The organism is Actinomycetota bacterium, assembly GCA_028698215.1.
Lineage (GTDB): Bacteria > Actinomycetota > Humimicrobiia > Humimicrobiales > Humimicrobiaceae > Halolacustris.
The window spans coordinates 1-57,671 of sequence record JAQVDY010000005.1 but is presented as its reverse complement, the minus strand read 5'-3'; the positions used below and the strand labels follow the sequence as shown (position 1 = coordinate 57,671).

50 protein-coding genes and 1 tRNA gene (1 of these 51 running past the window's edge) are annotated in these 57,671 nt (G+C 39.9%); 37 read left to right on the top strand and 14 right to left on the bottom strand.

All coding sequences use genetic code 11. From position 1 onward, the window contains the following. On the bottom strand, window positions 1–128 hold the start of the coding sequence (locus PHN32_02865; GenBank protein ID MDD3776531.1) for a DegV family protein. 736 nt of this gene lie to the left of the window's left edge; only the first 128 of its 864 coding nucleotides appear in the window; its start codon is at window positions 126–128; the stop codon falls past the left edge of the window. Between the two features lie 114 nt (window positions 129–242). On the opposite strand from PHN32_02865, the gene PHN32_02860 reads away from it, so the two are divergent. The 6 genes from PHN32_02860 to PHN32_02835 all read left to right on the top strand — a co-directional run bounded on the left by PHN32_02860 (window position 243) and on the right by PHN32_02835 (window position 9,666). Next, the gene (locus PHN32_02860; protein ID MDD3776530.1) at window positions 243–1,034 is read left to right on the top strand and encodes an HAD family hydrolase; all 792 of its coding nucleotides are present in this window, start codon (window positions 243–245) and stop codon (window positions 1,032–1,034) included. Window positions 1,035–1,170: 136 nt separating this feature from the next. Further along, window positions 1,171–3,003: a transketolase gene (locus tag PHN32_02855; protein ID MDD3776529.1), complete on the top strand. Its 1,833-nt coding sequence runs from the start codon at window positions 1,171–1,173 to the stop codon at window positions 3,001–3,003. Window positions 3,004–3,111: 108 nt separating this feature from the next. After that, window positions 3,112–4,185, top strand: coding sequence for a ribonuclease H-like domain-containing protein (locus PHN32_02850; protein ID MDD3776528.1), 1,074 nt, complete (start codon window positions 3,112–3,114; stop codon window positions 4,183–4,185). Then, window positions 4,170–6,425: a DEAD/DEAH box helicase gene (locus PHN32_02845; protein MDD3776527.1), complete on the top strand. Its 2,256-nt coding sequence runs from the start codon at window positions 4,170–4,172 to the stop codon at window positions 6,423–6,425. Before PHN32_02850 ends, PHN32_02845 begins: the two co-directional genes overlap by 16 nt. A 71-nt stretch (window positions 6,426–6,496) precedes the next feature. Further along, window positions 6,497–7,060: a zinc-ribbon domain-containing protein gene (locus tag PHN32_02840; protein ID MDD3776526.1), complete on the top strand. Its 564-nt coding sequence runs from the start codon at window positions 6,497–6,499 to the stop codon at window positions 7,058–7,060. 266 nt (window positions 7,061–7,326) lie between these two features. Then, the gene (locus PHN32_02835; GenBank protein ID MDD3776525.1) at window positions 7,327–9,666 is read left to right on the top strand and encodes a diguanylate cyclase; all 2,340 of its coding nucleotides are present in this window, start codon (window positions 7,327–7,329) and stop codon (window positions 9,664–9,666) included. On the opposite strand, the gene PHN32_02830 is transcribed toward PHN32_02835, so the two are convergent. Further along, window positions 9,663–10,478, bottom strand: coding sequence for an SDR family NAD(P)-dependent oxidoreductase (locus PHN32_02830; protein MDD3776524.1), 816 nt, complete (start codon window positions 10,476–10,478; stop codon window positions 9,663–9,665). The two genes, PHN32_02835 and PHN32_02830, sit on opposite strands and share 4 nt — an antisense overlap. A 74-nt stretch (window positions 10,479–10,552) precedes the next feature. Further along, window positions 10,553–11,896: a deoxyribodipyrimidine photo-lyase gene (gene phrB, locus PHN32_02825; GenBank protein MDD3776523.1), complete on the bottom strand. Its 1,344-nt coding sequence runs from the start codon at window positions 11,894–11,896 to the stop codon at window positions 10,553–10,555. A 71-nt stretch (window positions 11,897–11,967) separates the two neighbouring features. Between phrB and PHN32_02820 the strand changes: the two genes are divergently transcribed. The 29 genes from PHN32_02820 to PHN32_02680 all read left to right on the top strand — a co-directional run bounded on the left by PHN32_02820 (window position 11,968) and on the right by PHN32_02680 (window position 43,471). Then, a complete protein-coding gene (locus tag PHN32_02820; protein ID MDD3776522.1) occupies window positions 11,968–13,932 on the top strand; it encodes a copper-translocating P-type ATPase in 1,965 nt (654 codons plus the stop codon). 14 nt (window positions 13,933–13,946) lie between these two features. Continuing rightward, complete coding sequence (locus PHN32_02815; GenBank protein ID MDD3776521.1) at window positions 13,947–16,013, top strand: thioredoxin domain-containing protein; 2,067 nt, start codon at window positions 13,947–13,949, stop codon at window positions 16,011–16,013. A gap of 293 nt (window positions 16,014–16,306) precedes the next feature. Further along, window positions 16,307–17,428 carry a prephenate dehydrogenase gene (locus PHN32_02810; protein MDD3776520.1) on the top strand — a complete coding sequence of 374 codons (1,122 nt, stop codon included), beginning with the start codon at window positions 16,307–16,309 and terminating at the stop codon, window positions 17,426–17,428. Between the two features lie 4 nt (window positions 17,429–17,432). Beyond that, window positions 17,433–18,719: a 3-phosphoshikimate 1-carboxyvinyltransferase gene (aroA, locus tag PHN32_02805; protein ID MDD3776519.1), complete on the top strand. Its 1,287-nt coding sequence runs from the start codon at window positions 17,433–17,435 to the stop codon at window positions 18,717–18,719. Window positions 18,720–18,726: 7 nt separating this feature from the next. Beyond that, window positions 18,727–19,419 (top strand): (d)CMP kinase, encoded by a 693-nt coding sequence (gene cmk / locus PHN32_02800; GenBank protein MDD3776518.1) that lies wholly within the window; start codon window positions 18,727–18,729, stop codon window positions 19,417–19,419. After that, entirely contained in the window at window positions 19,406–20,059 is a 654-nt protein-coding gene (locus PHN32_02795) for a lysophospholipid acyltransferase family protein (GenBank protein MDD3776517.1), read from the top strand. Before cmk ends, PHN32_02795 begins: the two co-directional genes overlap by 14 nt. Next, complete coding sequence (gene ispH / locus PHN32_02790; GenBank protein ID MDD3776516.1) at window positions 20,049–20,894, top strand: 4-hydroxy-3-methylbut-2-enyl diphosphate reductase; 846 nt, start codon at window positions 20,049–20,051, stop codon at window positions 20,892–20,894. The genes PHN32_02795 and ispH overlap by 11 nt, the downstream gene beginning before the upstream one ends. Beyond that, window positions 20,895–21,920, top strand: a complete 1,026-nt coding sequence (locus tag PHN32_02785; GenBank protein MDD3776515.1) for a DUF512 domain-containing protein — start codon at window positions 20,895–20,897, stop codon at window positions 21,918–21,920. Window positions 21,921–21,922: 2 nt separating this feature from the next. Beyond that, window positions 21,923–23,239: a ribosome biogenesis GTPase Der gene (der, locus tag PHN32_02780; GenBank protein ID MDD3776514.1), complete on the top strand. Its 1,317-nt coding sequence runs from the start codon at window positions 21,923–21,925 to the stop codon at window positions 23,237–23,239. Beyond that, window positions 23,236–24,267: an NAD(P)-dependent glycerol-3-phosphate dehydrogenase gene (locus tag PHN32_02775; GenBank protein MDD3776513.1), complete on the top strand. Its 1,032-nt coding sequence runs from the start codon at window positions 23,236–23,238 to the stop codon at window positions 24,265–24,267. Before der ends, PHN32_02775 begins: the two co-directional genes overlap by 4 nt. A 52-nt stretch (window positions 24,268–24,319) precedes the next feature. Next, a tRNA-Pro gene (locus tag PHN32_02770) sits at window positions 24,320–24,397 on the top strand. A 25-nt stretch (window positions 24,398–24,422) separates the two neighbouring features. Continuing rightward, window positions 24,423–25,871 carry a phosphoglucomutase/phosphomannomutase family protein gene (locus PHN32_02765; GenBank protein ID MDD3776512.1) on the top strand — a complete coding sequence of 483 codons (1,449 nt, stop codon included), beginning with the start codon at window positions 24,423–24,425 and terminating at the stop codon, window positions 25,869–25,871. A gap of 58 nt (window positions 25,872–25,929) precedes the next feature. Continuing rightward, window positions 25,930–26,325, top strand: a complete 396-nt coding sequence (locus PHN32_02760; protein ID MDD3776511.1) for an FHA domain-containing protein — start codon at window positions 25,930–25,932, stop codon at window positions 26,323–26,325. 8 nt (window positions 26,326–26,333) lie between these two features. Continuing rightward, a complete protein-coding gene (locus PHN32_02755; protein ID MDD3776510.1) occupies window positions 26,334–27,047 on the top strand; it encodes a MerR family transcriptional regulator in 714 nt (237 codons plus the stop codon). After that, the gene (locus PHN32_02750) at window positions 27,044–28,291 is read left to right on the top strand and encodes a D-alanyl-D-alanine carboxypeptidase (GenBank protein ID MDD3776509.1); all 1,248 of its coding nucleotides are present in this window, start codon (window positions 27,044–27,046) and stop codon (window positions 28,289–28,291) included. The genes PHN32_02755 and PHN32_02750 overlap by 4 nt, the downstream gene beginning before the upstream one ends. A gap of 19 nt (window positions 28,292–28,310) precedes the next feature. After that, window positions 28,311–29,450, top strand: a complete 1,140-nt coding sequence (locus PHN32_02745) for a DUF3048 domain-containing protein (GenBank protein ID MDD3776508.1) — start codon at window positions 28,311–28,313, stop codon at window positions 29,448–29,450. 5 nt (window positions 29,451–29,455) lie between these two features. Continuing rightward, entirely contained in the window at window positions 29,456–30,064 is a 609-nt protein-coding gene (hpt, locus tag PHN32_02740; protein ID MDD3776507.1) for a hypoxanthine phosphoribosyltransferase, read from the top strand. 93 nt (window positions 30,065–30,157) lie between these two features. Continuing rightward, window positions 30,158–30,637, top strand: a complete 480-nt coding sequence (locus tag PHN32_02735; protein MDD3776506.1) for a bifunctional nuclease family protein — start codon at window positions 30,158–30,160, stop codon at window positions 30,635–30,637. Next, window positions 30,637–31,029: a hypothetical protein gene (locus PHN32_02730; GenBank protein MDD3776505.1), complete on the top strand. Its 393-nt coding sequence runs from the start codon at window positions 30,637–30,639 to the stop codon at window positions 31,027–31,029. The genes PHN32_02735 and PHN32_02730 overlap by 1 nt, the downstream gene beginning before the upstream one ends. A gap of 12 nt (window positions 31,030–31,041) precedes the next feature. After that, entirely contained in the window at window positions 31,042–31,599 is a 558-nt protein-coding gene (locus PHN32_02725) for a DapH/DapD/GlmU-related protein (GenBank protein MDD3776504.1), read from the top strand. Between the two features lie 57 nt (window positions 31,600–31,656). Then, window positions 31,657–32,667, top strand: coding sequence for a LacI family DNA-binding transcriptional regulator (locus PHN32_02720; protein ID MDD3776503.1), 1,011 nt, complete (start codon window positions 31,657–31,659; stop codon window positions 32,665–32,667). A gap of 146 nt (window positions 32,668–32,813) precedes the next feature. Continuing rightward, the gene (locus PHN32_02715) at window positions 32,814–33,548 is read left to right on the top strand and encodes a FadR/GntR family transcriptional regulator (GenBank protein MDD3776502.1); all 735 of its coding nucleotides are present in this window, start codon (window positions 32,814–32,816) and stop codon (window positions 33,546–33,548) included. Between the two features lie 52 nt (window positions 33,549–33,600). Then, window positions 33,601–34,569 carry an ABC transporter permease gene (locus PHN32_02710; GenBank protein ID MDD3776501.1) on the top strand — a complete coding sequence of 323 codons (969 nt, stop codon included), beginning with the start codon at window positions 33,601–33,603 and terminating at the stop codon, window positions 34,567–34,569. Between the two features lie 82 nt (window positions 34,570–34,651). After that, complete coding sequence (locus tag PHN32_02705) at window positions 34,652–35,782, top strand: substrate-binding domain-containing protein (GenBank protein MDD3776500.1); 1,131 nt, start codon at window positions 34,652–34,654, stop codon at window positions 35,780–35,782. A 30-nt stretch (window positions 35,783–35,812) separates the two neighbouring features. Beyond that, entirely contained in the window at window positions 35,813–37,321 is a 1,509-nt protein-coding gene (locus PHN32_02700) for a sugar ABC transporter ATP-binding protein (GenBank protein MDD3776499.1), read from the top strand. Between the two features lie 4 nt (window positions 37,322–37,325). Next, window positions 37,326–39,209, top strand: a complete 1,884-nt coding sequence (locus PHN32_02695; GenBank protein MDD3776498.1) for an aldehyde ferredoxin oxidoreductase family protein — start codon at window positions 37,326–37,328, stop codon at window positions 39,207–39,209. Between the two features lie 10 nt (window positions 39,210–39,219). Then, window positions 39,220–40,383, top strand: a complete 1,164-nt coding sequence (locus tag PHN32_02690; protein MDD3776497.1) for a uroporphyrinogen decarboxylase family protein — start codon at window positions 39,220–39,222, stop codon at window positions 40,381–40,383. 13 nt (window positions 40,384–40,396) lie between these two features. Then, window positions 40,397–41,641, top strand: coding sequence for a uroporphyrinogen decarboxylase family protein (locus PHN32_02685; protein MDD3776496.1), 1,245 nt, complete (start codon window positions 40,397–40,399; stop codon window positions 41,639–41,641). 30 nt (window positions 41,642–41,671) lie between these two features. After that, window positions 41,672–43,471, top strand: a complete 1,800-nt coding sequence (locus tag PHN32_02680) for an L-fucose isomerase (GenBank protein ID MDD3776495.1) — start codon at window positions 41,672–41,674, stop codon at window positions 43,469–43,471. A gap of 903 nt (window positions 43,472–44,374) precedes the next feature. Here the strand turns inward: PHN32_02680 and dut are convergent. From dut to PHN32_02665, 3 genes are all read right to left on the bottom strand, one after another. Beyond that, entirely contained in the window at window positions 44,375–44,812 is a 438-nt protein-coding gene (gene dut, locus PHN32_02675; GenBank protein MDD3776494.1) for a dUTP diphosphatase, read from the bottom strand. Between the two features lie 192 nt (window positions 44,813–45,004). After that, entirely contained in the window at window positions 45,005–46,192 is a 1,188-nt protein-coding gene (locus PHN32_02670) for a hypothetical protein (protein ID MDD3776493.1), read from the bottom strand. Between the two features lie 404 nt (window positions 46,193–46,596). Further along, window positions 46,597–46,887 carry a hypothetical protein gene (locus PHN32_02665; GenBank protein MDD3776492.1) on the bottom strand — a complete coding sequence of 97 codons (291 nt, stop codon included), beginning with the start codon at window positions 46,885–46,887 and terminating at the stop codon, window positions 46,597–46,599. Window positions 46,888–47,037: 150 nt separating this feature from the next. Between PHN32_02665 and ilvC the strand changes: the two genes are divergently transcribed. Beyond that, a complete protein-coding gene (gene ilvC, locus PHN32_02660) occupies window positions 47,038–48,039 on the top strand; it encodes a ketol-acid reductoisomerase (protein ID MDD3776491.1) in 1,002 nt (333 codons plus the stop codon). Window positions 48,040–48,124: 85 nt separating this feature from the next. After that, a complete protein-coding gene (gene lexA / locus PHN32_02655) occupies window positions 48,125–48,769 on the top strand; it encodes a transcriptional repressor LexA (GenBank protein ID MDD3776490.1) in 645 nt (214 codons plus the stop codon). On the opposite strand, the gene hflX is transcribed toward lexA, so the two are convergent. The 8 genes from hflX to rny are packed head-to-tail and all read right to left on the bottom strand — an operon-like array spanning window position 48,766 to window position 57,352. After that, the gene (gene hflX, locus PHN32_02650) at window positions 48,766–50,076 is read right to left on the bottom strand and encodes a GTPase HflX (protein ID MDD3776489.1); all 1,311 of its coding nucleotides are present in this window, start codon (window positions 50,074–50,076) and stop codon (window positions 48,766–48,768) included. The two genes, lexA and hflX, sit on opposite strands and share 4 nt — an antisense overlap. A gap of 15 nt (window positions 50,077–50,091) precedes the next feature. Further along, a complete protein-coding gene (locus PHN32_02645; GenBank protein MDD3776488.1) occupies window positions 50,092–51,255 on the bottom strand; it encodes an LL-diaminopimelate aminotransferase in 1,164 nt (387 codons plus the stop codon). Window positions 51,256–51,270: 15 nt separating this feature from the next. After that, on the bottom strand, window positions 51,271–52,128 hold the full coding sequence (gene dapF, locus PHN32_02640) for a diaminopimelate epimerase (GenBank protein MDD3776487.1): 858 nt from the start codon (window positions 52,126–52,128) through the stop codon (window positions 51,271–51,273). Then, entirely contained in the window at window positions 52,121–53,101 is a 981-nt protein-coding gene (gene miaA, locus PHN32_02635) for a tRNA (adenosine(37)-N6)-dimethylallyltransferase MiaA (protein ID MDD3776486.1), read from the bottom strand. Before miaA ends, dapF begins: the two co-directional genes overlap by 8 nt. Next, on the bottom strand, window positions 53,089–54,405 hold the full coding sequence (gene miaB / locus PHN32_02630; GenBank protein ID MDD3776485.1) for a tRNA (N6-isopentenyl adenosine(37)-C2)-methylthiotransferase MiaB: 1,317 nt from the start codon (window positions 54,403–54,405) through the stop codon (window positions 53,089–53,091). Before miaB ends, miaA begins: the two co-directional genes overlap by 13 nt. Window positions 54,406–54,435: 30 nt before the next feature. Beyond that, on the bottom strand, window positions 54,436–54,696 hold the full coding sequence (locus PHN32_02625) for a stage V sporulation protein S (protein ID MDD3776484.1): 261 nt from the start codon (window positions 54,694–54,696) through the stop codon (window positions 54,436–54,438). A 15-nt stretch (window positions 54,697–54,711) separates the two neighbouring features. Next, on the bottom strand, window positions 54,712–55,809 hold the full coding sequence (locus PHN32_02620; protein MDD3776483.1) for an ATP-binding protein: 1,098 nt from the start codon (window positions 55,807–55,809) through the stop codon (window positions 54,712–54,714). After that, on the bottom strand, window positions 55,799–57,352 hold the full coding sequence (gene rny / locus PHN32_02615; protein MDD3776482.1) for a ribonuclease Y: 1,554 nt from the start codon (window positions 57,350–57,352) through the stop codon (window positions 55,799–55,801). The genes PHN32_02620 and rny overlap by 11 nt, the downstream gene beginning before the upstream one ends. Between the last annotated feature and the right edge of the window lie 319 nt (window positions 57,353–57,671).

The window sequence follows — 57,671 nt, the reverse complement described above, 5'->3', positions numbered from 1 at the left end:
TCTTTGCCTTCCTTATAGGCCTGGCCCTCTACATTGATGTACATGGGTAAAATAGTTATCCCCAGCTGGCGGGCAATTTGCGGTGGTATATCTGATGAACTGTCTGTTACTAAGGCAATTTTATTCATATATATTTTTGCCTATTTATATTATTCTAATAGTAACAAATTATTAGAAAATAAAAAGTAGTTATTGGTAAAAATAAATTTTAATTGATATGGTAATAGCTAAAGGACTAAAGCATGATTAAATTAATTGTATCTGATGTGGATGGAACCTTAATCGATGATAAATACAGTATTCCCCAGGTCAACATGGAGGCCCTTAATGAATGCAAAAAAGCAGGCATAAAAGTTATATTGGCTACAGGCAAATTAATCTATTCGCTACTTCCCATAATCAAACCATTAAAATTGGCTATGCCCCAGATTACTGCCGAGGGAGCCACCCTGATAGATTCAAGCCTAAGGGTTCATAAGGCTTTCCACCTGGAGGGAGAAACCTACCTAAAGATTATAGAATTTATAAAAAACAATGGATGCCATCCCTTGGTAACCCTGGAAGATAATATTATGTATTACGATACCCACACCAAGGTGGTTGAATATATAAAACAAACTGGAGAGAAATTAAGCCAGGCTGTAAGCCTGACCACTGATAATTTTAAAAATCATGCAATATCCATAAGCCTGTTATACCAGGATGAGCAATTTGGGCCTGTTATTGAAAAAGAATTTATGGCTGCTCCTGTAAAGATTAACAGACCTTGGAAAACCTTTGTCACTATATTACCAGCACAAGTTTCCAAAGGTAGGGCACTTAAAAGCATTATTGATGGTTTAGGGTTGAACCGGCAGGAAGTAGCTGTTTTTGGAGATAATATTAACGATCTTAGTATGTTTGAGCAGGCAGGCTTAAAAATTGCTGTTAGCAATGCTCATCAAAACCTGGCTGAATCTGCAGATATTATTACAGGGAGCAATCTAGAAGGCGGAGTGGGGAAGGCTATTTATCAATATATATTAAAAAACTAATCATGAAAAAGCTGAGTTTTATAGGCTTGGGCAAGATGGTATTGCAGCAGCAACCCTATGATTAATAAAAAGGTATTATCTGCCTTAAGATATATGTTTGGGGAACATCAATACACCTCCGGGGAGGAGAATAAAAATGAATAATATGGATAAATTACAGGAGATATGTAAACTAATCAGGTATTATATTTTAAAATCAACCACCCTAGCTGGTTCTGGCCACCCCACCTCTTCCTTGTCCGCAGTTGAGCTTACTGCCGGCCTAATGTTTGGAGGTTTTTTCAAATACAGGGTACAGGATCCTGATTTTGCTAATAATGACCGTCTCATTTTTTCCAAAGGCCATGCCAGTCCTTTACTTTATGCCCTGTGGACGGTGGCTGGAGCAATAAAAGAAGAACAGTTGTGGCAATTAAGGCAATTTGAAAGTAACCTGGAAGGCCATCCCACTAAATCCTTTAAATATGGGGAAGCAGCTACCGGCTCCCTGGGCCAGGGCTTAAGCATAGGGGTAGGTATGGCTTTAAATGCTAAATACCTGGATATGCTCCCTTATAAGACTTTTGTGTTGTTGGGAGACAGTGAAATGGCGGAAGGCAGCATTTGGGAAGCAGTTCAGCTGGCCAGCCATTACCATTTGGATAATTTGGTCGGTATTATTGACGTTAACGGGCTGGGCCAAAGCGGATGGACCATGCATGGCCATCAAACTCAGGCTTATACTGATTTGCTAACTTCGTTTGGGTGGCAAACCATACAAATTAACGGGCATAACCTGGAAGAAGTTTTAGGCGCCTATAATGCGGCAATAGATGCCAAAGACAAGCCGGTAATGATTATTGCCAAAACCTCAAAAGGTAAGGGTATTAGTTTTTTGGCCGATAAATTGGGTTGGCACGGCAAGGCCTTAAATGAAAAACAATTAAGGGAAGCACTGTCGGAGCTGGGTGAAATTAAATATAAGATCACTGCAGAGCTTAACCAGCCTGAAGACCTCCAACCCTATCAAGCCAACAAAAATAATGTGCCTGTTATCGCTTTGGACCAAAATAAAATGGCTACCAGGAAAGCATATGGCATAGGATTAGTTAATATATTTCACCGGTTTCCCCATATAGTAGCTCTGGATGGAGAAGTGAGCAACTCTACTTATTCCGAAACTTTTAAAAATCATTATCCTAACCATTATTTTGAAATGTTTATTGCGGAACAAAATATGGTAGGGGTGGCTTTGGGATTAAGCTTGAGGGGCAAAATTCCATTTGTATCATCCTTTGCGGCTTTTCTTACCCGCGCTTTTGACCAGATAAGAATGAGCCAGTATTCTAATTCCAATATTAAATTTATAGGTTCACATGCTGGGGTATCCATCGGGGAAGACGGTCCTTCACAAATGGGACTGGAGGATATTGCCATGTTTAGGACTAATCTAGAAGGTGTGGTGCTTTATCCTAGCGATGCCGTGTCTACCGTAAAACTAATAGAGCAGGCAGCCAGGCATAAAGGTAATGTATATATTAGGACCACCAGAATGGATACTCCCATAATTTATGACCAGGATACAGATTTTATAATTGGCGGCAGCCAGACCGTTAAAAGCAGCCCCCAGGACCAGGTTACGGTATGTGCCGCTGGAATAACCCTGCATCAAGCTGTAAAAGCCTATTACAGTTTAAAAAAAGAGGGTATTGCCATAAGAATAGTAGATGTCTATAGCATAAAGCCAGTGGACTACCCGGCCTTACTGAAAGCGCAACAAGAAACCAAAGCCATAATTACAGTGGAAGACCACTATCGGGAGGGTGGCTTGGGAGAGGCTGTTCTAAGCGCCTTAAGCCAGCATGACGTCCCCATCTACCTAATGGCTGTAGAAAAAATGCCAAAAAGCGGCAACCCTGAACAACTTATGGATTTTGAAGGTATCTCTAGCCAAGCCATAGTGGACCAGGTTAAGAAAATTGTGGAATAGTTAAGGGACTATCATGGTTCATTGATTTATAATAGTATCTTTTTTTATACTATCGGATAAAAAAGTGTTTTTTAATAAAGTTTACCTTATTTTTTAGGGAAGGATTTAATGTACTGCCCTGGTTGTGGTATTAAAATAGATATTATTCAAAATTACTGTCATAGCTGTGGAGCCCTCATATCGGGAAGGACCCGTTATATTGACCGGCTGAGCAAAGCAGCCCAAAACCAGCAGGATATATGGGAGTTTATGCAAAAGCAGGCTAAATACCTGACCCAAAAGCACCAGGGCCAACAAATTAGTGATGTTTTAAAGGGAAACCAGATTAGAACTAGCAAAGGAAACTGTTTTTTAGTAACTGAGTCTAAATCCATGGATTTACATAGATTGGCTGCTGGTCAGGCAGGAGATTTTCTGGGAAAAGATTTAAAACTTATCTATGGCATTGGTTCTATAACTGAATCCCAGCTAAAAAAAGAAGGTTACCGGAGCATGGAAGATTTGGCTTCCCATCCCAGGTTCGGGCATCAAGCCAGGCAGTTCATTGATTCTATGCAAAAAAAAGAACTAGAAAAGCTTAGTAGCCTGATTTCCCGATGGTATTCTTGTTCCCACCCCCATCATCTTCTTCTTTCTTCATTTATAGATTTAAAGGATTTTCTGCTATTGGATATAGAAACTATGGGCTTATATAACATGCCTATTATTTTAATAGGTGTAGGTAAGATTAAAAAAGGCTCTATTACCGTGAAGCAATACCTGGCCAGGGGCCTGGAAGAAGAAGCTGCAGTACTGTACCTGCTTAAACACCATATATCTTCACATACGGCATTTATCACTTTTAATGGACGCATGTTTGATATACCAATGATTAGGCAGCGGCTTTGCTACTATGGCTTGAACCATGACCTGGATAGAATTCATTTGGACCTGTTGCCGCTATGCCGTGGTTTTTGGAAACACAAGTTAGATAGTTTTAGATTAAGCTCACTGGAGCAAAATATACTGGGTATAGGCAGGGATCAAGATTTACCGGGATTTATGGTCCCTCAGTTTTACCAGCGCTATATCCAAACCGGCAATATTGGCACCCTTATTCCAGTAATAAGGCATAACCAGCAGGATATTTTTTCTTTAGGTAAATTATTCTCCTTATTGCAACAAAAATGGAAAAGCTCATAGATATTGTAGAAAAGCTAGGTAATTCTGGTCGTTTTGGCTCCAGGATAGTATACCAGAAAATATTGCCCTGCCAGCCTCCCCGATATGGCAATATAAATGTTGAATCTTCCTGGATTAAACATTATCTGAAAGCTAAAGGCTTAAGGTTATATACCCATCAATGCCAGGCGGTAACTATCCTGCAGCAAGGCAGGAACCTTCTAATTACCACTGCTACTGCTTCCGGAAAAACCCTGGCTTTCAATTTGCCGGTGATAGAAAAATTAAAAAATGATCCTCAGGCCACAGCACTCTACCTTTATCCCACTAAAGCATTAGCCAATGACCAGCTAAAGACAATTTTGGAATTGGAGAAGGACTCCGGCATAGACCTGTCCGCCAGTATTTATGATGGAGATACCAACGGGAGCAAAAAATCCCTTATACTTTCCAGATCCAGGATTATTTTAAGTAATCCTTACCAAATGCACCATAGTTTAAACCAGCATTGGAAGTGGGAAAGGTTCTTTAAGAACTTAAGCTTTATAATACTAGATGAAGCTCACCAGTACCGGGGTGTATTCGGATCCCATATTGCCCTGCTTATCAGAAGGATTAACCGAATTTTAGATTATTACGGGGCTAAACCACAGTTTGTTGTATCTACTGCTACTTTGGCCAATCCGGTTGAATTCAGCACGAAACTCACTGGCAGGGAATTTGAGCTGGTGGAAGAAGACGGCTCCCCTCACGGGGATAAATATTTCTTTCTTTATAATCCATTCACAGCTTACCAGGATATTATGTCCACCCACCAGGAAACAGTAGATCTTTTGATGTATTTGGTTCGCCAAGGCCTACAGGTACTATGTTTTACCTCTTCCCGGAAAATGGCAGAATTGATTGCCAAATGGGCCAAGGATAAATTAAAGGAAAGCGGCAGCCAGCTGGGGCTTAGGATTTCATCCTATAAGGCTGGGTATATGCCTGAGCAGAGAAGAGACATTGAATCATCCATTAAGGATGGAAGCCTATTAGGAGTGGTGTCTACCAATGCCCTGGAGGTAGGTATAGACATCGGTAACCTGGATGCGGTAATCATTTCAGGTTTTCCAGGTACTATTATTTCTACCTGGCAACAGGCGGGAAGGGCAGGGAGGAGAAGCGATCCTTCGCTGGTAGTTATGGTTATGTTTAATAATCCCCTGGACCAATACCTGGCCGGCCATCCTGACTATATTTTCAAAAGCTCTCCCGAGCATGCTGTAATTGACCTGGCCAATACCTATATCAATGCCGGTCAGCTGCTTTGCGCATCAGCAGAACTGCCCTTAAAGGATAAAGATGAGCAGCATTTTGGGTTTAAACTTAAACCATACCTTCAGGATTACGGGCATAGCGGTTTATTAAAAGATACTGTCCATGGCTGGATATACAGCGGGAAAAAGCCCCCCAGCCATATAGTTGACCTGCAAAATTTAGGCCAGCCCTCTTTCAATATCCTAAATGAGGGAAAGGTAATTGAAACCATGAGCCTATCCCAGGCCTATGGTGAAGCTCATCCAGGGGCAGTAATGGTGCATCAGGGTGAAACCTACATAGTCAATAATTTTGATATGGAGCAATTTATAATAGAAATAAAGTCACAACCAGTAGATTATTATACCCGCCCCTTAAAAACCACTGAAATAAATATTATAAATAGCATCAGCCAGCAAAACCTGGGGCTGGTTGAAATTAATTATGGCAGGATATCGGTTAAAGAGACTTATCATGCCTATAAAATTATAAAAGACGATCGAACATTGGCCACCCCGAAGCTAAATCTTCCTCCTGTGGAATTCGATACATTAGGGCTTTGGTTTAATCTACCGGACCACTTAAGAAAAAAATTAGACCATATGGGATTAGATTTCGGGGGAGGAATCCATGGTACAGAACATAGCATGATATCCATAATGCCTCTTCTGGTTATGTGCGACCGCTGGGATATAGGCGGGGTTTCCTATACTTATTATCCCCCCGAAAGACAGCCAGCTATATTTATATATGACGCTTATCCGGGAGGAATAGGCTTGTCGGAAAAAGGTTTTTATGTTTTTGGTTCATGGTCTGGTATGGCTTATGAACTGGTAAGGGATTGCAGCTGCAGCCAGGGATGCCCAGCTTGCGTTTATTCCCCTAAGTGCGGAAATGATAACCAGCCATTAGATAAGCAGGCAGCAGTTGTCATCCTGGAACATATTAGTAGTTTATTTTAAACTTTGTAATTGATATACTGGTTTAAAATTTACCAGATTAAAACATTTTACCATTAGACAGGAGAGCAACCGTGGTTAATAAATGTAAAGAATGCGGCCAGGAACTGCCGGAAAATGCAGAATCGCCTTATTGTGAACAATGTGATGAAATGCTGGATAAGAGATTTGATAAAATTGAAGACGATATATTGGTGTATAAAGACCTTACTCCTGAAGAAATAGAAATACTGAAAAAATTTGACAAGGACAGTATCCTGGAACTCTATGCTAAAACCTATTTGCAGTTTACGAAAGAAGGGCAGATCACTGATAAAGAAGAAAAATTATTAAAAAAATTAAGGGATAATTTTAGCTTAGGCCAGAAGGAGATAGAATCTTCTATCGAATTTGTCCAAAAATTAGGTAAAGAGTTCTGCCCTGACTGCCATGAGCCTATCAAGGATGATTACAATCTATGCCCTTATTGCGGTTACAAGCTTAATCAGGATTTTAAACCTGCTGCCACTGTGCCCGGCACTTCTCCCAATATCCAGGATGCCTGGGGCCCTATGCTTAAAAGCCCTGGCTGCTTAATAATCCTGGGCCTTATACTGGTAGCTATTATAGTTTATTTGATTTATCAAATATTAAAATAAATAGCTTCTGTGTAAGTATAAGAGCAGGCTGAACTTAGGTATAAATGTCTTTATATGTTTTTTAATCTAAGCCTTTACTTTTATCTTTTTTATAAATAAATATAATAGCTAAAATAATAAACTATTTTATAATCAATAATATATAAGAAATATTATTGATTTATTTATATAATAATTTATAATTATATTGTGAATTATTATATATATATTTTCCAACAATGAGCCCAGCAATTACTGCCTATATTTCTGCCTTAATGTTTGGATTAATGATTACATTGGGCGGAATATTTTTTCTTTACAGGTTCAAAAATATTTACGGCTATAAATTTGGCATAGCTGTCTTTCTTGGAAGTTTTATTTGGATATTGAGCCATTATTTTGAATTGCTCACCTTGTCAGAGAATATAAAGTTATGGTTTTATATGACAAAATATGCGGGTATTACATCTTTGCCTTTAAGCTTTTTTTTATTACTGTTATGTTATACCGGGTATTCACAATGGCTTAATATAAAAAAAATAATGCTGCTAGGTTTGGTTCCAGCTGCCACTCTATTATTGGTATTTACCAATCATTACCATGGTTTGGTTTGGACCGGTATTTCTTTTAACCATATTGGAATACTGACCTATATTGACTTCAATTACGGTATTTGGTTCTGGGTATGGGTATCATATTGCGGTTTACTTACTTTAACAGGTTTAATTATGCTGGCCAAACTGCTGACAGCCAAGCAAAAAGTATTTCGAGGCAATGCAATAATTTTAATTGCTGCCTTAACCTTTCCTGCCTTATTTAGCTTGCTGGATATTTTTACTCTCTTTAACCGTTTTGACTTAAAACTTACTCCTTTGGGCTTAATTTTAGGCAGCGCTGTCCTTCTTTATGGTTTTGTTAGGTTAAAAATCGGGAATTTCATACCTATGAGCCTAGACCCTGATTTGGAAAATAACCAGGATATGGTAATAACTATAGATAAAAATGACCGTATTGCCTATGCTAACCAGCTGGCCTTAAAAGGTTTCGACTCAGGTAATCCTTTAGGTAAAACACTGCCGGAAATCTGGCCTGGGTGGACAGAAATAAGAACCAGGGTATCCAGCGGGTTTGAAATTATTGATAGTGTTGCCCTTCCTAATACGCCCGGCATTTTTTCCTTGAGCATTAATCCCTTTATGGATATAGACCAAAATATTGTAGGCAAAGTCTTAATATTTAATGATGTCACGGAACAAAGACTGGCTGAAGAAAGATATAAATCTATTTTTAAAAATTCCCTGGATGGCATTTTCAGGGTAGATATGGATGGTAATTATATAGAAGTAAACCAGTCCATGCTGAATATTTTTAACTGCAGCAGCAAGCAAGAATTACCGTTGATAAACATTAGCCAAAATTTAAAATCTGAATCTTTGGATAACCATAGGCAAGAATTTCAATTTATTACTAAAGACGGAAATCCAATATGGGTAGAAGCCAGCATCTGGTCGGTGCAGGGTAAGGATGGCCATACCTATTTTGAGGGTATAGTAAGAGATATAAATAATAGGAAGCTGGCAGAAAAAAAGATTAAGTACTTAAGCTTCCATGACAGCTTAACCGGCCTTTATAACCGGTACTTTTTTGAAGAAGAATTAAAAAGGCTGGATACCGGGAGAATGCTCCCCCTAAGCATCATTATTGGTGACGTTAATGGCCTTAAGCTTATCAATGATACTTTTGGGCACAGTCATGGGGACCGGTTGCTGTGTAAAATTGCCAGAATACTAAAATATTGCTTTAGAAAAGAAGATATTGTAGCTCGTTGGGGAGGAGATGAATTTATAGCCATATTGCCAAATACTTCTAAAGAAGATGCCCAAAAGGTAATAGAAAGAATAAAACAAAGATGCGACCAGGAAAGCGAAAAACGACTTACCTTAAGCATATCTTTAGGGTGTGCCTGCAAACAATTAGCCCCTACTGATTTAAAAACTCTCATCAAAGAAGCCGAAGACCAGATGTATAGGCATAAGTTAGTTGAGACTAAAAGCGCCCGGAGCAGGATGATTTCTTCCCTGGAAAAAGCCCTGGAAGAGAGGGATTATGAAACTGAAGAGCATATGCAAAGAATGAAAAGGCTGGCCAGGGAGACAGGCCGGTGCCTGGGACTGGCTGATTCAAGCTTAGATGAACTAAGCCTGCTGGCCACCCTTCATGATATTGGGAAGATAGCTATTGCTGATCATATAATATTAAAACCGGATAAATTGTCCCTTAAAGAGTGGGATATTATAAAGAAACACCCTGAGATAGGGTACCGCATTGCCAGCCAGAGCCCTGAGCTTAATATTATTGCTGAAGCTATACTATGCCATCATGAAAACTGGGATGGAAGCGGGTATCCCAGAGGCTTAAAAGGGGTACAAATACCATTACTTTCCCGTATTATATCTATAGTAGACACTTTTGATGCTATGACCAATGACCGGCCGTACCGCAAAGCCCTAGGTTTTAAGGAAGCATTAGAGGAAATAAAGATGTGTTCCGGCACCCAATTTGACCCTGAAATAGTTGCAGTTTTTATTAGCCTGTTTGAAAAAGATGGTATTATAACCCAAATTTAGGAAGATAAAAAACCTCCATCTACCGGCAGCATAACTCCCTGTATATAGCTGGCCATATCGCTAGCCAGAAACAAGACTACCTTGGCCACTTCATCCGGATAGCCCCAGCGGCCTAATGCCAGTCTGGATTGAAAATCATAGCCGGTCTTAATCCAACCCCATTTGAATTTTTTTAAAGCATATTTTACCAGGTTATCCGTACCTTTGGTTTTTATTGCCCCTGGAAGCACAACATTTATCCTGAATCCCATTTTCCCATAGTCTCTGGCCAATGACCTGGTTAGGCCTATGATACCCAGCTTGGTTATACTATAGTGGGCCAGATGCTCTTTAAAGGGCAGGAGAGCTTCTATGGATGAGGTATTTATAATTATGCCGCCCCTGTTCATTCTGCTTTTTATAAATTTCTGGCACATCCATATGGCAGAGTTTAAATTTATATCCATAATCTGTTGCAGGTAATCCGGCTCCATCTCCAGGAAATCCTTAAAAGGGTAGATCCCAACATTATTTATTAGGATATCCGGTAATTCAGTGCCCAGGCTTTCCCAGTAGCTGTCTATATCTTTTTTGCTGGTTAAATCTATGGTGTAAAGGTGTTTGAGGCAGGTAAAATGATTTAAGATTTCCCTGGTCTGGCTTAAGCCTGGTTGATCAATATCTAAAAGCATCAGGTCTGAACCGGCTTCAGCAAATCTTTTGGCAATAGCCCTTCCGATTCCCGATCCAGCCCCCGTAATTAGTGTTTTTCTGCCTCTGAGGGAAATCAGTTTGCTTAACTTAATTAAATCCCTGGAATAAGGCCTTCTCATATTGCTTAGATTAGATGATTACAACTATGATTATAGACCTGTTAATATGATATTCCAATATTTAAGTTAACTCTTTAGGTTAAATTTTGGATTTTTTTTAAATATGCTTCAATGTCAAATTTTCTTTTTAGTCCCCCTGCGGACATATACCTTATTTTACCCAGGACCTCTCTCTGGTTCCAGGCCCGGTCATGCACCCCTCCTATGCTCCAAGCAACTCCAGTATAACCATTGGGGTCGCGGCCATCCAGCATATAATGGTTGTTTAGGTAAAGGGCATATTCCAAAGCTAGTGCAGGGTCTGGGGTCCACTGCAGTATCTGTTTAGCCCAGTACATCCTGAGGTAGCCATGCATGCGTCCGGTTAGAAGCATTTCGGTCTGAGCTGCATTCCATATAATATCATGGGTTTGAGCTTCCTCCAGCTGTTTCAGGCTGTAAATATAGCTGCGGTGGTCTTTCTGATGTTCCAGCAAGGTCTGCTGAGACCATTTTGGAAACCCTTTAAACCTATTATAGTTAGGGTTGTAATAACAGAAATTATCAGCTAGTTCCCTGCGTACTATAAGTTCCTCTAAAAATGAATCACGTGAAATGCCCGGTTTAAATTTTAATGTTTCCTGCACTATCCTTTGGGCAGATATTTGGCCAAAATGCAGATAAGGGGAGAGATCGGAAGTAGCATCAAGGCTGGGATCATTTCTATTTTGGCTGTAATCTTCTAATTTGTTTTCCAGGAAATATTCCAGGGTTTTAAAAGCTTTCCTTTCTCCAGGGCTTACCCTGAACTTGTCGAGCATGTTTTTAGTTATTTTTAATTTTTTATAAATACTATCCCAGCCAGGGTCGTGGTAGGAATCTGGAAATAGGGATGGCTGTTTCTTTAAGGGTGGAAATTTATTTAGATACCGGTCCTTTAACCGGTTAAGTTTTGGCCTTAAAGTATAGGCAGCATACTCTTGCTTGCCTGAAGCCAGCCAGCAGGGTACCAGGTTGTGGGCATCAACTTCAAATACCGGGGTCTTAACCGCTGAAGATACTTGCTGCAGCCAATTTCTTTTAGGTTTGAGAGGATCAAAATCGGTTACCAGGGCTGTGATATTATAGTGGTTAAGAAAAGTTTTTACCTGATGCAGTGGATTTTCGACTATATGAAAAGATATATTTTTTGCCGCTAAGTTCTTTTGGACCTGTTTCAGCCCTTCCAGCATAAAACAATAATGTTTTGGCAATGCTTCTAAAAAACTATAGTCCAAGAAAAAAAATACTATCAGGGGTTTTGCTGCCTTAAGTGCCAACTCCTGGGCAAACAGGAGAGCCCAGTTATCCTGCACCCTCTGGTCTCTGCTCATCCAGTAGGCTACCGGGCCGGAACCAGGGTTTGCTTCTTTGACTGACCTATGCCTTAAGGGGTAAATTTTACAGCCTCCCCAAAATTAATATAATTATATATTATAATATTAATTATTATGGTTTTAAAAGGGATGGCATGAAAGAAAACCATTCACATCATAACCATATGGTACATGAGTTTAAAAAAAGGTTTTTGGTATCGATTATAGTTACGGTACCTATACTTCTATTATCCCCTATAATCCAGAGGCTACTCCGAATAGAAGGCAGAATTGGTTTTCCCTATGACCAATATTTTCTCTTGGCTTTGAGTACTTTTATCTTTTTTTATGGAGGGTGGCCCTTCCTAAAGGGTTTGTTCTTAGAATTGCGGCAGCGTCAGCCGGGCATGATGACTTTAATAGGGTTGGCTATAACTGTAGCTTTTGTTTACAGTGCAGCAGTAGTACTGGGCATAGAAGGCAAAATGTTTTTTTGGGAGTTGGCTACGCTAATAGATATTATGCTGCTGGGTCACTGGATCGAGATGAAATCGGTGATGGGAGCATCCAGGGCTTTGGAACAGCTGGCCCAGTTAATGCCTACACAAGCCCATCGCATAAATTCCCAAGGGCAGGTAGAGGAGGTAAGCCTGGAACAAATAGGCAAGGGTGATATCCTGCTGGTTAGGCCAGGGGAGAAGATACCTGCAGATGGGATTGTATTGGATGGCCAATCTACGGTTGACGAATCCATGCTTACTGGAGAATCCAATCCGGTAAAAAAGGATAAACAGGACCAGGTTATAGGAGGATCTATAAACGGTGAAGGTTCCCTTAAGATAAGTATAGCTAAAACAGGAAAGGAATCATTTTTATCACTTATTATTGATAGGGTAAAGCAGGCACAGCAAAATAAATCCAGGACACAGGATTTGGCTAACCGGGCTGCACAATGGTTAACTCTGGCTGCTATTGCTGCTGGAACCATAACCTTGTTGATTTGGCTGGTAGCTATGGGCAGAGATTTTGCTTTTTCCCTGGAAAGGTCGGTAACAGTTATGGTTATAACCTGCCCTCATGCCCTGGGTTTGGCTATTCCTCTGGTGGTAGCTGTTTCTACCGTGCTTTCCGCCCGCCATGGCTTTATTATAAGGGACCGCACTGCTTTTGAGGCAGCCAGAAAGATTGATGCTGTAATTTTTGATAAAACTGGAACCCTTACCAAAGGCAAATTTGGGGTAACTAATTATATTTCGCTAAACCCTGAATATGAGGCTAAACAGATATTACAGTATGCCGCTTCCGTGGAATTGGAATCCGAGCATCCCATTGCCCGGGCCATAGCACAATCTGTTGATGAAAAATTAGAAATTACCAGCTTTAAATCTATAACCGGTAAGGGGGTGCAGGCAGAGATTGGGTCCAAACAGGTAAAAATCGTCAGCTCCGGGTACCTGAGGGAAAACCATATTAAAGTAAACAATGAAAAGCTGGACCAGTTAAGCGGGGAAGGCAAGACTATTGTATTTGTACTGGTTGATGATAAGCTTTCAGGAGCTATAGCTTTAGCCGATATAGTCAGGGATGAATCAAAACCAGCCATAGAGCAGCTAAAAAAAATGAATATCAAATCCATGATGCTTACCGGTGACCAGAAAAAAGTAGCTCAATGGGTAGCGGGCCAGTTGGGTATTGATGAATTTTTTGCAGAAGTATTGCCTGAAGAGAAAGCAGATAAAATAGCGGAAGTTAAATCAAGGGGCTTTACCGTGGCCATGACTGGTGATGGGGTAAATGATGCCCCGGCATTGGCTGAAGCAGACATAGGCATAGCTATAGGAGCAGGCACTGACATAGCTATTGAAACCGCCGATATAATACTGGTTCGAAGTAATCCCCAGGATATTGTGGATTTAATCGGTCTATCTAAAGCCACCTACCGGAAAATGCTGCAAAATTTGGGTTGGGCAACCGGTTACAATATTTTTGCTATTCCGCTGGCTGCCGGTATCCTTTATCCCGTAGGCATATTGTTAAATCCGGCAGTAGGGGCAGCACTTATGTCCCTAAGTACCATAATTGTAGCTATAAATGCAAGATTATTAAAATATAATGGTTAACAGGCAGGTTTAAAATGTCTAAACATAAATCTAATTTTTTAGCAAATGAAAAAAGTCCTTATTTGGTTCAACATGCCTCCAATCCCGTGCGTTGGTATCCTTGGGGGGATAAAGCTTTTAAGGCTGCCCGCAAGCAAGATAAGCCCATTTTTTTATCCATTGGCTATTCCGCCTGCCATTGGTGCCATGTAATGGAAAAAGAAAGTTTTGAAGATGAGCAGGTAGCCCAGCTGCTAAATGAAAGCTACATAAGCATAAAGGTTGACCGGGAAGAAAGGCCGGATATAGACAAAACCTATATGGCAGTGGCCCAGATTCTTTCTGACAGCTCAGGCTGGCCCCTGACTGTAGTAATGACTCCTGAAGGTAAACCTTTCTTTGCTGCTACCTATATACCCAAACATGACCGTTACGGAAGGGTAGGCCTGTTAAAATTACTGCCCCAAATCAGTCAAATTTGGGAAAGCAAAAGGGATGAAATTGAAAAATCGGCGGGCAAGATAACACAGGCCCTCCAAAAAGCCTCAAAATATGAGAATAAGGCCAGCCTGGATGAATATATTTTTAAAGATGCCTTACAACAGCTTGAAAACTGGTTTGATAAACAGAACGGAGGATTTGGCATACATCCTAAATTCCCCCAGGTTTCTAATTTAATTTTTTTGCTAAGGTATGGCACCAAACACCAGTACCAGCCTGCCATAGGCATGGTTACTAATACCCTTGATAATATGAGAAATGGGGGAATATGGGATCATGTAGGGTATGGCTTTCATCGTTACTCTACAGACCAGCAGTGGCTAACGCCCCATTTTGAAAAGATGTTATACGATCAGGCCCTGCTGTCCATTGTTTATCTGGACGCTTTTTTAGTTACAGGAAACCAATCTTACGCTCTTACTGCCAAAGATATATTCAGTTTCGTATTGAGTGATTTAACCAGCGACAAGGGCGGGTTTTTTTCATCAATTGATGCTGACAGCCAGGGGGAGGAGGGTATTTACTATCTTTGGAGCTATCAACAGCTGGAGAAGGCTTTGGGTGCTGAGTTGGCTTCAGTAGCTGCAGCAGTGTTTAATATTGATTGTAAGGATGACAAGGGCGAGCCCGGTATACTTCATATTAGCCAGGGCAAGAGTCAATTGGCTGAAAAGCTAAAGGTTTACCCTCAACAGCTGGAAGATATGATTACCGACATTATTAGAAAACTATTTTCTGCCCGGAAAAAAAGGCCTCATCCCTGCATAGACCAGAAAATATTGGCTGACTGGAATGGCCTTATGGTGGCTGCCTTGGCCAAGGGGGGCAGGGTGCTGGAAAGGCCGCTGTATATAGAAGCAGCTAAAAAGGGGGCAGATTTTATTTTGGACCATATGCTGACCGAAGAAGGTCTTTACCACTGCTGGCATGATGGCTTGTCTTCTGCTCCATCCACAATTGATGATTATTCCTATTTAGTGTGGGGACTGCTGGAGCTATATCAGGCCACTTTTAACCTCAGATACCTAAAAGCTGCTATTCAATTAAACCAAAAAACCTTAAATCTATTTTTGGATTCGGGCCAGGGCGGTTTATATTATACCCCTTCTAATACTGAGGCAGTTATTTATAGGCAAAAAGAGGCCAGCGATGTATCGCTGCCTTCTGGTAATTCGGTTAGCTTGATGAACCTGGTAAGGCTGTCTAAGTTAACTAATAATCCTAAATTAACCCAGCTGGCGGAAAAAATACTGGAGTCTTTTTCATATAGCATAAAACAAAATCCGCAATATTATACCTTCATGCTTTATTCTTATTTTCTGCTGCACTATGAAACCAGGGAAGTGATTATTTGCGGACAAAATCATGCTCCAGACAGCAGGGAACTGCTGGGACAGTTAAACCGGAAATATTTACCTGAGGTCAACCTGATATTTAAACCTTGCTCGCAGGATAATGCTGAATTGGACAAATTAACCGGTTTTACCGAGAGTTACAATTGTTTTCAAAATCAAGCTACTGCCTATGTGTGCAGTGATTTTGATTGTAAATTTCCCACTAGAAATGTAGATGAAATGATGACACAGATTCTGGGCAAATAAAAACCCCGAGTTATCTTTGGCCTTAGCTAAAAGCCTTAGGCTACTAAACACCTCGGGGCCCCTCTTAAAGCTTTTCTTAGGGACTCTCCAAGATTTTAACTCGTATTTTTTCTTTTCAGTCAAAATAACAAGCTTCTCTTAGAGGTTGCCTCCTGCGTTAAGAATAATTATAAATTATCAGAATAAATGTTCTTTGTCAATATATATTTTGGTAATGTGTTTATTTTTTTAAGGTTAAAAAGTATAATATTCTATCTATTATGTAAATACTATTCAAAAGTCAAAAGGACATCATGAAAGACATAAAAAATATATGCGTAATTGGGCTGGGCCTTATCGGTGGATCACTGGCCTTGTCTTTAAAAAATTTAAATAACGATTTTAAGATAAAGGGTTTTGATGCCAGCCTGGATTCCATGAACATAGCAAAATATAGAAATATCATTGATGAAATATCCAGCCGCATCGAAGATGCAGTAGGGGATGCGGATTTGATTATAATTGCTACGCCTATTAGCAAAATTACAAAAGTGGCCAGCCAGATAAAGGACCATCTTAAGCCGGGAGCGATAGTTACCGATGTAGGCAGTGCCAAAAAAAAGATAGTGGAACAAATGGAAAAAATATTGCCGGAAGGGGTGGTATTTATAGGAGGCCACCCCATGGCAGGTTCGGAAAATGAAGGAGTTCTCAGTGCCACACCGGAACTTTTTAGAAACGCTTTCTATGTCCTGACTCCTACTGATAAAACTTCTACCCAGCCTCTTTTGACCCTGCATTCACTATTTACCCGTATGGGCTCCAAAGTAATAACTATCTCTCCCCATGAACATGACCAGATTGTAGCCCTAATCAGCCATATGCCTCATGTGCTTTCCGCAAACCTGGTGGATTTTATAGATGATGAGCAAAAAAAGCTAAAGAACTTGTTTAAATTATGTGCAGGCGGCTTTAGGGATATGACCAGGATTGCGGCTTCCAATCCCAAAATGTGGGTAGATATCACTTTGGAAAACAAGGAAGAAATAATTAATGTAATAGATGGGTACATAAAATATTTAGTAAATTTTAAGCAAAGCCTGGCTGCCAAGGATTCTGACTATATCCGAGATCATTACTTGAAAGCTAAAGAAGCCAGAATGAACCTGCCTAAATATGTGGAAAAAGATATATCTAACCTCTATGAAGTAAGAATTGCCATGACCGATACTCCTGGGGTTTTAAGTGATATTACCCTGGCTATAAGCTCCAGCGGCATCAATATTGAAGATATCTCTATATTTCATTCTACTGAATACACCGGAGGAGGTATCCTAAAAGTTCTGGTACAAGGTTTAGATGCCGGCAATATAGTTAAAGATGCTATATCCCGTCAAGGTTACCAGGCCAGCGTTAAGAAAGTAATTGGGGAATAGTATTATGGAAATTAAAAGGGCCCAGAAAATTGAAGGTACCATAGATATACCTGGAGATAAGTCTATATCCCACAGAGGCGCTATCCTGGCAGCCATCACCAGCCAAACTGTTCGAATTGATAATTTTTTATTCAGCCAGGACTGCATGCATACCCTGGAGGTTCTAAAAAAACTGGGGGTAAAAATTAATATTGAGAACCAGTCAGTTATAGTGCACGGTAAAGGCCTGCAGGGTTTGTCTGAGCCCCATGATATATTGTATGTGGGTAATTCCGGCACCACCATAAGACTTCTTAGCGGTTTGTTGGCCGGGGTCCCTTTCATGTCTGTTTTAAGTGGGGACCACTCTATTAACCGGCGGCCCATGGACAGGATTATAATACCCCTTAAGCAAATGGGGACCTGCATATATGGCAGGGCTGACAATCATTTTGCCCCTTTGGTGATAATGGGAAAAGACAGGCTGGCCGGAGGGCACCTTAATATACCGGTAGCTAGTGCCCAGGTAAAATCCTGTTTGCTGTTAGCTGCCCTCAGCGCTGAAGGAGACACCAGGATAAGCCAGCCGGCAGTATCCCGGGACCACACGGAAAGGATGCTGGAATATTTTGGAGCAGATATCCAGTATGACGGTCAGCAATCAGAACTGAATCCCCGTAAAAAAATATTGGGCAGGGATTTGTTTATACCTGCAGATATTTCATCGGCGGCTTACTTCATAGTAGCCTGCCTCATATTAAAAGATTCACATATCCTGCTCAAAAATATAGGCATAAATGAAACCAGAAGCTATATTTTAAATATACTATCCAGCATGGGTGCAGATATTAGGGTTAAAAATAAAAGGATGGTCAACAATGAGCCTTTAGCTGACCTGGAAGTATTTTCCAGCCCCCTTAAAGCAGTAGAAATCCCTCCTGGCCAAATACCCAATATAATTGATGAAATTCCTGTTCTCTGTGCTGCAGCCGCCAAAGCTGAAGGCAAGACCATAATAAAAGGGGCAGGGGAGTTAAGGCATAAGGAAAGTGACCGTATTGCAGCCTTATACAGCCAATTCTTAAAGCTGGGGATAAATATTGCTCCCCAACCGGATGGCTTAATTATTGAAGGCAATCCTGGTTTACAGCCGAAATCAGCTCAGCTTTCCAGTTTTGGCGACCATCGCATTGCCATGGCCCAATCCGTGCTGGCCCTTTTGGCCTCGGGTCCAGTAACCATAAATGATGCTGATTGCGTAAGCACCTCTTTTCCTAATTTTTTTGAAATATTAAACAAACACACAAGGTGAATAAATTATGGGAAATAATATCATAGCTATTGACGGGCCTGCTGGCAGTGGAAAAAGTACGGTAGCCAAGCTTTTGGCCAAGGAACTAAAATTAAAATATATAGATACAGGGGCTATGTACAGGGCAGCTACCTTGCTGGCCTTGAACCATCAACTAGATTTAAATGATGCAGACGGCATAGTGAAGCTGCTTAAAAAATCCCATATAGACCTTGATAACTCGGCCTCTGATGAATATAAATATACCACTGTAACCATCGACGGCTTCGAAGTTACAGAAGCAATAAGAAGCGACCAAGTAGGAAATGCGGTATCCATAGTATCCAAACTGTCACCAGTAAGAAGTCACCTGGTAAAGATGCAAAGGGAAATGGCTTCCCAGGATCCGGCAGTACTGGAAGGCAGGGATATAGGGAGCGTGGTCTGTCCCCAGGCTCTGGTAAAAATATTTTTAACCGCCAGCCTGAAAGAAAGAATTAGAAGAAGGGCACTGCAGATATCTAAAAAGAATCAAAACCCGGATTTAGGACAAATTGAGCAGGAAATTAAAACCAGGGACCATATTGACAGCACCCGTAAAGACAGCCCGCTTAAAGTACCGGAAGATGGAGTCGTCATAGACACCACCGGCATGACTATCAGGGAAGTAGTGGACCAAATAAAAGACATATATACAGACAGGATCAATGCTAAAAACTAACCATGGAAAGATATACAAATTTTTTTACATTATAATACTACAGGCCATAAACTGGTTACTTAGGTTTCTGTTTAGGGTAAAAACCTATAATTTTGAAAATATACCCCTGGGGGGAAAGCTAATAATATGTTCCAATCATATAAGCTATGTTGACCCGTTAGTAATAGGATCCTATATTAAGCGCTATGTCTATTTTATGGCTAAGCGTGAGCTGTTCAGCAACCGTTTTTTATCACGGCTGGTAACTTTCTTTAATGCTTTCCCCATAAACCGGCACCATGGAGATACCAGCGCTATTAGAACTGCTTTAAGGATACTGGAAAGCCAACAGGCTCTTGGCCTGTTTCCAGAAGGTACCAGGTCGGTAGACGGTATTGTAAAGGAAGGCAAAAAAGGAGTGGGGCTGCTGGCAGTAATGTCTGATGCTCCCATAATACCTATTGCTATTACTGGTGCTAATAAAATCATCCAGAAGCCCCATAAAAGGCTGTTTTTTCCCCGTATATCCTTGATGGCCGGTGAAATCATAGATGTAAAAAAAATAAAAGAACAATATGGGCGCAAAAAAGCCATGCAGATTATAGTAGACCAGGTTATGGAGTCAATTAAAAACCTATTAAAGGAATTAAATGAAGATTGAAATTGCAGAATTGGCCGGGTATTGTTTTGGGGTAAAACGGGCCCTGGCCATAGCCGAAGAGACACTTGTTCAAAAAAAAGGTAAAAACATCTATACTGTGGGGCAAATTATTCATAATCCCCAGGTAGTAAAAGAGCTGGACGATCAAGGAATTCATTCTGTAGAAAGTGCTGACCATATTCCTGAAAAAAGCATTGTGATTATCAGGTCCCATGGTCTTCCACCCTCTACTACCAATATGCTGGAAAAGAAAAATATTTCTACTGTGGATGCTACCTGTCCCTTTGTAAAGACTGCCCATAAAAAGATACGGGAACTTGAGTCTGAAGGCTATTTTGTGGTTTTGGTAGGTACCAGCAATCATCCGGAAGTCATAGGCATAGCAGAGCAAATAGACCAAACGTCGGTATTAATAGCAGAAAAACCTGAAGATTTAGCCAATCTGCCTCCATCCCGGAAAAAAATTGGAGTAATAGTTCAAACCACCCAAACCCTGGAATGCCTTAAAGCTATAGTAGTCCCTTTATTGGAGAAGGCCAGGGAGCTTAAAATCATTAACACTATTTGCAATACCACCAAACGCAGGCAGCATGAAACCCGTAAACTAGCCTCAACCGTAGACCTGATGTTAGTAATAGGTGGAAAAAACAGTGCCAATACAACACATTTAGCCCAGCTGGCCAGAGAAGTAAATCCCCATACCTACCATATTCAAAGCTATAAGGAAATAGAGGAGAAATGGCTAAAAGGGGTAGGCAAGGTAGGGCTTTCTGGAGGTGCTTCCACTCCCCGCAGCCATATACTAGAGGTTAAAAATTTTTTAGAGGCACTGTAAATGAGCAGCATCAAGACCTGTAATAATAGATGTATATTTTGCTTTGTGGATCAGCTACCTTCTGGATTAAGATCATCCTTATATATAAAAGATGATGATTTCTTAATGTCTTTTATGTATGGAAATTTTATAACCCTTTCCAATCTGAGTGAGCTCCATATACAAAAAATTATTAAATCCAGGCTGGAACCTTTATATGTTTCACTTCATAGCCTGGATATGCAGGTTAGAAAACAAATCTTTGGCACAGGCCGGCATTTAAAGGGGCTGAAAAATTTTAAGGAGTTGGCACAGAACCAAATCAGTATGCATGTACAGATTGTCGTTTGTCCTCATATAAATGATGGGGACCGCTTGATAGAGACTCTGGATGAATTGGTTTTATCATATCCCAGTGTAAAATCCATAGGCCTGGTGCCGGTAGGTTTAACCAAATATAACCGCCACACTAGCCTTAAACCCTTTACCGCTAAACAGGCACAAGAAACCCTGGATACGGTAACCGGGTTTACTAAATTAAAGAAGGTGGAAAATAAAGTTTTTTTATCCGATGAGTTTTATATCATTGCTGGCAAGAGCTTTCCTTCTTACCAGTATTATTCTAAGTTTTTTCAGATAAATAATGGCATCGGCAAAAGCAGGGATTTTATGGAAAGCTTTAAAAGGTTGGCACCATCCAGCCTGAAAACCAGGGCTTTGATAGTATCTTCCGAATATGGCAGTTATGTTTTTAATCAGCTTTACCAGGAAATAGAAATGAAGGGCAGGCTGCCGTTATTGACAGTAAAAAATAATTTTCTGGGCACTTCCATTAAGGCTACCGGTCTGCTTTGCGGAGCTGATATAATAAACCAGCTTAAGAAAATTAACTTTGACCGTTATTCTGTGGTAATATTGCCTGACTGTATATTCAATGAACAGGGGCTTACCCTGGACGGATATAAAAAAGAGAATATTTTAAGCATTAATGATAAACTAAGGATAATTAAAGAAAACGCCAAAGAGCTGATAGGAGAGCTTTACTGAATATGGATAAAGATATACCCAGGATAGCTGTGGTGGGCAAGCCCAATGTGGGTAAATCCACCTTAATTAACCGAATCTGCCAGACCAGGGATGCTATTATTTCAGCGCAGCCCATGATTACCAGGGACAGAAAATATTATTCTACTGACTGGAACGGGATAAGTTTCTATGTTATGGATACCGGTGGAATAGATTTAGGCTCCAAGCAAAAACTAGCCCTTCAAATTTTTATGCAGGCCCAGCAGGCCATAAATGAAGCCAGCATAATATTATTTGTGGTAGATATAACCCAGCCTGTATCTTCCCTGGACCAGGAGATTGCCCAAATTATTAGAAAAACCGGTAAAGAGGTTATAATGGCAGCTAATAAATGGGATAATCCTGATGGCTCCTATTTTACCGAGGACTATCTTAAGTTCGGCTTTAATTACCCTTATAAAGTATCAGCTATACAGGGCATAGGAATTGGCGACCTGCTGGATGAAATTGTGAACAGTATCCTCAAAATACACCCCGAACCCCAAGATGTAATAAATGAGGATAATATACCCAGGATATCCATTTTAGGCAAACCAAATGTGGGCAAATCAACCCTGTTTAACAGTATAGTGGGCCAGGAAAGGGCTATAGTAGACCAGGTAGAGGGGACTACCAGGGACAGTATTGACAGCATTGTAGCCATAGAGGAGAAGCAGTATAAGTTTATCGATACTGCGGGGATTAAAAGAGACAAGCAGAAGCAGCAGGACCTGGAATATTACAGTAAGCTTAGGAGTTTAAGGGCGATTGACTATTCGGATATAAGCCTGGTACTTATAGATGCCCTCCAGGGAGCCAGCAAACAGGACTTAAAAATAATTGAATCCTGTATCGAAAAAGGGGTAAGCATATGTGTAGTAATCAATAAAATTGATCTGGTAGATAACCAGGCCCTAAAAAAGCTTATAACAGATTTGGACCACAAGCTTGATTTTGCTTCCTATATACCATTTCTAAAAATCAGTGCCTTAAACAAGAAAGGCATTAAAGAGATAATCAGTACTATAGATCTTTTAATGGAAGAAAGGCAAAAAAGAATACCGGAAAACAAATTGATGAAATTATTTAAAGAACTGGAGCCGGAGAGTGCGCTTTATTCCAAAGGAAAGAAATTCAAAATCAAGTTTATAAGGCAAACCAAACAAGCGCCTCCTGTGTTCTTTGTGTTTTCCAATATCAATATTGGTAAAAAAACCAATATTAAAAGGTATATTGAAAATAATATAAGGGATAATTTCGGATTTACCGGCACTCCAATTATAATTAGGACTAAAAATTGAAAGATGCAGCTAGCAATATTCTAATCATAGGGGCTGGGAGCTGGGGAACCACACTGGCTGCGGTTCTGGGTCAAAAAGGCCATCATGTATGGCTGTGGGCCAGAAATATAGAAACCTTAAACTCAATATTGAAGGAAGGTAAAAATAAAAAATACACAGCCGATTTGGTTTTGCCTTCCACCGTGCAGGCTTTTCATTCCTTGGCTGATTTGCCTTCCGGCCTGGGGATAGTAATTTTTGCCGTACCTTCGCATGCCTTAAGGAGCACAGTCCAGGTATTTTTACCTGTGTTGAAAACACAAAAAATGCTACAGGCAATAGTGAATGCGGCCAAAGGTTTGGAGGTTGATACCAATTTAAGGCTTTCTGAAGTACTGTCCCAAACACTACCTTTGGCATTAAAGAATAAGATTGCGGTATTATCAGGCCCCAACATTAGTTCAGAGATAGCCAAAAAATTGCCCAGCGTGTCCACCATAGCTTCATCCAACCAAAAGGTGATGCAATGGCTGCAGCCCAGGCTTAGCACTGATTATTTCCGGGTTTATACCAACAAGGACCTGGTAGGGGTGGAGATAGGAGGGGCAGTAAAAAATATAATAGCTATAGCTGCCGGTATATCCGACGGTTTGGGATTCGGTACCAATACCAAAGCTTCCCTGGTTACCAGGGGATTGTATGAGATTACCAGGCTGGGAGTAAAAATGGGGGCCAGATCCCAGACTTTCTCGGGAATTTCAGGAATGGGGGACCTTATCACTACTTGTTTTAGCCCCCACAGCAGGAATCGTTTATTCGGCCAGGAAATTGCACAGGGTGCCAATCCCCAAAACTTATACCAGCAAATGTTCATGGTAGCCGAAGGTTTTAACACTACTAAAGCAGTATTCAACCTGAGCCAACAGCTAGGCCTGGAGATGCCTATTGCTTTCTGCACTTATGATATTCTCTATAATAACTCCCCTCCGAGGGATAGCGTATTTAAGCTTATGAACAGAAAGTTTAAACCTGAAATTGAGCATTTTTAATCTGGTTTTACTTTACTATTGAACTTTTATATCTTACAATAATGATTGATTCCGGGACGTGGCGCAGTTTGGCTAGCGCACCAGTATGGGGTACTGGGGGTCGGAGGTTCAAATCCTCTCGTCCCGACCATTTATTTTTTAATTTTTAAATATTTATGGCTAAGGGTATAAAATTCGGAACAGACGGCTGGCGGTCCATTATTGCCGATGATTTTACCTTTGATAATGTGGAACTGGTAACCAAAGCTATATGCGGGCATCTTTTTGGCAGCGGCCAGGGTAAAAAAGGCCTTTTTATAGGTTATGACAACCGTTTTCTATCAGAAGATTTTGCCCAAAGGGCAGCAGAGACTATCGCCCGGGAAGGAATTAATGTATTTTTGGCCTCTGTCTCCGTACCCACCCCGTTAACTGCTTTTATGGTAAAATATTTACAGCTGGATGGAGCATTGATGTTTACAGCCAGCCATAATCCGCCCAGATACAACGGCATTAAGTTCATACCTTATTATGCCGGTCCGGCAGACCAGGAAATAACCCAAAGCATAGAGGATAATTTAAGCCGCCTTCTATCCCGCCAAGAACCAGAACAGCTTCGCCCCCCTTTGGCTGAAATTAAAAAAGTCAGCGATTTTAGCAGTTATATTGACCAAATTATGGGTCTAATCGATGCTGATTTGATATCTGAAGCTAAACCCAGGGTAGCCATAGACACCATGTATGGCTCAGGCAGCATGATTTTTCCTCAGCTAATCAATGAAAAGTTAGGCTTGGCGGCACCGGTTATCAACAACTGGCGGGATCCTTTGTTTGGAGGAAAGCTTCCTGATCCCAACCAGGATAATTTAGGCCAACTGTATCAGATAATCCAACAAGAACACCTGGACTTGGGACTTGCTTTGGATGGCGATGCTGACCGGTTTGGGGCAATTGATGCTAAAGGCAAATACATAAGCCCCAATAATGTAATATGCATCATCCTTTATTACCTGGCCCGGGAAAATAGATTCAAAAATGGTGATATGGTGGTTAGAACTGTAGCTACTACCCACCTTGTAGATAAAATTTGTAAAGACTTTCAGCTTGAAGTCAAGGAAACACCGGTTGGATTCAAATATATCGGCCAAGCTATGGTAGAGGGCAATGTCTTAATAGGGGGAGAGGAAAGCGGCGGCCTTAGCATAAAAGGCCATATTCCAGAAAAAGACGGCTTGCTGGCTAATCTATTGCTATTAGAGATACAGTCCTATATAAATATAAAAGGATTAGGGCCATATCTTTCTGATTATCTTGGTGAAATTTATGCCAGGTATGGGACTTTTTATAACACCAGGCTGGATCTAAATATTCCGGAAGATAAAAAGGCAAAAGTAATGGATTTTTTTAGGAGCTTAAGGGATACCAGCATAGGAAAAGGCACGGTAACTGAGATAAACTCTGCAGATGGTATAAAACTACTGATGGACAAACATGATAGCTGGTTACTGATAAGACCTTCCGGCACAGAGCCGTTGATAAGGTGTTATATTGAAACCACGGATCAGCACAATTTTAATTTAATTAAAAATTTTGTTGAACAAAACATTAACAATCTAATAAAATAAATTATAGTTTTAGGGTAAAATGATATATAATGTATATTAACAATAACCTAGAAGTGCTATGAATCAAGATATTAATAATACAGAATCCATAAGAGAACAGCAGTTCGACCTACCCGATGAAGTTAAGACTAGCATCATTGACGGTCTTAAACAAGTTCCCAAGGGGAAAAATGGTTTCTTGGTTATAAAAGGACCCAATATTGGGGAAAAGTTTTTTTTAAACAAACCATCCATAACTATAGGCCGAAGCTCTGAATCTGATATATTTTTAGATGATGTTACTGTATCCAGGCAACATGCGGCCATAGTAAATGAACCTGGTGGGGTTGCTATTGAAGATTCTGGCAGTTTAAATGGCAGTTATGTAAATGGAAAAAGGGTAGAGAAGTGTATGCTTACCCACGGGGATAGGGTTCAGATAGGCAAATATGTTTTTATATATTTTACTACTTAATGATTAATATGGATAACAATAAAAAATATTTTACTATCGGGGAACTGGTGGATTACCTAAAAAAAACGTATCCGGATATCAGTTCCAGCAAGCTTCGTTTCTTGGAATCACGGGGTTTATTAAACCCTGGCCGGGCAGATAATAAATACCGTGTATATGACAGCCAAGACATCAAGAAAATTAACTTTATATTAAAAATGCAAAAAGACTATTATATGCCGTTGGATGTAGTAAAAGAGAAACTGGATACGGTTGATTTCTCGTCCCAGCCCGATGAGAGCAAGGCCATAAAAGAAATGCAGCTAAAGCTGGGAGAGCAGTTTGAAGAATTGGAACCCAAGTCCCTGTCTCTGGGAGAAGCTGCAGATAAATACAGCATTAGCGCTTCCTACATCAATGAACTGGTGGAAGATAGCATAATTGAAACCAAAAAAGATGGCGAAAGGGATATTATAGCCAGCGAGGATTTGGAGATAATAAAAATAGCGGCCCAGCTGGAAAAATATGGCATACATATTAAGCATTTAAAGATGTTTGACAATTTTGCTACCAGGCATGCATCTTTTATTCAACAGATAGTACTCCCTTTATTTTTATCTTCCAATAAAGAATCTCACAGGAACGGCCAAAAAATTTTAAACCAGCTGGATTCACTGCTAAGTAATTTATATAATTTGCTGGTTAAAAGAAAAAACAGGGAATTCTTGGACAAGCATAAATGATTGATTGCAAGGTAATGCTTAAAAAAATCCTGATAGGTTTGGCTGTCTTCATATTGGTAGTGCTTTATTATGGTTATGCTACACCCCGGTTGGAAGCAGAAGATTATCCCCAAATAGCTGCAGAGTCTGCATTGGTAATGGAAAAACAAACAGGTGCTGTGTTATGGGAAAAAAATAGCCAGCAAAGCATGTATCCGGCTAGTACTACCAAGATGCTCACCGCTATTATTGCCATAGAAAGCTTAACTGATTTAAGCCAGTTGGCAGAAATTTCTGAAAATGCCGCGGGAAGAAATCATTCTGCATTCAGTTTCAAGCAAGGGGATAAGGTTTCTGTTTTAGATTTGATTAAAGCTTCCCTGATTTGTTCCCACAACAATGCTACTATTGCCTTGGCGGAGCATATATCGGGCAGCGAAAAGGATTTTGTAGAAACCATGAACATTAAAGCCAGGCATATAGGAGCTTATGATACTTTTTTCCAGAACACCAACGGCCTGGATTCTGACTATCCTTACCACAGGACTACTGCCAGAGACCTGGCTATCATAGCCAAATATTGTTTGAATAATCCCTTGTTTGCCCAAATTGTCAACACAGAAGAGGACATTATTACCATAGGGGAGAATGAAGTGGAGATCAATAATACCAATCATTTGCTACAATTGAACCATATCAAAGGCATAAAAACAGGATTTACTGCTAATGCTGGCTACTGTATTGTAACTTATTCTGATTCCGCTAAACTGGACCTGATTACCGTTATTCTAAACAGTACCAGCGACAGCAGGGAAGAAGATGCCGTGACCCTGATAAATTATGTAGAAAGAAATTACGGTTTTGCCCAGGTAGTAGATCAAAACCTTAAGGTAGATACAGTTGATACCGGGGGTTTAACCAAAACCAAAATAGACCTATATCCCGGCCGGAGCTATTACCAGTTTGTAAACAGTTCAGAAGACGATATAGATTTTAAATATTCAGTTAACCATAATATAGTGCTGCCGGTTAGCAAAAACCAAAACCTGGGTAATCTTGAAGTGTATATAAATGGGCAGTTTGTGGAAGAAATTCCCCTGGTGAGCACTGAAGCGGTAGAGGGACCCAATATAGAGCAACACCTGGTTTCCACCCGTCCGGATACCAATAAAAAGGTCATGTTTTTTGCTATTGGATTTTACTTTTTAGTTTTTATATTTATAATAGTTAAGAATTTATTTTTTAAGACAAAGTTTTATGTATAAATATCCGGAGGGAAGTAAATTGCATTTAACAAGCAAATCTGCCTTTTTCAAGTTTCTAATTTTTATTTTAACCATATCCATAATCTTTACCTTTAGTGTATATGGCTGTTCCAAACAGGAAGCAGTGGAGCAAGCACCTCAGGAAGAACAACCGGCAGATGAGCCGGCAGAGCCTGAAAAACCCGTCGAAGAGCAGCAGCAGGAAGAAAATAGTGGAGGATTGCTTCAAAAAATTATAACCGGCAATATAAATATATTGTCCGGCTTGCAGATCTCTGAGCAGGTAGAAGACAGCCGGCCTATTGCTGTTATGATAGAGAATAGCCCTGATGCCAGGCCTCAAACTGGTTTGGATTTAGCGGATGTAATTGTGGAAATTGTAGATGAAGGCGGAGTTACCAGGTATGTGGCTATTTACTCTTCTTATGATACTGAAATACTGGGGCCGGTAAGAAGTGCCAGGCAGTACTATGGAGAGGTTGCTTGCGGTTTTGACCCCATATATGCATTTTGGGGGACCTATCCTGAAGGCTATAAGATAATTGAAAATATGGGAATGGATGTATTAAGCGTTTTAGGGGATCAAAGTGGTAATAGTTCTATTACTGCCCAGGCTTCCCATTGGAGGGATGAAGGCAGGGCTGCACCCCATAATGGATACATGTCCACCCTGCAGCTCAAGGAAGATGCTCAGAGGCTGGGTTACGCTCTGGAGGGGGGGCAGTCTCCATTTATGTTTAAGTTGGATGCTTCTGATTCAGAAAAGGGCAGCGTTGATCAAGTTACCGTAGATTTTTCCTATGAACAATATAAGGCCGGCTACCAATATGAGCGTGAAAATAATTTTTATTTGAAATCAGTAGGAGGTTCACCCCAAATAGACAGGGAATCAGGTGAGCAGCTGATAGCTAATAATATAGTGGTGCTTATCACTGATATTGCCAATTCTGGTGATGCTGCCGGACATATGATTGTAAGGACTACCAATGGCGGAAAGGCTTTTTATTTCATGGACGGCCAGGTAATCGAAGGAACCTGGGACAGGCAAAGCATTTCTGAACCTTTTGAATTTAAAGACAGCGAAGGAAACGATATACTGTTTAATAGGGGCACCACCTGGATTTCCATGGTGGAAAGCATAGACAGGGTGATTTATTAATTAAATTGGAATTACAGGACTTACAAGCTAAACCCGGAACAGAAAGCGTAATTGGAAAGGTAGTGTTTTCCAGTTCAGATATCCAGAACCGCATAGCTGAGCTGGGCCAGCAGATAACAAGGGATTATGCCCGGAAGAACTTGCTGGTAATAAGTATACTGCGTGGTGGTGTAATTTTCTTAACCGACCTTATCAGGCAAATCAACCTACCTCTAAGCATTGACTTTATGGGTATATCTACTTATGGAATATCAGATACAGGGGGAGGGGTAGTAAGGATAACCAAGGATTTGGAAGACTCCATTGAAGAAAAGGACGTACTGATTGCCGAAGATATAATTGACACCGGCCTGACCATAAGCTATTTGTTAAGAAACTTAAAATCCAGATACCCCAAAAGCATAGAGATATGCACCCTTCTGGACCGGGATACTAGAAGAATGGTAGATGTAGAGATAAAGTATAAAGGCTTCAGCATAGGAGAAAAATATATTGTAGGCTATGGTCTTGACTACAAACAACATTTTAGGAACCTTGATTCTATTTATGAATTAAATATTGATACTGTAAAAAAAGATATCGAACAATCCCTAAATGGCGACTCCAGGCCTTAATCATACCCGGCCCGGTATGATAATAACCTTATAGGTGTTATAATATTTAAAGGTAAAATTTATAGTTAATTTATGCTGGATAAGAATAAAAAAATGATAAAAATGACCTTGGAGGGAGTTAGAATAGAACTTCCTTCACAGAAGCCTATAATCCTGCTAAAAGAGGAAAACGGTAACCGGTATCTGCCTATTTGGATTGGCGCTTTTGAGGCTACTGCCATTGCCCTGGAGTTATCCAATATAAAAACTCCCCGCCCTATGACACATGATCTGGTTATCAATATACTGGAGAAACTAAACTGTAATATAACTCAAATTGAAATATTCGATATTAAAGATAACACTTTCTATGCCTTTATAGATATGAAAACTAAAAATCTAGGCCAGCTAAAGATTGATTCCCGGCCTTCGGATGCCATAGCTTTGGCTGTTAGAAGCAAATGTGATATTTATGCCGCAGATCATGTAATTGAAAATGCAGGACTGGAAATTCAAACCATTGAAGATGAAGTGGCTCAGTTTAAAGATTTTTTGGAACATGTAACTCCTGATGATTTTAAGCAAGAAGAATAATGAAGGGAAATAAACCAGAAGTAATAGACAATATTAATAAAGCCAATAAACCCGATTCACTTTTTATTAATGCTGAAAAAATAAAGTTTGCCCATGAAAGTGAAAAGGAATTTGCCAAAATATTGGATTATTACAGAATAAAATGGGAGTATGAGCCCAAAACTTTCCCTCTGAGCTGGGATAGCCAAGGAAATGTATTGGAGAGCTTTACTCCTGATTTCTATTTAAGTGATTATGACTTGTTCATAGAGCTTACTACCATGAACCAGAAGCTGGTTACCAAAAAAAACCGGAAGATTAAAAGAATTAAGGAGCTTTATCCCCATATCAATATAAAACTTTTCTATAAACGGGATTTTCACAGTCTGGTATTTAAATATCTAAACAAATAATCAATAATCGATATGGCAAACACTAAACAGGGCAGCCTGGTAGGAGATGTAAGGCGCCTTTTTAGTAAATATGGAACTTTAAAGGGCAGGCCTTCCTTTTGGGGGGCGGTTAGGATCATACTGGTTAAGCCGGGGGTTCAAGCTTTAGTTTTTTATAGATTTTACCACCGTCTCTATAAGATAAGGCTGGCTCTGTTGGCAGAAATATGCTGCCGTATTAATTTCTGGTTTACCGGAGCGGAAATTGACCCTGGGGCAGAAATTGGTTCAGGGTGCAGGATATGGCATTCTTCTGGAGTGGTCATAGGCAGGGGAGTAAAGCTGGGAGACAATGTCAGTATTTTTTCCAATGTGGTGCTGGGAGGCTTGGGGCATTCCATGTTCCACCATGGCCAACCAGGTTATCCGGTAGTTGAAAATAATGTTATCCTGTATACCGGTGTAACTGCACTGGGACCTGTAAAAATAGGGGAAAATACTACTATTGGGGCCCATTCCCTGGTGTTAAAATCCATACCCCCCAACTGCTTGGCTTTCGGGAATCCGGCTGAAGTTAAGAAATCGACATAGCTTATTGATTTTATGTTTTTTTTAGCTTATTATGTAAACGTTAACATAAATAAAGCCATGAAAAAAATTAATATAAAAACCATAGCCAGTAAAGCAGGTGTTTCCACCGCTACGGTGTCCAGGGTAATGCACAATTATCCTGGAGTAAAAGAGGAAACCAAAAAAAAAGTCCTGAAGGTGGCCTCCCAATTCAATTATGAAATAAACGCAGTGGCCAGCAGCCTTAGAAGAGAAAAGACCAATACCCTGGGTATTATTGTAGGAAATGTGCTGTCACAATTTTATTCAACTTTAGCTAAAGCAGTAGAGGATGTGGCCATAGAGGAGGGTTACAGCCTTATTTTATGCAATGGGGATGATAATCCCCAAAAAGAACTAAAGTATTTAAGGATTTTAAAAGCCAACCGGGTTGACGGCATAATATTGACTCCTACCGGAAAGAATGCCAGCTATATTGATTTTTTAAAAAAATCAGGGATGCAGATAGTACTGGTAGACAGACTAGTACCCGGATTGGAAAATGATGCAGTCCTGGTAGATAATGAAAAAGGCTCATATGAAGCAATAAAATACCTTATCAGCAGGGGATATAAAAGAATTGCTATTATTAATGGTTTTCCTGACCGGACTACGGGGGCAGAGCGGCTGGAGGGCTATAAGCGGGCTTTGACTGAGGCAAACATAAATATTGACCCTGGTTTAATAAAAACTGGTAATTTTAAAAAAAGAAGTGGAATAAATTTAGCAACCGAACTAGTGGAGGCCGACCCAAGACCGGAAGTTATATTTGTTACTAACCTGGATATGGCACTAGGAGCGGTTTTGGCCATAAAAAACAAAGGTTTGCACATTCCCCGGGATATTGGCATATTAAGTTTTGACAACCCGGACTGGACCCAGATAACCGATCCTCCCATCACCACCATAAATCAACCGGTGTACAGTATGGGCAATACTGCAGCCGAGCTTATCATAAAAAAAATTAACAAACCATCAAATTACAGAAATGAGCCGCCTTTAATTATCAGGCTGGGAACACACCTTGTAATCAGGAGCTCTACTTCTTAGCGAAAAAACTTGACAAATTAATTGTTTTTTAATAATGTAAACGTTAACAATAATAATTGTTTTAATTTCTTTTTTTAGCAGTTTTATATTGACTTTTATTTAAATGTTGCCTAATATTTAAAAACAATAACACTTGTATGACAGGTATGATGAGTGTAAAAAAGAAAGCTCCTAGAATTATTATTGACCGGATTTTGGAAGATATTGGGCAAGGTAAATTAAACTCAGGCCAGCTTCTACCTTCTCAAAATGAGCTCTGCCGCATCTATCAAACCGGCAGGGGAAGCGTAAGGGAAGCCCTTCAGGCACTGGAGCTGGTAGATGTAATTGAAATCAAACCTGGAGTAGGGGCATATATCAAGGATTTTTCCATTAATTCTTTTTTTAACCCGGCCCGTATCACCTTTAAACCGGATGAAAAGATAGTGCCCGACCTCTTGGAATTCAGGGAATTATTTGAGTCAATTGCTGTGCAGGCAGCCATTGACCACGCTAATGAGAGTGATTTAAAGGGAATGGAAGAAAACCTGGAACTTACTGATTTCTATATTAGGAAGCAAAATAGCGAAGAGTTCGTAAGGCTGGATTATGAATTTCACCAGAAGCTGTCAGAAGCATCCCATAACCAGGTAATTAAAAAATATTTTGATATCATTTTTCCTCTCCTGAAATATTGTATGACTGAAATACTTATTAAAACTACTGAAATACCAGGGGTAATGCAAAACACTTTGCAGGATCACAGAACTATTTTTAATAATATAAAAAATAAAAAACAATATGAAGCAGTAACCAGTATCAGAGAGCACCTGGAATTTGTAAAAAATAACTATAGCCAGATACAAAGTTCCCAAAAACAGGATGAAATATTAAGCAGCTGAAAAACAATATAGTTTTTAATAAATCCTTTAACAAACAAAGGGGAGTAAGAAATTGAAAAAAAACTACATAAGAGACATATTGACCAGCGGAAACTTTGGGTTGTTTATAGCAACCATGATATTATTTGCCATACTTTCAATTTTTTCTGACAGTTTTCTGACACCTTTTAACATGTATACTACCGGCCGAACGCTGTCTTTATATGTATTTATAGGGCTGGCTCAAGGATTGGTCTTGGTAGTGGGTGACATGAACCTATCAGTGGGTGCTATAGGCGGTCTGGCTACCATTACTGCAGGATACCTGATGGATATCCATGGAATACATGGAGCAGTAGCTACTATTGCCGCATTAGTGGTAGGTATAGCCTGCGGAGCCATAAACGGGGTTATTACTGCCAAGTTTGGCATAAACGCTTTCATTGTTACCCTGGCTACTTCATTTATCTTTACTGGTATAAATTTTGGTTTTACCCAAGGTTTTTCTTTTGTAAATATCCCCTTAACTTTTACCATATTGGGGAAAGGCAAAGTGTTTGGGATTCCCTATATTTTTATCTTCACTCTTTTTGCCCTTATAATCATGTTTCTCTTTTTTAAATATACTTTAGTAGGTAGAAGGATACTGGCCGTAGGAGAAAACCTGGAAGCTTCCAAGTTTTCAGGTATAAATACAGACAAAATAAAATTACTCAGCCATATACTATCGGGTTTTGTTGCCGCCCTGGCTGCAGTACTTTATATATCCAGAATGGGTACAGCACCTCCGGTTACCGGACAAGACTGGTTGATCATATCTTTTGCCGTAGCTATTCTGGGAGGTACTGCTCTTAGTGGTGGTTCTATTACCGCATTCGGGCTTCTTTTAGGTGGGGCTATTATGGTAATGATTAAAAACGGTCTTATTATACTGCAGACCAATGTTTATTGGGAACAGGCATACCTGGGACTATTGATTCTGCTGGCAGTAGCCATTGACAGAGTTAGAAATATATACAATCAAAGAAGGTTGATAGAATAAAAAAAATGGAGGTGAGGGGTTATGTAGTGGCAATAAATTAGAACTGTATTATCAATAAAACCATAAAGAAAGGTGATAGTAAATGAAGAGGCATTTATCAAAAATTATAATGGTCCTGCTGGTATTGTCACTAGCAGTGGCTCTTCCGCTTAGCGGTTGCGCCGGCGCTGCAGAGACAGTAGAGCAAGCAGCCCAGGAAGTTCAAGAGGCTGCTGAAGCGGTAGTGGAAGAAACTGAAGAGGCTGCTGAAGCGGTAGTGGAAGAAGCTGAAGAGGCTGCTGAAGAAGCAGTAGATACCAGCAAATACAAGTTGGGTTCTTATTGGCCGGCAGTTCACCCATACTATGAGTCCGTAAAAAAGGGCCTGGCTAAACATGCTGAGGATTTCGGGGTAGAAGTTTATTCCCAAATAGGTACAGACTGGACCCAGCCTACTGAAAATGAGCAGGTAGAAGCATTAATAGCCCAGGGCTATAATGGACTTATGGTTTTCCCGCTGGATGCAGCTGGAGCTAATGCTTTATATCAAGAGGTAGTAGATCAAGGCGTTCCGGTATGTAATTATGGTGCTCAGACCCAAGAGCCTACTCCTGCATCTTTTACCGTGGCTACCGATGTTAAGGCTGCTGCCATGGAAGCTGCTGAAAGAGTATGTGAAGCTATGGATTATAAAGGCGGAATACTGAATGTCCTGGAAGTAGTAACCGATCCAAACACCATTCTCAGAAAAGAAGGCGTGGAGGAAGTTGCTGCCAAATATCCAGATGTAGAAATAGTGCAAACCATAGGTGACATGAATGAACTGGAAGAATGTATAGAAAAGGTAAGTAATGCATTAGCTGCTGGCGGAGATTCTATTAATGGTATAGTTACCACCGGATACAATCCTACTGTAGCTGTTGCTCAGATACTTACTGAAATGGAAAATGACAGTATAGCCTTTGTTGGTATTGATGATGATCCTGCTGTACTTAAGGCTGTTGAGCAGGGTTATATTACCGGTACCTTTGGCCAGAATCCATACTGCCAGGGTTATGTTACTCCTTTATTGCTGGAATACCTGATAGATGGATTGGAGCCCAAGGCTGACCATACATTTATCGATACTTTTGGTGTAGTTATTACCCAGGATAATATTGATACTTTCATGGATGAGCTTTGGCAGGCTGCTTTTGATTTAGCTGAAAGCGCCAAAACAGAGTATTTTAAATAAAATTATATGAAGGGTAGGGGGAACTAAAAGGTGTTAAGGTTAGAAAACATAAGTAAGTCTTTTCCGGGAGTAAAGGCGTTAGATGATGTGTCGGTTGAATTTGGACAGGGCCAGATACATGCTCTTTTAGGGGAGAATGGTGCAGGCAAATCCACTTTAATTAAAGTAATTTGTGGTGTGCACATGCCTGATAGCGGTAAGATGTATCTTAATTCTAACGAACTGGTAGTGGAAAACTACATAGATGCTTTGAAAAAAGAAATCAGTGTGGTTAACCAGGAGCTACAGGTTTTGCCCAGATATAGTGTGGCTGAAAATATTATGCTGGACAAAATGGTAACTTACGGTAAGACCGGTGTACTTAACTGGAAAAAAATTAATCAAACTGCTAAGAAATATCTAGATATGGTAGGATTAGAAGTTCCCCCTACCAAACCTATTGGCGAGCTTAGTGTTGCCCAGAAACAGATGGTGGAGATAGCCAAATCATTGGCTTCCAAATCCAAAATTTTACTTCTGGACGAACCTACCTCTTCAATTTCTGAAGGCGAGGCAGAAAAGCTTTTTTCAATACTAAAAGGTCTAAGGGAAAAAGGCATAATCATTTTGTTTGTTACCCATAAACTGGAAGAAGTGTTTATGGTATGCGATATGGTTACCGTACTAAGGGATGGTAAAAAAATTGGAACCAGACCCATCAGCGAAGTAGATAAACAGGATTTGGTAAAGATGATGATAGGCAGGGAAGAAAAGATTGAATCATTCAAGTTTGAATCCCTGGATAACGGAAAAGCCTTATTGGAAGCAAAAAATATCTATAAGGAGCACAAGGCTGAAGATGTTAGCTTTAAACTTTACCCGGGTGAAGTTTTAGGTTTTTATGGATTGGTAGGTGCTGGCAGAACCGAGTTAGCCAGGCTTGTCATTGGAGAGGACCGGAGGCAGTCTGGGGAAGTATTCTTAAAAGGCAAAAAAATCAATCCCCGGTCCATAGCTGATAGCCTATACAGGTACCGGATGGGTTATGTTACTGAAAATAGAAAGGAAGAAGGCCTTCTGCTGGGCAGTACCTTGCAAACCAATATCAGTATTACCATCTGGCCTAGGATAGCCAGCAAAATATTGAGGTTTATTGACGGCAACAAAGAAAGGAAGCATGCCCAAGATATGGTGGATAACCTAGATATCCGTACTACCGGGCTCAACCAAATAGCAGGAAAGCTAAGTGGTGGAAATCAGCAGAAAGTCAGTATCGCCAAATGGCTGGTAGCGGACTGCGATATCATTATATTTGATGAACCTACCATAGGCGTGGATGTAGGGGCCAAGGAATACATCCACCAACTTATATATAACCTGGCCCATAAGTCTGGAAAATCTATCATATTAATATCTTCGGATATGCCGGAGATTATTAAGCTGGCTAATAGAATATATATATTCAGGGACAAAAAAATCGTAGGGGAAATTGAAAACGTGAACAAGGATGCAGATAGCTACAATATAGTTAGTAAAGAAATAGGAAGCTATTATATTTAATATTATGTCTTTTGGTTACAATGGCAAAGTTTTACAAATAGATTTAACCGATAAGCAGGTAGAATCAATAAAGTTAGATGATAAATTTTACCGCAGATATATTGGTGGGGCCTGCTTGGCAGCTTACTTTTTACTTAAGAATTTAAAGCCCAAAACTGATCCCTTATCCCCGGATAATATCCTTATTTTTTCCACTTCCCCCATTACAGGAGTGGATTGTGCGGGAACTGCCATGCACAATGTAATTACCAAGTCTCCTTTAACTAACCTGATAGGGGAAGCTACTACTCCCGGTTACCTGGGTGAAATGATTAAAAAATCTGGTTTTGATGCTATTATTATAAAAGGTAAATCTGAAAAGCCCTGCATGATAGTGATAAATGACGGTGAAGTAAAATTTTTAGAGGCTAATCATATTTGGGGGCTTAAAACTTCTGAAGCTTATAACATTCTAACCCAACAGGAAGACTTGAACCGCCACAGCATAGCCTTAATTGGGCCAGCAGGGGAAAAACTGGTTCGTTTTGCTTCCATAATTACAGACAACTGTTTTATAAGTTCAAGGTGTGGTGTGGGAGCAGTAATGGGTTCTAAGAATTTAAAAGCATTATGCGTATACGGCCAGAAACCTATCAAGGTCAGTAATCCTGAAAAGCTAGGCCAGGTTTCCAAATATTTTGAGCAAAATTTTTTAACCAACCCCTTAAATGAAAGCCAGCATGGACCCGCCAGCAATGCAGGGTATCTAAAGCTATTATCTGACCAGGGAATGCTTTCAGCTAAAAATTTTCATTATTCCTACTTTGATAAGGCGGAATCCATAGATGGCTTCACTATTGCTGATAAATATGCCCCTGAGAACCATAACTGTTCCCACTGCCAGGGAGGGTGTAAAAAAAGGCTGCCTTCTGTAAAGGATATTAACCTTAATCCTGAGTTCGGCCTTATCGAGCTGGAAAGCCTGGCTGCCACCTCTTACAATTTATTGGTAGATGATATGGAAGCCACCTTAAAGCTATGGAATATGATTTGCGACTATGGGGTAGACGGAACCTCCCTGGGAAACATATTGGGCTATGCAGTGGAATGCTATGAAAACGGGCTAATCAGCCCTGATGATACCATGGGGACCTGTTTAAGGTGGGGTGATTCCCAGGCCATGTTAAAGATGGCCACCATGATTATGGAGAGAAAATCCATTGGTGATACCCTGGCCGAGGGGGTAAGGCTGGCCTCCTACCATATCCAGGGTTCAGAAAAATTTGCGATGCATATAAAGGGTATGGAAATGCCATTCCATGAACCCAGAATTAAACAAATGCTGGGATTAGGCTACGCTGTCTCTCCCATTGGCCCTTACTATACTGTGGTTGAACATGATACTGACTTTGATTTTCAGGCAAACCAAATGTTTATGGACAAGGTGGCGCCACTTACCGTATATGACCGGTTACCAGCAGATTCACTAAATCAAGACAAAGTGAGGATGTTTTTTTTACTGCAGCCGGCTTTTTCTATGCTGGATGCACTATGCGGCTGTATTTTTGCCTTTTCCCCAGTTAGATTTTTTAATTTTCAGTATCTGGTAGATATAATAGATGCGGTGACTGGATGGGAAACTTCTTTGTTTGAGCTGGTTAAGATTGGAGAAAAAAGGATAAATATGTATAAGTTGTTTGCCCTGCGGGAAGAGGTTGGAGAAGATATTCTGCCAGACAGGATATTTGAACCTATTGAAAATGGCCCGAACCAAGGGATGCACCTGGATAAAAAACAGTTTATGGAGGCCAAACAGCTTTACTATCAACTGGCAGGGTGGGATACTGGGGGAAAACCCACCGATCACAAGTTACTGGAATTGGAACTTACTGAATTTAAAAATAAATAAAGTTAAAAAATTGGATAAATATACAAGCTATGACAGGGTAATTGCTTCACTTGAGCATAGGGAGCCGGACAGGGTTCCATTTGATCTGGGTGGAGCCTTGGTGGCGGGCATAAATATAAAGGCCCTAAATAATCTTAGAAACTTTTTGGGCTTGAAGGGCCGGGCTGAAGTCTGGGATACCATTACTCAACTGGGTAAAATGGAACAGGACATCATAGAACAATTAGAAATTGATATTAAAAATGTAGCTCCTAATCCTCCAAAAAATCCAGGTTTATACCGGAACTTGGGAATTAAAGATAATTACTGCGGATTAATAGATGAGTTCGGGATAGAATACAGGATGCCGGTAGAGGGAGGCCATTATTATGATATTTATCAAAGCCCCCTGCAGCAGGCCGAAACTATTACGGACATAGAAAATTATCCCTGGCCGGACCCAATTGATGCAGCCCGGTTTGAAGAATTGAAAGAAAAAGCGGATCAGATAGTAAAAGAGGAAAAGAGGGCTTATTTTTTAGAAAGAATGAGTGCCGGGATGTGGGAAAATGCCATGTGGATGAGGGGCTATGAACAATTTTTTATGGATATGCTATGTAATAAAAAGATGGTACAGGCCATTATGGACAAGTTTCTGGAGATAAAAATGGCTTATTGGCAGAAGGCTTTAGAAACAGTTGGGGATAATGTATTGGTGGTATCTGCCGCTGATGATTTAGGCAATAAAGACAGCTTGCTGGTATCTCTGGACCTCTACCGGGAATTGATCTGGCCTTATCATAAAAAACTGTTTGAATTTATAAAAAAGAAGGCTAAATCCAAAGTTTATATATTTTTCCACTGTGATGGAGCCATAAAAGAGGCTATACCTTTACTCCTAGAAGCAGGAGTGGATATCCTTAACCCGGTACAGGTTAACTGCAAGGGAATGGATACCAAAACCCTTAAAAAAGAATTTGGCCAAGATCTTACCTTCTGGGGCGGTTCCTGTGATAACAATATCATGTCTTTTGGCACTCCTCAACAGGTAAGAGAGGAAACTAAAAGAAGAATTGATGACCTGGCTCCGGGAGGAGGCTTTATATTTTCTCCCATCCACATCATACAGAGCTCGGTACCTGCAGAAAATATCATGGCCTGGTGGCAAACATTAAAAGATTTTGGCAAATACTAACAGGGGAGTCCAAATGAATTCCAGACAAAGAATTAGGGCTATATTAGAACATAAAACCGCTGACAGGATACCCATTGACCTGGGCAGCATGAGATCTTCAGGTATTTCTACTATTGCTTACAATAAGCTGTTAAAGGAGCTTGGAAAGGAAAGTGGCCAGGCTAAGATGTATGACTTTATACAGCAGCTTGCTTTTCCACAACGCGATATTATGAAACACTTCCACATAGATGCCATTGATGCCGGACAGGGGTTCTTACTCTCGGAACACGATTGGAGGACCTGGACCTTAAATGATGGGTCTAAATGCTTAATACCACAATTTTTAAATGTGGAAATTGATGAAAAAAACACCGTATATGTTTCAGATGAAAATGGTACCAGGCTGGGCAAGAAACCAGCATCCTCCCTTTACGTAGACCAGTGTTTTTGGATTTACCAAAACCTTCCATCTATCCCTGATGAATTCAATGATGAAGATTTAGATAAGCATATGTGGGCAATTCCTTCGCCGCCCTGGCATCTAAACATATTTGACCCTAAACAATTTAACCGGTTTGTGGAAGGCATTAAAAAGCTATATGAGGAGACTGATTATTCCATAGTTTTATCAGTAGGCTGCAATATGTTTGAAACCGGTACATTTTTAAGGGGACTGGCAAATTTTATGATGGATGTTTATACCGATAAAAAGAAAACCATGTATCTGCTGGACACCCTGGTAGAAAGAAATCTGGTAAAGTTAAAGAAGGTTATTGATGGAGTAGGGAAGTATGTTGACTTGCTGCAGTTTGGTGATGACCTGGGAGGACAGGATGGTCCATTCATGTCACCTGAAATCTATGATGAAGTGTTTAAGCCCCGCCATAAAAAAATGTGGGATTTTGTACATGAAAACAGCAGCTGCAAGGTATTTTTACATTCTTGCGGCTCTATTTATGAGCTTTTACCAGGATTAATTGATGCAGGTTTAGATGTATTAAACCCAGTTCAAACCACTGCCAGGGATATGGAACCGGAAAAACTTAAGAAAGAATTTAAAAATGACCTGGTTTTCTGGGGTGGAGGCTGTAATACCCAAGAGGTGCTGGCCAAGGGAACCCCTGAACAAATCAGGCAGGATGTTAAAAAAAGAATTGAAATTTTAGGGGAGGGTGGGGGTATGGTATTTAATCAAATACATAATATTTTGGCAGATGTGCCTCCCCAGAATGTTATAGCTATGCTGGAAGCAGCTTATGAGTATGGAAAATATTAAAAACAATAATACATAAAGGAGCACCAAAGCATGAGCGATTCAACCAAAAACAGGTTAATAGGTACCTTGCCCAAAATAGGCATCAGGCCTACCATCGATGGCAGAAGGAAGGGGGTAAGGGAATCTCTGGAAACCCAGACCATGAACATGGCTAAATCTGCCGCTAAACTAATTTCAGAAAACTTAAGGCACCCTTGCGGGGATCAAGTGGAGTGCGTTATTGCGGACACCACTATAGGCGGAGTAGCAGAAGCTACCATGGCCGATGATAAATTTGCCAGGGAAGGGGTAGGCCTAACCATTACCGTTACTCCCAGCTGGTGTTATGGCTCTGAAACCATGGATATGCATCCCACCAGGCCCAAAGCAGTTTGGGGTTTTAACGGCAGTGAAAGGCCGGGAGCAGTATATCTGGCAGCAGTTCTGGCAGCACATGCCCAAAAAGGCCTTCCTGCTTTTGGCATATACGGTAAAGACGTGCAGGATGCAGATGATACCTCCATACCTTCAGATGTAGCCCAGAAATTGCTTCAATTTGCCCAGGCCGGCCTAGCCGTGGCAGCCATGAGGGGTAAATCCTATCTTTCCATAGGTAATACCTCTATGGGTATTGCCGGATCCATAGTAGATCCCAATTTCTTTGAAGATTATCTGGGAATGAGATGTGAATATGTTGATTCCACTGAAATAATCAGGAGAATAGAAGAGAACATCTATGACCACCAGGAATACAGCAAAGCACTGGATTGGGTAAAGAAAAACCTTACAGAAGGACCAGATAATAACTCGCCTGCCATTCAGAAAACCAGGGCACAAAAAGATGCTGATTGGGAATTTGTGGTTAAAATGACTTTAATTGTAAGAGATCTTATGGTAGGAAATCCAAAACTGGCCGATATTGATTTTAAGGAAGAAGCTATGGGCCATAATGCTTTAGCATCCGGATTTCAGGGACAGCGCCAGTGGACTGATCATTTCCCCAATGGTGATTTTACTGAAACCATGCTAAACACTTCCTTTGACTGGAACGGCATAAGACAGCCTTACCTGGTGGCTACAGAAAACGATGCCTTAAATGGCGTCCCCATGATTTTTGGACATCTCTTAACCAATACCGCACAGGTATTTGCTGATGTAAGAACCTTCTGGAGCCCAGAGGCAGTAAAAAGGGTAACCGGGTATGATTTAGAGGGCTATGGCAAAACTGGTATTATACATCTGATAAATTCAGGTTCAGCAGCATTAGACGGAACAGGTCAGCAAAGCATAGACGGAAAACCTGCCATGAAGCCATACTGGGATATCACTGAAGATGAAGTTAAGGCTACCTTGGCCAATTCCCAGTTTAGGCCAGCAAACGTTGAATACTTCAGGGGCGGCGGCTTTTCTGCTAACTTTGTAACTAAAGGTGATATGCCGGTAACCATGTTCAGGATAAACCTTATCAAGGGACTGGGCCCTGTACTTCAAATTGCAGAAGGCTATTCCGTTTCTTTACCGGAAAAAGTTGGCCAGATTTTAAGTGACAGAACCGACCCAACCTGGCCCAATACCTGGTTTGCTCCTAAAATAACCGGTAAGATTCCCTTTAACGATACTTATACCCTTATGAACAACTGGGGAGTAAACCATGCAGTATTCAGTTATGGTCACATTGGAGCTTTGCTTATAACCTTGGCTTCTATGCTAAGGATACCGGTGGCCATGCATAATGTTGATGATAGCAAGCTGTTTAGGCCTAGCGCCTGGGCTGCTTTTGGCACCAAGGATATGGAGGGGGCTGACTACAGGGCCTGTAGGAATTTTGGGTCACTGTATAAGAAAATTTAAATAAAGATTCTTTATACCACGTACATCGTCCTTGGAAAAAGTACAGGGGTAATTGTAATACCCCTGTACTTTTTATTTGCTTTTATTATTTTTGGTAAACTTTTAAATACAATATTTACAGGGGATATAAGTAGAGTATTTGGAATGATGGGGAAAATAGTTAAAATATTTAAAAGTTAACATAATATATATTATCGGTAGTTATATTTATTCTATATTTTTCCTAGTGTTTAGAGCTATTACCAGGCTTTTATATCCCTTTGTCCTAAAAAAGTCGCTTTCACATGCCTTTCTAGCCTACTTCTATAAAATGTAAAAATTTAAATAAAATAATCTATTTATTCTAACTCAATTATTTTGTTTTTAAGTTTCTTCTCTTTGGCCAATATAGACCTTTTAATTGCTTCTGTTTCTGATAGATGATTAATTTATATTTTCATAAATGATTAACTATAACCCTGTCAGCGCTAGTAATATTATTTTTGGAACTTAAGCTCAGATCTCCATAACATGGCCTTGCCCAACCGGCCATTCTCCAAGGTCCTAATTTATTATTATTTATGTATAAGAATCCATTATTTTAAAAAAATTTGATGGTATATAAACTATTCAGTTAATTTGCTATCAAACCAGGTTAAGCCATTAGTTTAGGCATAAAATATAAGATAATTTACCATAAATCTTTTCATATTATAACAAATGTTACAATATAGACATCTATAATTATATCTTTTATACTAATTAGTAATATATAGTAGTCATAATAATAGATAAATATCTCAGTAAACATTAGGGGCAGGGCAATAATTTAAATAATGTGCTTTAAATTTTTATGCGCTTGAAGGTGAAATGAATTAATCTTTTTGTATAAGCAATGTCCTGTTTGGGTTTGGTATTACTAAATTAGAATCTTCCAGTGCTGCCAAACCCTCCCTTCCCCCTACTGGTATTATCCAGTTGGCTAACTGTCTTAATTTCAGCTTTCTCTACTTTTTGTATAACCAACTGGCATATTTTATCGCCTTTATTTATAATAAAATCCTGTTTCTGGTCTAAATTAATTAAGATTGCACATATTTCACCCCTAAACCCTGAATCAATTAGCCCTGGACTGTTTACCAGCGCTATTCCATTATCAATGGCCAATCCAGATTTAGGTTGCACAAATCCGGCATAACCTTCAGGTATAGCCACCTGTATACCGGTAGGAATTTTCTTTCTTTCCATGGGTTTTAAAGTTATCATTACCCTGCTGTACAGATCCATTCCAGCATCCCCGGGATGAGCGTAAGTGGGAAACTTAGCGTTTTTATCAATTGATTTTACATTAATAGTTACCATTATATAGAAATCCTTTCTATCCTGGTTTTAAGTAATTAAAATATACTAATTTCGGTATTAATTACATATTTTAAGCTTTAAATTAAACATTAATTATAAAGACATAACTATAAAGTTTTACTTAAATGTTTAACCTTAAACTATGTTATTAACCTTTTATAGCATGTTTATCTTTTAGCTAAGTCCTAACATTTAAGGTTTATATTTTTTTAGCTGAGGTAGGTCTTTATTTATATCGGGTCCAAAGAACTTAAATATAATTAATTCATCATTACCCGTATTCTTAATAATTAAAGGTTTTAGGGCACAGTCATGGGTTACCATTAACTCATCCAGGCCGAAATTGCCGGCTTCAATTACATTCCCCCCATAAATTCCTTTACCTTTCCAGGCAACTATATTATAAACTCCATTATCTTTACTGGTAAATTCACCTCCCGGTTCTACAACCAGTTTCTTGCCGCTAAATTTATTGGTACCATAATAAATCCAGTATTCTCGGCCTCCTTCCTGCTCTTCTATTAATTGCGGCTCTAAGTGATAGTTTTCATAAAAATAGGGATCTGCAGAATCCTTCCAGTTTATTTGGTCCAGAACAGCCCTCTCTTTATATTTTTCCCGATCTTGCTTGCTTATATCTTTATACAACAGCTCCTTAGATATTATTTTACCTCCAGCTAGAGCCTGGAGCATTGAAAACACATCTGAATCCTCCTGCAGCTCAATAGTGACTGCCGTACCAGGGGCATGTAGGATTCCGCTGGGTAAAATAAAGCCTTCCCCTGGAGTATTCTGGTAGGCCCTGGAATGCTTTAAAATCAGGTCGCTATTCCAATCTTCCAGGTAAGGGAGAAGAATATCAAATTTTTTCTGGTCATATATATAAGGGTGGACTCCAAAAAAGGTTTCGGGGTGAGGGCCGACATCTACTCCTTCTGGAAAATAATAGGCTTCATCTTTAGATTTCCTGCCAACTTTTACCGCATCTTTCTGCATCTGGTGTATGTGATAAGGAATCCTGTCTCCAAAATCATAAATTTTGGGCAACCTTCCCAACCCGTTATGGCTGCGGGAATATTCTTTACCCATAATTATGGTACCTAGCAGGTCTATAGCCTCTTTTAATGTAATGCTGGCTCCCTCAATATTCAGGTAGCTTAACCCTTCATCCTCCGGACCAATTGCATTATCAGCTTTGGTGGTTGATGCCAGCCATCTTTCAGTAATCCATCCTCTCTGGCCTTTATCATATGCATCTTCCGCCAGCCCCAACCTTTTGCCAGGCGGCAAAAAATTCCTGGCTACCCATGCTGGATTCAGCCTGAGAATACCATTTCCAGCTTCAAGCGCTTTTTCTATTATCTTAATCTTATTTTCCATAACTAACCTTTCTCCATTAATTAGTTAGTAATTAATAATCTAATAACCTATTATGCTGAACAGGGATTATTAAAATAAATAAAATTATAAGGGTATCCAAAATTACACCCTCTTGGCATTAATACCTGCCCTTGCCTCCCCTCTACCCTATTTGGCTAATTTTGCCAGTTTCATATTAAAGCTATCTTTAACAACCAGACATAGGGTTTCTTAATAGCAAAATACTAAATAACTTACAGTTATTTAGTATTTTATACTGTTTGTTAACAAATTGACAATTGATTACTTCGTTTTTTATTCCATTTGAAAAGTTTGGATGCTACCCAAAAGGTAGTGAATAATATGGGTTGGCTAAGATTATATGGTGTGTTCTATTATTTTTTGTAATTTTTTGACTAAAACCCTTACTCAAATACAGGCACTATTATGGTACGGTTGCTTATATAGCCATTTGAATTTATAGAATTGACCCTCATGGTTTCATTTATAAACTTATGTTTAGCAGCAGGATCAGAATAACTGGCTGCAATTTCTTCAACTTTTGCAGGCTTATCTACCGCTATTTGGATGTACTTGGAAACATTTACCCCTGTAACTTTATTAATGTTGAAATAAATAGCAGTAAAAGTAAACATGGCAGTTACCAGTAATGCCAGTAGAAGCAAAGTTCCCTTAAAAATATTTAAAACCTTCATTTTTACCTCCATACGAACATATGTTTGTATTTAATAATAAGGCGAACATACGTTTGTGTCAATAAAATTTTTGTTTTTTATCCCATTTAGGTTTAAGTTTTCTCTTAATTACTTTAAAATGAATATAAAATAATATTTCTAGGAGGAGTTATGGTCGAGATATTTTACGATCGGGACATTGACAGCGCGATACTCAATGAAAAAACCTTTGCTATTATTGGCTACGGAAGCCAGGGGCATGCGCATGCCCAAAATTTAAGGGACAGCGGGATGAAAGTCATTATAGGCGAATTGGAAGACAGCAGCCCTGCCCAGAAAGCAAAGGAAAAGGGATTTGACGTATATTCAGCTGCCCAGGCAGCAAAACAGGCAGATGTGGTTATGATCCTTCTTCCCGACCAGCTGCAGCCAGATATCTTCTATAATGACATAAAGCCCAATTTGGAGCCGGGCAATATATTATGTTTTGCCCATGGTTTTAACATCCATTATAACCAGATATTACCACCACAGGACGTAGATGTAATCATGATAGCTCCCAAAGGCCCTGGCCATATAGTTAGAAGGATGTTTGCTGAAAACAGCGGAGTGCCTTCTATTATTGCTGTATACCAGGATTATTCCGGCCAGGCCAAACAATACGCCCTGGCTTATGCCAAGGCTATAGGGGCAGGAAGGGTTGGAATTATCACCACTACCTTTAAGGAAGAAACTGAAACTGACCTGTTTGGAGAACAGGCTGTTCTTTGCGGGGGAACAACCGAACTTATAAGGGCTGGATTCGATACCCTGGTAGAAGCCGGTTACCAGCCGGAGATAGCCTATTTTGAGGTTTTAAGCGAATTAAAACTGATAGTAGACTTAATTTATGAAGGGGGAATATCCAGAATGAGGGACTCCATCAGTGATACTGCTGAATATGGTGACATGATGATAGGCAAAAAAGTTATTACTGAGCAAACTCGGGAAAATATGAAACAGATACTTAAAGACATCCAAAGCGGGCAATTTGCTAAAGACTGGATACTTGAAAATAGGGCAGGCAGGCCTGTCTATCATGCCATTAAAAAAATAGAAGAAAACCATCCGGTAGAAGTGGTGGGCAAAAAATTACGAAAAATGATGACTTGGATAAGCAAGGAAGACGATTAATTAACTACAGAAAAGCGAACCTATGTTTGCTATGGGTTCGCTTTTCTGCTATAATCAAAACAATTAATACTTAGAACTAGACCTAATGCGAAAAAATATAGAAATTAGTGATAAGCAAACCCTGATTTTGGAATTTATTTTATCTTCATTAAAATCTAACGGTTACCCGCCTACTGTAAGGGAAATAGCCAAATCTGTAGGTTTAAGTTCTTCTGCCACTGTTTATTCACATTTAAAGAAGCTGGAAAAGATGGGATACATTAAAAGAGACCCCAGCAAGCCTAGAGCCATTGAAATTTTATCCAAAGCCAACCATTTGATCAATCCTGCAGTAGATTCCAGTATAAACCAGAGCGTTATGGTTCCATTGGTGGGAACTGTTGCTGCAGGTACCCCTATTTTAGCTGAAGAAAACATTGAAGATTATTTTCCCCTTTGCCAAGATTTTGTAAAAGGTAATAATCCTGTTTTTCTGCTTAGGGTTAGAGGTGACAGTATGGTTAATGCTGGCATATTAGATAGGGACTATATTATTGTTAGAAAGCAAGACACAGCTATCAATGGAGAAATAGTAGTAGCTTTAATGGAAGATGAATCTACAGTTAAAAGATATTTTAAAACCAGCAAAAACATAAAGCTAATGCCCGAAAACGACCATATGCAACCCATTATAACTAAAAATGTGTCTATAATTGGTAAAGTAATTGGTGTGGTTAGAAAGTATTTTTAATACTGGCTTAGGCTCCCCTTATATATATAATCTGAAAGCTGGGAATAGAATTGAGTATCTGCACTCAAAGTAAGCAAAACACTATCTTCCAGATATTTCTTATCCAGTACCTGGCAATGATCAAATACCTTGGATATAAGCTTATTTTCACTATAGGGTATTTTTACGGTTAAGGTAATATAATCAGTGGCAAGGCTGCTTTCAACCTTTTCTATCAGCATATCGAGGCCCTGGCCAGTCAAAGCAGATATAAAAATGGACCCTGGATATTTTAGCTTAATTTTCTTAATTGCTTCCCCATCTACTTTGTCTATCTTGTTAAATACACTCAATATGGGTTTATGGTGAGCTCCGATTTCCTTTAATACGGATTTTACACTGTCCATATGCTGGTCAAAATTAGAATTACTGGTATCTATAACCATAAGCAGCATATCTGATTGTTTAACTTCCTCTAAGGTAGATTTAAAGGAAGCAATAAGCTGATGAGGCAGTTTCTCAATAAACCCCACAGTATCCGATAACAGAATCTCACTACCATGCCCCGTTTTAAGTTTTCTTACTGTAGAATCCAGAGTAGAAAAAAGCATATTTTTAGCTTCTACATTAGATTTAGTTAATTGATTTAATAAAGTAGACTTACCACTATTGGTGTAACCTACTAAAGCTACCTGGGCAGTATGGCTAATTTTCCTTCTTTTTCTCTGGGTGTTTCTCTGAGTGCTTATTTGATTTATTTTTTTCTCCAGCTGGCTTATTCTCTTCCGGATAGTCCTCCGGTCAACTTCCAGCTTGGTTTCACCAGGTCCCCTGGTGCCTATACCTCCACCCAGCCGGGAAAGCTCTAAGCCTCGTCCCCGCAACCGGGGCAGGAGATAATTAAGCTGGGCTAGTTCCACTTGCAGCTTACCTTCCCTACTATGGGCCCTCTGGGCAAAAATATCCAGTATAAGGGCAGTCCTGTCTATTATTTTTACCCTGAGCTTGTCCTGGAGGTTTCTCTGTTGGGTAGGGGTTATTTCTTCATCAATAATAACCAGGCCTACATCCTTATGTTCTACTAATTGCTTGATTTGTTCCAGTTTTCCTGTACTTATATAGTATTTAGGGTTAGGTTCCTCCTGGGAATGTATTACTGTTTCTTCTACATCCGCACCGGCACTGGCTGCCAGATTCTGAAGCTCCTTGACATTTTCATCAAAACTGAAACGGTTATCTCTGTTCTTTATTAATACCAGTAATGCTTTTTCCCTGGTATCTTTAATAATTTCCAAAAATTTACTTTCAGGTTTACCTGACAGATTCATCAATATATATCACCTTTATAAAACACTGTTAATCCTGTCCAGTGCCTCCTCCAGCCGAGCATCATCAATAGTTAGTGAAATCCTGAAATAACCTTCACCGCTAGGCCCAAAAGCACTCCCGGGAGTAACCACTACATTAGCTTTATCCAATAACATTTTAGCAAAGGATTTAGAAGTAAATCCAGAAGGTACTTTTGACCAGATATAGATAGTATAATCTGAATCATAATATTCTATACCTATATTGTCTAAAATAGCCTTTACCTTTTTTCTTCTTAAATTATAGACATAATTATTTCCAGCTATCAGTTCCTGGTAATTATCCAAAGCTTCTATGGCTGCCAGCTGTACTGCATTAAATATACCTGAGTCTACATTAGTTTTATATTTACCCAGGCTGCTGATAATTTGCTTATTTCCTACCGCATAGGCAATTCTCCACCCGGTCATATTAAATGTCTTGGACAAGGAATTAAATTCTACCCCTACCTCCATGGCACCCTTAACATTTAACAGGCTCACCGGCTGCTGGCCTGGATGGGCAAAGATATCAGAATAAGCATTATCGTGGCATACTATAATATTATATTCTTTGGCAAACTCTACCACTTTTTCAAAAAAAGGAAGGCTGGCCGCCGCCGATGTCGGATTATTGGGGTAATTTAAGTACATAATCTTAGCCTTTTTAGCAATTTTAGGATCTATGCTATCTAAATCCATTAAAAAATTATTCTTTTCCATTAGTGGTACTGAATAAGATATACCTCCCGCAAACATAGTGCCAATTTTATAAACCAGGTATCCTGGATCAGGAATAATAGAGTAATCCCCAGGGTTTATAAAAGTATAAGCTATATTGGCAATTCCCTCCTTGGAACCCCACAGGGGCAGAACCTGGGCGCTTTCCAGGTCAACCTGGAATCTACTCTTGTAAAAACGGGCCACTGCCTGGTTAAATTCAGGCATTCCGTAACTGGAGGGGTACTGATGGTTTTTAGGATCATTAGCCCCTTTATAGAGGGCTTCAATTATTTTATCTGCAGTAGGCATGTCAGGATCACCTATGCCCAGGCTGATTACATCTTGCCCCTGCTGTTTTTTTTGTTTAATAACCTGGTCTATTTCTGCAAAAAGATAAGGCGGCAAATTTTTAAGCCTGTCTGATTCTATGATGTCCATGTCCACTATCCTTTCCTATATATTGAAAAGCGTTCCGTCAAATACATAATTGGCAGTACCTTTTAAATAAACCGGTCCTGTGCCTGGCCAATTTACGCAAACAGTTCCTCCTGGAAGGTTTACTACGACTATGCCCGGCTTGATTTTACCCAGCTTAACCGCAGCTACTGCTGAAGCGCAGGCTCCTGTCCCACAGGCCAAGGTCTGCCCTACTCCCCTCTCCCATACCCTCATATCCAAGCTTTCCTTATTCTGCACATAAACAAACTCCACATTAATTTTGTTAGGAAACAAGGGGTGTTCTTCCAATACTGGGCCCCACTTACCTAAATCTATTTTCTTTAAACCCTGGCTGGAATCAACAAAAATTACACAGTGGGGATTACCCATGGAGACCAAATTTACTGTAAAGGTTTGGCCTGCAGCTAGAATCTTATGGCCAAATACTTCATCTTCCCCTTTTAAGTTGGCCGGAATTTGTTCCGGCCCGAATAAAGGCTGTCCCATATTAACCTCAATATTTCCCGGCTGCCCTCCCTGCAACTCTATTTTTATAGATTTCTTACCGGCCAAGGTCTCAATATCCATTTTATCCTCCCTGGTGATTCCCCTATCCCATAGAAACCTGGCCATGCACCTGATCCCATTGCCGCACATTTCTGCTACTGAACCATCAGCGTTAAAGTAATCCATCTTAAAATCATATTTATTGGATTTCCGGGCTATTATAATCCCATCGGCCCCCACTCCAAAATGCCGGTCACAAATAAAGGCTACCTGCTTAGGGGTCAAATTGATCTCCTGGTTTACTCCGTCCAATAGAATAAAGTCATTGCCCTGGCCATTTAATTTGGAAAAATGTAAATCAGCCATCAAGCCTCTCTTCGATAATTTTTAAAAAATCATGGTTTAAAGACAAAATATTATCATAATTATCTACTCTTATCCAATTAATCCTGGGGTCTTTACTGAACCAGGTAAGCTGTTTTTTAGCCAGTCTTCTGGTATTTTGCTTAACCAGCTTGCGGCATTGCTCCAAATCTATTTGCCCTTTGATATATTTAATTACTTCCCGGTATCCTACCGCCTGTTTTAAAGGAAAACTATGCTCAAAACCCTGCTCTAACAGCTTGTTTACTTCATCGACTAATCCTTTTTCAAACATAAGGTCCACCCTGGATTCAATATCTGCATAAAGCAGCTTCCTATCTTTATTCAAACCGATAAATATACTGTTATAGTCAGAGTCCCTCTCTTCCCAGTCATCCTGATATGAAGAAAAAGGCTTTCCGCTTATATAATATACTTCCAGTCCCCTTATGATCCTCCTTTCATCATTGGCGCTAATTTTAAGGCTGTAGGGCCGGTCTACCTTCTGAAGCAGCTGGTAATATTTTCCTATTCCCTCCTCCTTTATTTTTTCCCCTAGATTATGCCTGATATCTCTATCCTGGGGAGGGGCAAATTTCAATCTGTCTGTTACTGCCCTTATGTACAACCCGGAACCGCCAGCTAAAATAGGGATTTTGCCCCTATCTAAAAAATTTTGTTCTATTAGCGGCCTGCAGATTTGCCTGAACCTTACTGCGGTAATATAATGGTCTGGCGTAAAAAGATCTACCATATACAGCTTAAAATGAGGACTGTACTGCTTATCCGTACCAATGGTCATCCCCTGGTATACCTGCATGGAGTCCACTGATATAATACCGGTTTTCCATCTCTGCGCCCAATCTGCCGCCAATTTGCTTTTTCCTACCCCGGTAGGGCCGCATATAATCAATACCGACTTTTGGGATACCAATTTTTCTCTTAAGGCTTCCGCCCTGGCTTCTAACTGCTGCATATACTATTTAGCTTTCCCTTTAGATAAAAATTCTTAGCTTCCATAATATCCACCACTACCAGCTTTCCTATTAGGTCTTCTTTTCCTTCCAGAAGCACTATAGTGTTATCATCCAGCCGGGCCTGCAGCAGGTCCTGGCCTTTGGGGCTCTTGCCTTCTACCAAACCCTTATACCGCTTGCCTTCCATTTTTAAATTTTCCTCATAACTTATTTTATTTTGAACCTCTACCAGTTCATAAAACCACTTTTTTTTCTGCTGCAGCTCTATATTATCCTCAAGCAGGGCTGCCCTGGTTCCCTTCCGGGCAGAATAAATAAAGGTAAAAGCCCTTTTAAACCTTACCTTTTGGATCATATCCAAGGTCTTATCAAAATCATCACGGGTCTCACCCGGAAAACCTACAATTATATCGGTGGTAAGCGAATAGTCTTTTATTTTTTTCCTTATGTTTTCCACTATATCCATATACCTTGCGGTATCATATTTTCGGTTCATTCTGCTTAAAACAGCATCGGAGCCAGACTGCAGTGGCAGATGTATATGGTTTAATATGTTTTCCCTTTGAGCAATAGCTTCTACGGCTTCAAAACTAAAATCTTTAGGATGTGAAGTCATGAACCTTATCCTGGGGATACCGGTATCGCTGACTTTTTTAAGCAGCTGGGCAAAATCTATACCCATGGCAAGATCATTCCCGTAAGAGTTTACATTCTGCCCCAGCAAGGTAATTTCCTGTACCCCATCCGATACCAGCTGCCTGGCCTTTTTTACAATTAAGTCCGGGTCCAAGGATTTTTCCCTACCCCTTACCAATGGCACTATGCAGTAGGAGCAAAAATTATTGCATCCGGTAATTATGGGCAGGTAAGCTTTAAAAGAGCAAACTCTTTGGGCCTGATCCAGCTGATAATCAAAACCGTCTTCAGGGGCACTGCATAGACTTTGGCCGGTGATGCTGCTTTCCTGTATAAGGCGGGGCAGCTCCGAGATATTAAGGGTGCCAAATACTATGTCCACAAATGGGAAATCTTCTATTATTTGGCCCTTCAGGCTCTGGGCAGTGCAGCCCCCCACCCCTATTATTAACCGGGGGTTATCTTTTTTTAAAGTTTTTAGGTTGCCCAGATGCCCATAGAGTTTGTTTTTAGCCTTTTCCCTTACCGCACAGGTATTAAATATGATGATATCTGCTTTTTCAATTTGATTGGTTGGCTCATAACCCTGGCTGCTTAGGTAAAAAGCAATCCTCTCCGAGTCATACTCATTCATCTGGCATCCAAATGTTTTAATAAATGCTTTCATGGTTGGTAATTTTTTAGGAAAGAAAACAGGTTACCTGGGCTCTACCGTAATCACAATGGCCGTCTTTATCTCGCCGTTTACCTCTATATCCTTAAAAAAGGGAATACAAACCAAATCCTGTCCAGTGGGAGCAATAAAACCGCGGGCAATAGCTATGCCCTTGATAGTCTGGTTTAAAGCACCAGCCCCTATGGTTTGTATCTGTACTTGGCCCTCACTTCTAATTACTCCGGCAATAGCCCCGGCCACTGAATTAGGTTTAGAGTTTGAAGAAACCTTCAGAAGTTTCATGCTGTTACCTTAATTTCAATCTTTTTGCTTCAATTCTATATCTATGTTTAACCTATTATTTTTCTTTTTGTATTCTACATTTTGTACTGACAGGAAATATTTATTTCCCATGCTGTCTATTTTTTTGGCTACTGATTTAATTATACCTTTTATTTCTTCAGGTTTAAACCTATTTACCAGTCCTATTTCATCATACAGTTTTAAATTTCTTTCTTTTTTTTCCTTATCTTCCAGAACAGGTCCCCTATAATTATTTTTAACAGGCTCCAAAGGCGGTATTTCCCCATAGATTACCCTTTGAATGCTTCTCTGGGATATATCCATGCCAAAAATCCTGCTGCTAATTTCTTCCAGTACATTGTAGCTGTCAGCCAATAAAGGGATTTCGTGTATTTTAACAGTATTAGACTGCAGGAAGTTACACAGTTCAGCCCACTCTGCCCATTTTGGATACTGGCTTTCCCTGCTCCTCATGGTAGCCAGGATTTGGGTAGAGGTACCGTAATAAATGGTTATTTCCGGGTTTTGGAGCTGGAACTCCATGATGGCCTTTATAATATTATTGACTCCCCCCATAACAGTAAGGCCTTCTTCGGTTTCTGTTATCTGGGGCATAATGGATTGGTCTTTTTTTTCAGGAAGATCATTTAAATCTACCATAACATAAAAACAGGTACCCCTCTGGTGTTCAGAATAGGTGATACTGATATCTTCCACATTTAGCTTAATGGAAAAAAGGGCCATGCCCCGCCCATGAAACCCATAGGCATCCTTTTTGGCGTTATCCAGCTTGGAAGTAACCCTGGACTCAAAAATTATTTTTTGAAACTTTTCGGGTATACCTGTTCCATCATCTATAAAATGAATAACCCGTTGGGAATCTCCCAATTTTTTAGTAGCTATAAAGATGTTTTTGGCCTGTGCGTCCCTACTGTTTCGGAGCAGTTCCACTATTATGTCTTCCACACAATTTATATCCTGAAGAGCCTGCCTTCTCTCTGCCTCCGATATTTTTAGCCTGACAAAGCCATTACCCAAATCTTCTTCTACATTAAGCACATCTGACATATTGAGTTCGGCCAAAAACTTCTTAATGTCAGGATTATTTTGCATAATCTACAGCTCTGCTCTCCCTTATAACCGTAACCTTTATCTGCCCGGGATAATCCATATCATTTTCAATTTTCCTGGCAATATCCCTGGCCAGGACCAAAGACATGTCCTCATCAACATCTTCAGGTTTAACTATAACCCTGATTTCCCTTCCGGCCTGTATGGCATAAGCTTTTTCTATACCATTAAATTCAGTAGCAATGTTTTCCAAGGTTTCCAGCCGCTTGATATAGCTTTCCAGGGTTTCCCTTCTGGCTCCAGGCCTGCCTCCGGATATGGAATCTGCTGCCTGGACAATTACGTCCAGCATACTGCTGGCTTCAATTTCATTATGATGGGCCTCTATAGAGTGGCATATCTCTTCATCTTCATGCAGCCTTCTGGCCAGTTCTGCCCCTATTTTGGCATGGGAACCTTCAATATCGTGAGTAAGGGCTTTACCGATATCATGCAGCAGCCCTGCCCTCTTGGCCTTCTTAATATTATAACCCAGCTCCCCCGCTATTATGCCTGAAATATAGGCCACTTCCTTGGAATGCATCAACACATTCTGGCCATAGCTGGTTCTGTATTTTAACCTGCCCAAAACCTTGATAATACCGGGATTGAGTTCAGATATACCGGTATCAAATACTGCCTGCTCCCCCTCCAGCTTAATCTCATTATTTATCAATTTTGAAGCTTTTTCATACATCTCTTCTATACGGGCAGGGTGGATCCTGCCATCTACTATCAGGTTTTCCAGGGTAACCCTGGCTATTTCTCTCCTAACGGGATCAAAGGAGGAAAGGATTACTGCTTCCGGGGTGTCATCAACTATGATATTTATACCGGTTAGGTTTTCAAATACTCTTATGTTTCTTCCTTCCCTGCCTATTATCCTTCCCTTCATTTCATCATTAGGAAGGTTCACCACGCTTACCGTGGATTCGGAAACATGATCTATTGCACATCTCTGAATGGCCTGAGAGATTATTTTTTTGGCCATTTTATCCGCATCCTCTTTGAGCCTGTTTTCTATTTTCCTGATTTCCTTAGAAGCCTCGTATTTGGCTTTTTCCTCCATTTTTTTCATCAGCACCGCTTTGGCTTCATCCTTGGTAAGCTCCGCAATAGCCTCCAGCCTTAACAATTCTTTTTTTAGTATTTCCTCCAGCTGTTGATTCTTTTGCTCCAGCTCCTTTTCCCTGGAACCCAGGCCGTACTCTTTCTTTTCCAAATAATGGGCCTTTTTTTCAATAGTCTCTTCCCTGGATATAAGGCGGTTTTCCATTTTCTGCATTTCAATTCTCTGGCTTTTTATTTCCTGGTCTGCCTGAAGCTTGAGGTTTTGTATCTCTTCCTTGCCTTCCAGCAATGCTTCTTTCTTTAATGTTTGAGCTTCTTTTTCAGCATCTCCCAAAATGCTTCTTGCCTTCTGTTCTGCAGAATTAAGCCTGGAATCAATAATATATTTCCGGTAAAAAAATCCGATTAAAAATCCAATAACAAGGATCGCCAGCCCTATGGCACCATACCTTAATAATTCTAACACTTCTACCATCCTCTCTCTAATACAAAAAAGCCAAGCATATTGCTTGACTTTATAAATTAATATTAACTAATTTGTTATTTTATAAGTATTTACACCTCCCGGATATCAAGGAGACTAGGTATTCAATTTTATTAAAAAAACCCCTTTCAATTGTTTATTAGATACCCTCATGCTTTCCTATACTTATAAAATTTATCTAAACTAAAATTAATAATTACTGTGTCCAGTAAATCCTAAATCAAGCAATATAATTTAACTATTTACAAATATTTTTATGTTAACTATTTTATCTTTACCGCCGTACTAAGTCAACCACTGCCGCTCTTTT

What these genes read in the sequence shown, in the direction of transcription:
- PHN32_02860 (MDD3776530.1), top strand. Translation starts at nt 243, where the DNA reads ATGATTAAATTAATTGTATCTGATGTGGATGGAACCTTAATCGATGAT.
- PHN32_02855 (MDD3776529.1), top strand. Translation starts at nt 1,171, where the DNA reads ATGAATAATATGGATAAATTACAGGAGATATGTAAACTAATCAGGTAT.
- PHN32_02850 (MDD3776528.1), top strand. Translation starts at nt 3,112, where the DNA reads ATGTACTGCCCTGGTTGTGGTATTAAAATAGATATTATTCAAAATTAC.
- PHN32_02845 (MDD3776527.1), top strand. Translation starts at nt 4,170, where the DNA reads ATGGAAAAGCTCATAGATATTGTAGAAAAGCTAGGTAATTCTGGTCGT.
- PHN32_02835 (MDD3776525.1), top strand. Translation starts at nt 7,327, where the DNA reads ATGATTACATTGGGCGGAATATTTTTTCTTTACAGGTTCAAAAATATT.
- PHN32_02830 (MDD3776524.1), bottom strand. Translation starts at nt 10,478, where the DNA reads ATGAGAAGGCCTTATTCCAGGGATTTAATTAAGTTAAGCAAACTGATT.
- PHN32_02820 (MDD3776522.1), top strand. Translation starts at nt 11,968, where the DNA reads ATGAAAGAAAACCATTCACATCATAACCATATGGTACATGAGTTTAAA.
- PHN32_02815 (MDD3776521.1), top strand. Translation starts at nt 13,947, where the DNA reads ATGTCTAAACATAAATCTAATTTTTTAGCAAATGAAAAAAGTCCTTAT.
- PHN32_02810 (MDD3776520.1), top strand. Translation starts at nt 16,307, where the DNA reads ATGAAAGACATAAAAAATATATGCGTAATTGGGCTGGGCCTTATCGGT.
- aroA (MDD3776519.1), top strand. Translation starts at nt 17,433, where the DNA reads ATGGAAATTAAAAGGGCCCAGAAAATTGAAGGTACCATAGATATACCT.
- cmk (MDD3776518.1), top strand. Translation starts at nt 18,727, where the DNA reads ATGGGAAATAATATCATAGCTATTGACGGGCCTGCTGGCAGTGGAAAA.
- PHN32_02795 (MDD3776517.1), top strand. Translation starts at nt 19,406, where the DNA reads ATGCTAAAAACTAACCATGGAAAGATATACAAATTTTTTTACATTATA.
- ispH (MDD3776516.1), top strand. Translation starts at nt 20,049, where the DNA reads ATGAAGATTGAAATTGCAGAATTGGCCGGGTATTGTTTTGGGGTAAAA.
- PHN32_02785 (MDD3776515.1), top strand. Translation starts at nt 20,895, where the DNA reads ATGAGCAGCATCAAGACCTGTAATAATAGATGTATATTTTGCTTTGTG.
- der (MDD3776514.1), top strand. Translation starts at nt 21,923, where the DNA reads ATGGATAAAGATATACCCAGGATAGCTGTGGTGGGCAAGCCCAATGTG.
- PHN32_02765 (MDD3776512.1), top strand. Translation starts at nt 24,423, where the DNA reads ATGGCTAAGGGTATAAAATTCGGAACAGACGGCTGGCGGTCCATTATT.
- PHN32_02760 (MDD3776511.1), top strand. Translation starts at nt 25,930, where the DNA reads ATGAATCAAGATATTAATAATACAGAATCCATAAGAGAACAGCAGTTC.
- PHN32_02755 (MDD3776510.1), top strand. Translation starts at nt 26,334, where the DNA reads ATGGATAACAATAAAAAATATTTTACTATCGGGGAACTGGTGGATTAC.
- PHN32_02750 (MDD3776509.1), top strand. Translation starts at nt 27,044, where the DNA reads ATGATTGATTGCAAGGTAATGCTTAAAAAAATCCTGATAGGTTTGGCT.
- PHN32_02735 (MDD3776506.1), top strand. Translation starts at nt 30,158, where the DNA reads ATGATAAAAATGACCTTGGAGGGAGTTAGAATAGAACTTCCTTCACAG.
- PHN32_02730 (MDD3776505.1), top strand. Translation starts at nt 30,637, where the DNA reads ATGAAGGGAAATAAACCAGAAGTAATAGACAATATTAATAAAGCCAAT.
- PHN32_02725 (MDD3776504.1), top strand. Translation starts at nt 31,042, where the DNA reads ATGGCAAACACTAAACAGGGCAGCCTGGTAGGAGATGTAAGGCGCCTT.
- PHN32_02720 (MDD3776503.1), top strand. Translation starts at nt 31,657, where the DNA reads ATGAAAAAAATTAATATAAAAACCATAGCCAGTAAAGCAGGTGTTTCC.
- PHN32_02715 (MDD3776502.1), top strand. Translation starts at nt 32,814, where the DNA reads ATGATGAGTGTAAAAAAGAAAGCTCCTAGAATTATTATTGACCGGATT.
- PHN32_02705 (MDD3776500.1), top strand. Translation starts at nt 34,652, where the DNA reads ATGAAGAGGCATTTATCAAAAATTATAATGGTCCTGCTGGTATTGTCA.
- PHN32_02695 (MDD3776498.1), top strand. Translation starts at nt 37,326, where the DNA reads ATGTCTTTTGGTTACAATGGCAAAGTTTTACAAATAGATTTAACCGAT.
- PHN32_02685 (MDD3776496.1), top strand. Translation starts at nt 40,397, where the DNA reads ATGAATTCCAGACAAAGAATTAGGGCTATATTAGAACATAAAACCGCT.
- PHN32_02680 (MDD3776495.1), top strand. Translation starts at nt 41,672, where the DNA reads ATGAGCGATTCAACCAAAAACAGGTTAATAGGTACCTTGCCCAAAATA.
- dut (MDD3776494.1), bottom strand. Translation starts at nt 44,812, where the DNA reads ATGGTAACTATTAATGTAAAATCAATTGATAAAAACGCTAAGTTTCCC.
- PHN32_02670 (MDD3776493.1), bottom strand. Translation starts at nt 46,192, where the DNA reads ATGGAAAATAAGATTAAGATAATAGAAAAAGCGCTTGAAGCTGGAAAT.
- PHN32_02665 (MDD3776492.1), bottom strand. Translation starts at nt 46,887, where the DNA reads ATGAAGGTTTTAAATATTTTTAAGGGAACTTTGCTTCTACTGGCATTA.
- ilvC (MDD3776491.1), top strand. Translation starts at nt 47,038, where the DNA reads ATGGTCGAGATATTTTACGATCGGGACATTGACAGCGCGATACTCAAT.
- lexA (MDD3776490.1), top strand. Translation starts at nt 48,125, where the DNA reads ATGCGAAAAAATATAGAAATTAGTGATAAGCAAACCCTGATTTTGGAA.
- hflX (MDD3776489.1), bottom strand. Translation starts at nt 50,076, where the DNA reads ATGAATCTGTCAGGTAAACCTGAAAGTAAATTTTTGGAAATTATTAAA.
- PHN32_02645 (MDD3776488.1), bottom strand. Translation starts at nt 51,255, where the DNA reads ATGGACATCATAGAATCAGACAGGCTTAAAAATTTGCCGCCTTATCTT.
- dapF (MDD3776487.1), bottom strand. Translation starts at nt 52,128, where the DNA reads ATGGCTGATTTACATTTTTCCAAATTAAATGGCCAGGGCAATGACTTT.
- miaA (MDD3776486.1), bottom strand. Translation starts at nt 53,101, where the DNA reads ATGCAGCAGTTAGAAGCCAGGGCGGAAGCCTTAAGAGAAAAATTGGTA.
- miaB (MDD3776485.1), bottom strand. Translation starts at nt 54,405, where the DNA reads ATGAAAGCATTTATTAAAACATTTGGATGCCAGATGAATGAGTATGAC.
- PHN32_02625 (MDD3776484.1), bottom strand. Translation starts at nt 54,696, where the DNA reads ATGAAACTTCTGAAGGTTTCTTCAAACTCTAAACCTAATTCAGTGGCC.
- PHN32_02620 (MDD3776483.1), bottom strand. Translation starts at nt 55,809, where the DNA reads ATGCAAAATAATCCTGACATTAAGAAGTTTTTGGCCGAACTCAATATG.
- rny (MDD3776482.1), bottom strand. Translation starts at nt 57,352, where the DNA reads ATGGTAGAAGTGTTAGAATTATTAAGGTATGGTGCCATAGGGCTGGCG.